Origin of the sequence: Oceanococcus atlanticus (assembly GCF_002088235.1) — a bacterium.
Lineage (GTDB): Bacteria > Pseudomonadota > Gammaproteobacteria > Nevskiales > Oceanococcaceae > Oceanococcus > Oceanococcus atlanticus.
Genome location: NZ_AQQV01000001.1, coordinates 1,262,075 through 1,318,453 on the forward strand (window position 1 = coordinate 1,262,075; position 56,379 = coordinate 1,318,453).

The window sequence follows — 56,379 nt, forward strand, 5'->3', positions numbered from 1 at the left end:
CTCACCGGCAACAAATGGCCCGCTTTCGATGTGCCGTGCCTGTTCCAGCCCATGCTGCGCGTCGGCCAATACATCCAGGATGTCGTGGTACACCCGCAAGTCCGGAATCACCGCCACCGCTGCCGGCGGCGTCAAGCTGTGGCCATCAATGGTGTAAGGCTGGTTGAGCTGCTCACAGGTGCGCTCCGCAATCGCCAGCACCTCATCGCGACCGCCCACCTGCGTGAGCAACATGACATAGCCGCCACCGCTGGTGCGGGCCAGATCCAATGGCCAGTCACACACCGCATCAAGGCGCTCGCGCACCGCATTGTGCAAGCGGTCGTGAACCTCTTGCCCATGCTGTGCAGCAATGCCGCCGGAATCATCAAGCCGGGCAAACACGGCGCCAACCAGCGGGCCGCTACCACCCGCATGGCGGCGTAGCTCCTGCGCCAACAGTGCCTCGCCCAGCGCCGCACCGGCCAGGCCTGTGACCGGATCCTGCAAACTGGTTGCGGCCAGCGCCGGGTCTTCGCTGCCCGGATGCAAGGTGCAAATCAAGGCCAGCACCTCGCCATTGCGCGCACGCAACATCATCGGCTGCAGGGCCAGCTCACGCATCGGTTTACCCGGCTGTGCCGGCAAGCGCACGCGCTCCACATAACCAGCGCCGTGTAAACGTGTGATGGCATCCAGATGCTCGATATCCAGGCCGATCACGGATCGCAGGTGATTACCCAGCACCTGATGGCGGCGCCGCTCCAGCACCCGCACGGCAGCGGCATTGGCCGCCTGCACGCGCCCGTCACTGTCGGCGATGAGGACCGGCTGAACGCTGCCTTGCACCACCGATGGTGGCACCGTACCGCTGATCCGCCGCGGCCCTTTGCTGATCCACAACAACACACACAATGCGATGTGCACGGCCAGATAGAACCCACCACCCCACGGCCCCAATCCAGCCTGCAGAGCTTGAGCCTGCGCACTGATCACCAGCGTATCAAGAGTCCAGCCGAAGGCGGCCAGAACCAGCACGATCAGCAAGCCGAGCAGGCGTACACGCACGGGCTCACGCCCAGCACTGGTGAGCTGAAACAGGCTGTCGATCAAGGCTACGCCCCAGATCAGCGCAGCCCAGGCCCAGATGATCTCGGCCCCGGGCGCCAGCAGCGGCCGTGCGCCCCAGTTCGTGGCAACAACCTGGATATCGCGAACCAGCCAACCCGCCCACGCCACAACTGCCACACCGACCAATGCATTGCACCACAGCAGAGCGCGGCGAAGCAGGCCTGTGTTCGCCACCGCAATGGCCAAAGGCACCATGCCCAGAGGAATCAGCGCATGGATCACCCACAACAGCAAAGCCGCACGCGGGTAGCCATGCACAACCAGCGACAAGGCGCCCGCATGCCCAGCGAACAACAGCCCCAGGACCAGCGACCAGCCTCCAGCGCGGGTGTCCAGTGCACGCACCGCCAAAATCAGAGCCAGCAGCACATGCAGCCCGGCTGCACCAAGCAGAAGCTGTGTAAAGCTGAGCTCCATCAGTTCGTCAGTACCCGCTCAACGGCAGCCTTCCAACCGTCATATCGTCGCTGCATCTTGACCTCATCACGGCCCGGCTCGAAACGCGCCTGGCGCTGCCACCCTTCCGCAATCTCATCCAGATTCTTGTACAAGCCGACCTGCAAGCCCGCGAAATAAGCCACCCCCAAAGCGGTGGTTTCAAGCACCTGCGGTCGATCGATGGGTATACGCAAGGTGTCGGCCAGGTACTGCACCAACCAATCATTGGCCACCATGCCACCATCGACGCACAAGGATCTGGGTGCGCCCGCGTCCTGCGCCATTGCATCGAGCAGATCGCGCGTTTGGTAGCACACCGATTCCAGGGCCGCGCGGGCAATCTCGGCAAAACCGCTGGCCCGAGTCAGGCCGATCAGGGCGCCGCGTGCATCCGGATCCCAGTACGGCGCGCCCAAGCCTGTAAACGCCGGCACCAGATACACGCCATCGGTCGATTCCACGCTGCGCGCGAGCTTCTCAGTGTCGGCTGCATGACCGATCAGCTTGAGGCTGTCGCGCAACCACTGCACAGCCGCGCCAGCAACAAAAATACTGCCTTCCAGGGCATAGGTGGTCTTACCGTTGAGGCGATAAGCCACCGTGGTCAGCAAGCGGTTATCGGAGCGAACGAATTGCTCGCCCACATTCAGCACCACGAAACAGCCGGTGCCATAGGTACTTTTGACCATGCCCGGCTGAAAACACGCCTGCCCCACGGTGGCGGCCTGCTGATCGCCAAGCACCGCCCCGATGGGGATCGGAGCCCCCAGCAGTGAGCTCTCGATATGACCGAAATCGGCCGCAGAATCGAGCACTTCGGGCAGCAACGCACGCGGCACATTGAAAAATTCCAGGAGTTCGTCATCCCACTGCTGCGTGCGAATGTTGAACAACAAGGTGCGCGATGCATTGGTCGCGTCGGTAACGTGCCGCTGACCATCGGTGAGATTCCACATCAGCCAGGTGTCGATGGTGCCAAAAGCCAGTTCACCAGCCTCGGCACGAGCCCGCGCCCCGGGCACCTGGTCCAGCAGCCAGGCAATCTTGGTCGCGGAAAAATAGGGATCGAGCAACAAGCCGGTGCGCTCGGCCAGCCACTCACCGCGCCCGCGCTCACGCAGCGTCTGACACACCGCACTGGTGCGTCGATCCTGCCACACGATGGCGCGGGCAATCGGTTCACCAGTGGCGCGATCCCAGATCACCGTGGTTTCACGCTGATTGGTGATACCACAGGCGGCGACATCGGCTGCATCAATTCCCGCAGCCTGAAGCGCTTCCCGGCAGACCTGCAGGGTGTCGCGCCATATCACCTTAGCGTCGTGCTCAACCCAACCCGCCTCGGGATAGTGCTGCTCGAACTCTTTTTGTCCACTGCCCACCGGCTGTCCGGCACGATCAAATACGATCGCGCGGCTGCTGGTTGTCCCCTGATCAATTGCCAGCAAATAGTCCGCCATCCTGTCTCCCTGAATCCGGCTGATGGCAAAGCATGCCAAAGCCCGGCCCAGATGCAAGAACAGCGTTGAGACAGAAGCCGATTGTCAATTTGATAACATGACCGGCCCCACTCTCGGACCCGGCCAACGGGCCCGTTAACGCCGTGATCGCCATGACCGTTTTTCGTCTGATTCTTGCCGCCGGCCTGATGTCGGGCAGCCTTGCCGCCCAGGCCCAGCCGGGCGAGCAAAACTTCGATGACATCGACATCATCGCACTGCCGTCTCGCAGCCCGGACAAGCCCACACTCTCATTAAACTGGAGCTGCGACGCCATCACCCTGAGCAGCTCACAGCGCTATCGCCCGAACAATTGCGTGGAGCGCGGTCGGCAGCGTGCACAAACCCAGGAGCTGGATGTCGAGACCATCGGTCTGGAACAACCTAACGCCAGCAACGACACCCCTCGGAGGTTTCGTTAAATGTTCAGAACCCTGCAAACATTGCTCATCCTGTTGCTCTTGCCCAGCGCTGCCGCTGCAGTTTCGCAAGCTCGACAGGAATGTGAATCCTGGGCGCGCAATGACGGCATCGGCCAGATGAAATGGGATGCCTACGTCAATGCCTGCGTGCAAAGCATGACGGGCGAAGGTGAAAGCGCCCCGCTTGAACCCGACCCCACGCCGCCACCGGCCCCGTCACAAGCACCCGACTGGCGCCCGGCGGGCAGCGACGAGTAATCGCGCAGAAACGCATCGTTCAAAACAGACACGCTTCCCGTGTAAGATGATTCCTACACATGTGCACAGTTCTTGCTTGCACATAGGGGATCGCGGCCACGCCGTGTTTTACACGCCTCATTAGGAGGCGCGTTCATTGGGGAGAAGATCGATGCGCAGTTCTCGCGCCATGTCCACGGCCTGGGCCGGTGGACTTTTGCTGTTTGCCAGCCCGTTGGCGCTGGCCCAATCCATTGACGTCGACGACAACAGCGCCGACCTCGAACTGATTACCTTGCCGGAAAGCGCCGCACCTGCGGTGGACGATGGCGTGCGCCTGGATGCCATTACGGTGACCGGCTCGCGCATCAAGAAGACCACCGGCGAAGCCGCCAATCCGGTGCTGTCGCTGAGCGCAGAGGAGCTGGCCGCGACCGGTGTCACCTCGATCGGTGATGTGCTGCAGCGCCTGTCGGTGAGCGGTTCATCGCTCAACACCAAGTTCAACTCCGCCGGCAACTTCGGCTTTCCGGCCGACGGTGGCGGCGTGGGATCCGGCTCCACCACGGTGTCGCTGCGCAACCTCGGTGCAAAGCGCGTGCTGGTCCTGGTTGACGGCCTGCGCTGGGTCAACGAGTCATCAGCTTCCGGGGTGTCGGCCGCGGTGGATCTCAACACCATTCCCTTCAGCAGCGTTGAACGGGTCGAGATCCTGACCGACGGGGCCTCGGCCCTGTATGGCTCCGACGCCATCGCCGGGGTGGTCAACATCATCACCAAAAGCAGCGGTAACGGCCTCAACCTCAATGCCTATGTCGGCGACCACAGCACCGGCGATGGCATGACCACCACCCTCAACGCCAGCTATGGCGGCCAGGGGCGCAACTACCGCTACATCGCGGATGTCAGTTACTACGACCAGAACGGCATTTCCTCGGCCGACTACAGCCAGGCCCGGGTGCCCAAACCCGGCACCGGGCTGGCCTTCGGCAGTTCGGCCACCCCGTTCACCCGCAGCGTGTTCTTCAACGACGACGAAGCCGATGGCCTGTGCCCGAATGTGGACAGCGATGGCGACGGCATCGCCGACCGCGCCCTGTGCGACATCACCGCCAACGGCGTGGCCGCCGCACCGGACTTCGTGCAGGACTTCCCCGACGGCTTCCATCCGTTCACCACTGACGACCGCTATAACTACGCGCCGGAAAACCTGCTGCTGACACCGTCCGAGCGCCTGGGTCTGTTTGCCCAGGGCCAGTTTGATATCAGCAACAACATCACCGCCTACGCGCGGGTGCTGAGCCAGAACCGTGATTCGGAAAACCGTGCTGCGCCGGAGCCGATCTTCCTGGGCCCGGAAGCCGGCACCGGCGGCATGGCCGACAACGTGGGCATCGCCGCCGACAACCCGTTCAACCCCTACGGCATCGCGCTGGACCCCAGCGATAATCTGCTGCTGATCGGCCGCCGCCCGGTTGAAGGTGGACCGCGTATCTTCAGCCAGGATGTCGACACCTTCTACCTGGCCGCCGGGCTGAACGGTGATTTCTACGGCTTCGCCCGCCCGCTGTTCTGGGACGTCAACCTGGTCAGTGCCAGCAACAAAGCCACCCAGACGGTGCACGGCACCTACAACATCGCCAACATCGCACGGGCGGTCGGCCCGCTGGACGACTGCAGCGGCGATTGCGTGCCGCTCAACCTGTTTGGCGGCCCCGGCACCATCACGCCTGAAATGCTCGGCTACATCCAGTTCGTGGAAGTTGCTCACAGCCGTCAGGAACTTGCGCTGGCCAGCGCCAACGTCACCGGTGGCCTGCTCGATCTGAGCGCCGGCACGCTGAGCTATGCCGCCGGCCTGGAATACCGCGACGTGAAGGGCAGCTACACGCCGGATGAAGTGGTCGTGCGCGGCGAATCCAACGGGGTGCCGTCGCTGCCAACCAGCGGCAGCTACAGCGTCAGCGAGGCCTATGTGGAACTGGAAATCCCAGTGGTCGGCGACCTGCCTGGCGTGCGCCAGCTGGATGTCAGCCTGGCCAGCCGCTTCTCTGACTATTCAAGCTTCGGCACCACGGTCAACAGCAAGGTCGGCGTACGCTGGGACGTGTTTGACGGCCTGCTGGCCCGGGCAACCTGGGCGGAAGGCTTCCGCGCACCCTCGATCGGCGAGCTGTACGGTTCGCCGGCCCGCTTTGACGCCCAACTCGAAGACCCCTGCTCGCAGCCCAGCGACCCCGAAATCCAGGCCAACTGCGAAGAGCTCGGCGTGCCGCCGACCTACAGCCAAGCCAACCCACAGATTTCGGTGCGCACCGGCGGCAACGCCGCGCTCGAGCCGGAAACCGCCGAGAGCCTCACCGCTGGACTGGTCTACAGCCCCAACTGGGCGGTCAATCAGCCGTGGGCCAAGCGCATGGACTTCGAGATCACCTGGTACGACATCGAAGTCGATGACGCGATTCAGGCGGTGGACGCCCAAACCCAGCTCGACCGCTGCGTGCAAACCCTGGATCCGGCGTTCTGCAACGGGATTTCACGGGCCAGCAGCGGCGGCATCAATGGCTTCGACAACACCCTGCTCAACCTGGGTCAGGTCGAAACCCAGGGCCTGGATCTGGCCATCGACTGGCTGGCCCCGGGCAGCGCCTACGGCCAGTTCGGCATCAACTGGTCGGCAACCCGGGTCGAGCGCTTCCGCGCAGTGTCCAAGGCTACCGGCCTGGCCGAACCACGTGGGGTTGGGGTCGAGGTTGCCGACAGCGGCATTCCACGCTGGCGCTCAAGCCTGCGTCTGAACTGGGATTACGCCGAAATCTCGGCCAGCTGGGCGGTGCGTTATGTCTCCAAGCTGACCGAGCAGTGCGGCGACGCCGCAGCTTTCCCGAGTTGCGGCAACCCGGATGCGGGAACCAATACCCTGAGCGAAACGTTCTATCACGACGTCCGCGCCAGCTGGCGCGTGCCCGGTGATACCGACCTGACCCTGACAGCCGGCATCAACAACCTGCTCGATGAAGACCCGCCGGTGTGCGTGAGCTGTTCGCTCAACGGCTACGACGCCTCGGTCTACGACCTGCCCGGTCAGTTCGCTTATTTGCAGATAGGTCTGCGCTACTAACGCCGCCGCGGAGATGGCCACAGAGCCGTCCCCGGCTTCACGATTACGCTGGAGAACCTCATGACGCGTAAAACTTCGCGCGCGATACTGATCGCCGCAACCACATTGCTTGGTGCACTGCCGGCCACGGCTGCCGAGCGCTATCACGGTTTCCAGGGCGAAGGCCCGGGCTACATTCCTTTCCTGGACAGTCGCGAACAACGCCTGCAGCCGCTGGCCGACCAGCTTGCCGCGGTCGAAGCGCTGTCTGCTGTGGTCCGCTGGAATCGCCACGGCACGCCCAAAACCCTGTTCAAACGCGGCGCATTTCTGAGCGGCCCCAGCGCCGCCGCGCCGGATCAGGTGGCGCGCAGTTTTCTGCTGCAACATGCCGACCTGTTCGGCCTGACCACCGCCATGATCAACGCCATGGAAGTGCTGCGCGTCTCGCCGCTGCATGAATCGCCGGACTACGCCCGCATGCTGCGCGGCGAAGCGGTCGACAGCGACAACGTGCCGCACGTGGTGCTGCTGCGTCAGATGTGGGATGGCGTTCCGGCCGGCGGGCGTGATGGCCTGGTCAGCGTCGGTGTAGCGCGCGACGGCCGCGTTGCGTTTGTCGGCTCCACCCTGAGCCGCGAAACCCAGCTCGGCGGCAGCGTGGTACTGAGCATGGTCGACGCCCTGCTGGCCGGGGCCAGCGACGTCGACATGAATCTGGGTGTCCTGGAGCTGTTGCCGAGCAAAGCAAGCACTCTGATCGACAGCTTCAACACCTTCACCAGCTCCTTGCTTGAAGACGTCCAGCGTGTGCGCCTGCGCGCTCTGCCGATCCCCGGCCAGGGCGTGCGCCGGGTGTTTGAAGTGACCCTGCTCGACTCCAGCCATGAACGCGGTCACCCGCAGGCGTTCATTATCCATCTGGATGCCGAAACGGGGCGCATCTGGCTGCGTGACAATGCCGTTCAGCATCTGCATGACCCGGCTGAACCTGAAGCCTACCCGGCCAAGGCCAGCTACGGACAGATCAGCGGCGCCACCAGCGAAGGTGGCTGCGGAGAACTGCACAGCCTGAGTGTGGATGAAGGCAACGCGCTGATGCAGATCACCGTGACCGCAGTGGATCTGGCCGACATCACCATGAACCTGTACTACGACGGCCAGATCGTGGCCAGCCAGGATTTGCTGACGTCGCCCGAAGTGCTGCTGTACCAGCCGGCTGGTGGCATCGTGGCCGGCGACTATCAGCTTGAGGTATGCCCCTACGAGGCCGCTGATGCCCCCGCCAGCAGCTATGTGGGCTTCTACTCCGCCACCCCGGGTGCGCCGGTGGCCTTGCCGGGCTCCAGCTCACCCGCCTGGAAAGTGTTCCCCAACAGTCCGGTGCCGGCCCGCTTTGGCCCGCCGGATGCGGTGGTCGGCGATGACACTCGTGAAACCTGGTGCTGGGATGTGGCGACCGGCGATCTGGATGACAGCGACGTGGCGCGCGACCCAGCCAGCTGTGATCGTCTGGAGCTGAGCAATGTCTCCTCACGCCTGCCCTGGGACGCCCACGCCCCGCTGGGCGTGCCGACCTTCACCACCCAAGGCAACAACGCGCTCACTGCGGTATCCAACGTCAACTTCGTCGCCCCGGATACCGTGGTTCTGCGTCCTATCGCGCTGGATCGAACCTACGACTTTGAGTTCACCAATGCCTGGTACGACTCGGCCTGCAGTCCGCTGGCCTTTCTTGACCCGACCTTGAACTTCAACGATTTCGAAGCCGCCACGGTCAATCTGTTCGCCATGCACAACCGCATGCACGATTGGAGCTACCTGCTGGGCTGGACCGAGGTCAATTCCAATCTGCAGCTGGACAACTTCGGTCTTACCGGCGTGCTGCGCCAAAATGACCCGGAAATCGGCTCCTCTCAGGCCGGGCGCGTGACCATCAATGGGCGTGACAACGCCAATCAGTTGACCTTGCAGGATGGCATCCCCGGCATCACCAACCAGTATCTGTGGCAGGCCCTGCCGGCCAGCATCTATCCAGCCGGTTGCGTGGATGGTGCTTATGACATGGTCATCATCGCTCACGAATACACGCACGCCACCAGCAACCGTATGACCGGCGGCCCCGATGCCTCACTCGGCGGTGGCCATGCCAGCGCCATGGGCGAGGCCTGGAGTGACCTGGCCGGGATCGAATATGTGCAGGGCTACGGCATGGCCCCGGTAGGCGAGGAAAGCCCCTACGCCGCGGCCATCTATTCGACCGGCGACCCGCAGGCCGGCATCCGCAACTACGGTATCGACCAGAGCCCGCTCAAGTTCTCGGATTTCGACTATGACGGCAACGGCGCCGGCTCGCCCCACGCCAACAGCGAAATCTGGGGCGCGGCCATGTATCAGGTGCGCCAGCGCCTGATCGACAAATATGCCGCGCAATATCCGTTCGAGGACCTTGAGCGTCAGATCGACTGCGCCGATGGCAAGTACAACTCGACCTCCTGCCCGGGCAACCGGCGCTGGATCCAGCTGATGTACGACGGCCTCCTGCTGCAGCCGGCCTCGCCGACCATGCTGGATGCGCGCGACGCCATCATCGCCGCTGATCTGCTGCGTTATGACGGTGCCAACCAGTTCGAGCTGTGGGATGCCTTCGCCTACAGCGGTATGGGTGAACAGGCCGTCGCCGCCAGCGTGGATGACTTCGACACGGTGCCGGACTTTGCATCACCGCTGCGCAACGACAATGCCCAGATCACCTTCAAGGTGGTTGGCAGTGATGGCAGCACGCCGCTTGCTTCGATCTACACCGGTCACTACGAAGCCCGCGTCACACCGACGGCAGACACCAACCCGGACAGCGAACTGGGCGACAGCATGAGCTACGTGCCGGGCGACTACACCTTCCTGGTGCAAGCGCCGGGTTATGGCCATCATCGCTTCCAGCGCAGCTTCCAGGCGGGTCAGAGCGGCACCGTGACCTTCACCATCCGGCCCAACCTGGCCGCGCTGGCGCGCGGTGCGGTAGCCACCGGTGATGGCGATTCGGACGAGGACCTGCTGGCCCTGATCGATGAGACCGAAGCCACCAACTGGAGCTCTTCCGACGGCACCGGCACCGCATCCGAAGGCAAGGGCGAAGGGGCCTTTGTTGAGGGACGCCAGGTCACCGTGCAGCTGAGCGAGCGCAGCGTGCTCCGCGACGTCAATGTCTCGGCCCTGCTTAACGCCCAGAACCGCTACACCGCGCTGCGCTCTTTCGACCTGCTGACCTGCGACGCCAGTGTGGCGGACTGCTCCAGCGAAGCCGGCTTCACGCCGTGGTATGCCAGTGCGGACGACGCCTTCAACGGTCGCTTCCTGCGGCCCAAGTCGCCGCATCTGCTGCTGCGCGCCTTTGATGTACCGGAAGCCACGGCAACCCACGTGCGCCTGGTCGTACGTGACAGCCAGTGCACCGGTGGGCCGGACTTCCAGCGTGAAGCCAACCCGTCTGGCGACCCGACCAATGATCCCGACTGCGACACCGGCTTCAATCTGCAGCTGACCGCCTTGGGTCTGACCGAACTGGCCCTGCCCACCGACAACGCACAGATCGTGCGGATCGCGGAACTGCAGGTGTTCGGCGAGAAGCTGGCCGCCGACTCCGGCGAACTGCGCAACCCCGATCAGGCGGGTGTCAGTGCGCCGGTGGATGCTGAGGAACCGCTGCCGGATTCCACACCGCCGGCATCAGCACCGCTGGATCAGCGCGGTGGCAGCATGGGCGTGCTGATGTTGCTGCTGGGTCTGCCGCTGATTTTGCGGCGGCGTCGCCGCTAGAGCCGATACACCCTCGAAAAGCCCGCGCAAGCGGGCTTTTTTATGCCGCTTCCAAGGTTGGGTCAGCGCGCTGACAGCGCCCATCGCGTAGAATGAAGGCCTCGCAAAAACCGACTGTATCCATGGGATTTCCCGCCACCCGCATGCGCCGCTGGCGCGCTACGGCCGCCGGCCGTCGACTGGTTCGTGAACATCAACTCAGTGTGGCCGACCTGATCTGGCCCGTCTTCATTCGCGAGCAGCCGGGCCGTGAAGCGGTCAGCGCCATGCCCGGGGTTGAACGTCTGGGGCCGGATGCACTGCTCGATGCCGCAGCCACGGCCGTGCAGCTGGGCATTCCCGCGCTGGTGCTGTTTCCGGTCATCGACAACGCGCTGAAAACGCCGGATGGCAGTGAAGCACTCAATCCGGATGGCCTGGTGCCGCGCAGCGTGCGCGCCCTCAAAGCCGCTTACCCTGAACTGCTGATCATCACCGATGTGGCGCTGGACCCCTACACCAGCCATGGCCAGGATGGCCTGATCGACGACACCGGCTACGTGCTGAACGATGCCACGGTCGGAGCCTTGTCACGTCAGGCCCTGGTGCATGCCCGCGCCGGCGCTGATGTGGTTTCGCCCTCAGACATGATGGACGGACGCATCGGGCGTTTGCGCGAGGTGCTGGAACGTGACAGCCGGCACAACACCGCCATCATCTCCTACGCGGCCAAATATGCCTCCGACCTGTACGGCCCATTTCGCGACGCGGTCGGATCCGCGGCCAATCTGGGCGGCGGCGGCAAGCACACCTATCAGATGGATATCGGCAACGGTGACGAAGCACTGCGCGAGGTCGAACTCGACATCGCCGAAGGCGCTGATGGCGTCATGATCAAACCCGGCCTGCCTTATCTCGACATCATCTGGCGGGTCAAAACGCAGTTTGGCTTACCCACCTTTGCCTATCACGTCAGCGGCGAGTACAGCATGCTCAAATGCGCAGCCCAGGCGGGCTTGCTGGACGAACGCAAAGCCGTGCTGGAATGCCTGACAGCTTTCAAACGCGCCGGCGCCGATGGCATTCTCACCTATTACGCACCACAGGTAGCCCAATGGCTGAGCAACCCGTAAGCGAGAGCGCGCCAGCCGCGCCGAAACTCCGACTGTTCCAGTTCGCCCCAGCCCTGGGCCTGCCCAACGGCAGCCCGTTCTGCGTCAAGCTGGAGACCTGGCTGCGCATTGCCGGGCTTAATTACGAAACCGTGATCACCCCCGACCCGCGCAAGATGCCGCTGGGCAAACTGCCGGCGTTGGAGATTGACGGCAAGATCATCGCCGACAGCGGCTGTGCCATTCACGCCCTGCAAAAGCACTTCGACCTCAAGCTCGACACCCAGCTCAGCACCGTGGAACGCGGTCGTGCGCTGGCTCTGATCCGCATGCTTGAAGAACACAGCTACTGGGCGCTGATGTATTTCCGCTGGATCGACGAAGACAACTGGCCGAACACCCGCAAAGCCTTTTTCGGCAATCTGGGCGGCCTCAGCCAATCCCTGGTGGCCGGCCTGGTGCGCCGCAAGATGCGCCGTGATGCGCTCGGCCAGGGTTTGGCCCGGCACAGCCGCGACCAGGTCCTGCACCGTTTCAACGAAGACATGAACGCACTCGCCGCCAATCTGGGTGAGCGCCCATACTTTGGCGGTTACCAGCCGGCCACGGTTGACGCCAGCGCCTACGGCATCCTCAGCAACGTGCTGCAGGCCAGCCAGCGCACGGTACTGGCTGACATTGCCGAGCAGCATGCGTCACTGGTCGCCTATGCCCAGCGCATGCGCGAAAACTACTTCCCCGAGTTCCAATGAAGCTGGCACTGATCGGACAGCCGGTGGCACACAGCCGCTCGCCTCAGATTCATAAGCATTTCGCCCACAACAGCGGGCGCGAGATCCAGTTTGATCTGATCGAATGCAGCAGCGACGAGGTCGACACCACGGTCAAGGCGTTTTTCGCTGCCGGGGGGCATGGCATGAACGTGACCCTGCCGCACAAGGCCACGGTGATGGGCAGTTGCGCCGCGCTGAGCCATGAAGCCGAGCTGGCCGGGGCGGTCAATACGCTGGTGCCTGATGCGCAGGGATTGCGCGGCGAGAATACGGACGGGCGCGGCATGGTGCGCGACCTCAAGCGTCTGGGCATCGCCCTCAAGGGCAAGCGTATCGCCGTGATCGGCGCCGGCGGAGCCGCACGCGGTGTGCTCAAGCCACTGCTGGATGAACAGCCCAGCGAACTGGTCTGGGCCAACCGCAATCCGCTCAAGCTGGAAGGCCGCGAGCAAGCTTATTTGGCGCACGGCCCGCTGGTCTGCCGGGCCAATCTGGCCCTTAAGGGCGACCGTTTCGACCTGCTGATCAACGCCACCGCAGCGGGCCACCATGGCCAGGCTCCACGCCTGCCGCAGCAGTTGTTCGCAGCTGGCGGCGTGGCGTACGACCTGAGCTACGGGCCGGCCGCGCAACCGTTTCTGGACTGGGCCACAGCGCAAGGTGCGGCGGCGGTCCATCCGGGCATCGGCATGTTGATCGAACAGGCGGCACTGGCCTGGCAGCATTGGACCGGTGAGTTGCCCGACACCACAGCCCTGCATCAGGACATGGCTGCGGCCTGAGCGGCCGGCTTATTTGCCGCTGGCGGCCTTGCGCTGGGCATCGACCTCGCGCGAGCCGGGCACCATCAGGGCGGCGGCCAGAATACCCAGTTCGTAGAGCGCGTAGACCGGCAGCGCCAGTAAGGTTTGCGAGAACATGTCTGGCGGGGTCAGCACCATGCCGACGGTGAACGCACCGACCAGCACGTAGGCGCGTTTCTCGCGCAAGGCCCCCGGCGTGGTGAAACCCATGCGCACCATCAGGACGATGGCAACCGGCACTTCAAAGGCGGCGCCAAAGGCCAAGAACATGGTGATCACGAAATCCAGGTATCGCCCGATGTCGGTCATCACGGCCACCCCTTCGGGCGCGGCGGCCACAAAGAAGCCAAAAATCAGCGGAAAGACCACAAAATAGGCGAACGCCATGCCGGTGTAGAACAGCAGGGTGCTGGAGGCCACCAGCGGCAGGGCGAAGCGGCGTTCGTGCTGATACAGCCCGGGCGCGACAAAAGCCCAGATCTGATACAGCGACCACGGCATGGACACCACGATGGCGAGCAGCAGGGTCAGCTTGAACGGGGTCAGAAATGGCGAGGCCACTTCGGTCGCAATCATGCTGGTGCCTTCCGGCATGCTGGCCAGCAACGGATCGGCCAGGGCCGCGAAAATGTCCTGTGCGAACGGCACCATGGGCACGATGCACACCAGCACGCCGAGCACGATGCGCAACAGGCGATCGCGCAATTCCAGCAGATGGGCGATCAGCGGCTGTTCTTTGAGGGCTTCTTTGTGGCTGTCCGAGGACGCCTTGTGCGGCTTGCCCATCAGTCGGTTTTCTTGTCGTCCGCAGCGGACGGGCTCTGGCCAGTGCCGCTGTTGTCGTCCAGATCAATCTTCTGATTGAGCAAACGACGTGAATCCTCGACGTACTGTTTCATCTCCGCACGCTGCACCTCACGATCCAGCTCGCTGGTCATCTGGCGCACATAGCCGCGTGCACGCCCGGCCCAGTAGCCGACCGTGCGCGCGACTTTGGGCAGGCGCTCAGGACCGAGCACCAGCAGGCCGATGACCGCCAGCAGCAGCAGTTCGGAAAAACCGACGTCTAGCATTGAGGGTTAAGCCGATTTGTCGCTGTCAGCGGGCTTTTTTTCTTCGCTGAATTCGGCCACGCCCTCGGCTTTGTCATCGTCCAGGGCTTCGGGTTCGTCCGGCTTGAGGGCATCTTCGTTGCCGTCCTTGACCGCCGATTTGAAGCTCTTGACTGCGGACCCGAGATCCCCGCCGATGTTGCGCAGCTTCTTGGTTCCGAACAGCAGCACCACGATCGCCAGCACGATCAACAATTGCCAGATACTGATACCACCCAATCCCATCAGGATTCTCCTTTGTTGCGCGCCGCCTTTTCTGCCAGACCCGAGACACCTTCACGGCGTGCCAGCTCAGCCAGAACATCGTCCGGGCTCAGGCCTGCGTCGGCCAGCAGGACCAGCGCATGGAACCACAGATCAGCCATTTCATAAACCAGCGGCTGCGTGTCATCGCCGGTCCCGGCGAGCACCGTTTCGACCGCTTCTTCACCCAGCTTCTGGAGAATTTTGTGACGGCCCTTGGCGTACAGACTGGCTGCGTAGGACGAGCCGGGATCAGCACTCTTGCGCTGCTCCAGCTGTCCGGCCAGCGCCTTGAGCGTGGTCGCAGACGGTGGCGGCGCATCCTGCCAGCCGGCGACATCCGCACTACGATAGAAACAACTTGTTTCACCGGTGTGACAGGCTGGCCCGGCCGGGTCCACCAACAGCAGCAGACAATCGCCGTCGCAGTCCAGGCGCAGGTCAACAACCCGCTGGGTGTTGCCCGAGGTCAGACCCTTGACCCAGATTTCCCCGCGCGAGCGCGACCAGAACGTGGCCTGGCCCGTCGTGATGGTCTGCTCCAACGCCTCGGCATTCATCCACGCCTGCATCAGTACAGTGCCGTTCACACGGTCCTGCACCACGGCACATACCAGCCCGTCGGCATTCCACTTGACCGCGTCGGCCAGACTCACCGGCGCATCTCCAGACCGTGCGCAGCCAGGAATTCCTTGGCCTCACCAACGGTGTGCTGACCGTAATGAAAGATGGAGGCCGCAAGCACCGCGTCTGCGCGCCCCTGCTCAAAGCCGTCCTTGAGGTGCTCAAGGGTGCCCACGCCGCCGGATGCGATCACCGGCACATCCACAGCATCGGAGATGGCGCGGGTCACTTCCAGGTCAAAACCTTCCTTGGTGCCATCCCGGTCCATGCTCGTCAGCAACAATTCGCCGGCGCCCATTTCAACCATTTTGACAGCCCATTCCACCGCATCCAGTCCGGTGTCCTTACGGCCACCATGGGTGAATACGTTCCAGCGCGGCTCTTCCTTGCGCTTGTTGACGCGCTTGGCGTCAATTGCGACCACAATGCACTGCGCCCCGAAGCGATCCGCCGAACGGGTCACAAGTTCTGGTTCGGTCACGGCCGCGGTGTTGATCGAGACCTTGTCCGCGCCACAACGCAGCAGGCGGCGCACGTCATTGGTGCTGCGCACACCACCGCCAACGGTTAGCGGAATGGAGATTTCCGCGGCGACCTGCTCAACGATGGGATACAGGGTTTCACGCTTTTCCGAACTTGCCGTGATGTCCAGGAATACCAGCTCATCGGCCATTTGCTGATCGTAACGACGGGCCACTTCGACCGGGTCACCGGCATCGCGGATTTCCAGGAACTTGACGCCCTTGACCACGCGCCCACGATCAATATCCAGGCACGGAATGATGCGCTTGGAGAGGGGCACTACTCGCGCCCCATCTTGTCGTCGACGTAGGCCTGGCAGGTCTTGAGATCCAGATCGCCTTCATACAGCGCACGCCCGATGATGGCGCCCATGACGCCGTCATCCTGCAAACCACAGGCAGCTTCGATGTCGGCCATGCCGCTGACACCACCGGACAGAATGACCGGGATGGTGATCTGGCTGGCCAGCTCGCGGGTCGACTCCAGGCTGGCGCCCTGCATCATGCCGTCTTTGCTGATGTCGGTGTAGATGATCGCCTCGACCCCATCACGCTCGAAATGCTGGGCCAGATCGATCACGTCATGATTGGACAGCTTGGACCAGCCATCGATGGCAACCTTGCCATCTTTGGCGTCCAGACCAACGATGATGTGGCTTGGGAATTCCACACACAGATCGCCCACAAAATGCGGTGCGGTCACGGCCTTGGTGCCAATTACGACATATTGAACGCCGGCCTCAAGATAGGCTTCTACCGTGTCTTCGTCGCGGATACCGCCACCCACTTGCACGGGCACGGAGCCAGACACCTGGCAGATGCGCTTGACCACCTCTGCATTGGTTGGCTCGCCGTTGAGCGCGCCGTCGAGGTCGACCACGTGTATGCGTCGGGCACCTTGCTCGATCCAGCGCGCAGCAATTTCGGCCGGATCATCGGCAAACACCGTGACATCGTCCATCTTGCCCTGGCGCAGGCGTACACATTTTCCGTCCTTGATATCGATCGCCGGTATCAAAAGCATCAGGCTTCACCATCCCAGTTCATGAAATTGACCAACAGCTGCATCCCCGCACCCTGGCTTTTCTCGGGATGAAACTGCGTGGCAAACACGCCATCACGCAACAATACGCTGGCAAAGCGTTCGCCGAAGTATTCCGTCTTGCCCAAGACATGTTCTTCATGAATCGGGCGAGCGTAGTAACTGTGCACAAAGTAGAACCAGGCGTCCTGGCTAACCCCGTGCCACAACGGATGATCCTGCGTGAAATGCACTTGATTCCAGCCCATATGCGGAATCTTGCGCTTCTCGCCATCACGTTCCAGCGGCACGAACTTGCGAACCTCGCCAGGGAATACCCCCAGCGCATCCACGCCGTTGTTTTCTTCGGAGTAGTCGAGCAACACCTGCATACCCAGGCAAATACCCATGATCGGTACCTGACCTACCATCTCTTTGACCAGGTCGTCCAGCTCCAGGCGCTGCAATTCGCCCATGCACTGACGCACACCGCCGACGCCCGGCAGGATCAGTCGATCCGCCTTGCGCAATTTGTCTGGATCATAGCTGACGTCAACCCGCATCTCGCCCGCTGCGCGTCCCAGCGCATGCGACAGCGAATGCAGATTACCCATGCCGTAATCGATAACACCAATGGTAGACACGAGATTGGCCTTCTGCGCTGAGCTACAACGCGCCTTTAGTCGAGGGAATGCCGCTCATACGGGCGTCTGGCGTGCACGCCATGCGCAACGCACGGCCGAATGCCTTGAACACCGTTTCGGCGACGTGGTGGGCGTTGATGCCCTCGAGACTGTCTATATGCAAGGTCACCTGGGCATGGTTGACAAAGCCCTGGAAGAACTCGCGCAGCAGATCAACATCGAAATTCCCGATGCGTGCTCGCGGATAGTCCACCCGGTAAAACAGGCCGGGGCGCCCGGACAGGTCAATCACCACCCGGGACAACGCCTCATCCAACGGCACATAGGCGTGGCCATAACGCAGGATACCGGCCTTGTCGCCAACCGCTTTGGCAAAGGCTTGACCCAGCGTAATGCCGACATCCTCCACCGTATGATGGTCGTCGATGTCCAGATCCCCTTTGGCCACAAGCTTGAGGTCCAAAGCGCCATGACGGACGATCTGGTCGAGCATGTGATCGAAAAAGGGAACGCCGGTATTCAGATCGGCCTGACCGCTGCCGTCCAGGTTCAATTCGACCTGGATTTGCGTTTCGCGCGTGTCGCGCGCCACCGAAGCTTGGCGGGAAGACATGAAGCATCACTAGACACAATGAAGGGCATAGGATACTCCGTCCGGCGGCACAGGCCCAGCATCCTTGTTCACGCTTTCCTCACTCGCCTGCTTTCATGCTGTAAATCCCACCATGAACTGGACGTCCGAGATGAGCCTGAGACTCGATCCGGCAGCCACCATTGTGCTGCACCTGATGCTCGCCCGCGGCATGCTGATTGGTGATCGCATCAAGCTCTCGATCCTCAATGTGTCGTGGGAAGAATCCGGTCGCTCCAAGCATGAACTGAATCTGGCCATTGCCCAATTGCAGCGCCATCAGCTTGTGCGGGTACACCTCAATACGCCGAGCACCATGCTGGAACTGACCCCAAGCGGCGTCGAGGTGGGCCATCAAAAACCCGCCCCGGCACCGGCACCGGCAGCGCAGCCCAAACCACGCAGCAGCAAACCGCGAGTGCGACGCGCCCCGCCAATGGCTCAGCGCGCTGCCAGCCAAGCCGCTGATAGCTCATCCGCGCCCCCCGCACGCAGCCTGGAGCACGCCAGCGTGTTTCGCTCACGCGATGCTGAACTGACCCCACGCGTCATGCAGCTCAGCATATTGGGCCTGACCCACCATTACCGACTCGCAGCAGGCGGCAGCCTACCGTTTGAAACCATCCGCGCACACTGGTTTGAAATGGGTCTATCTGAGCCGGACTTGCTCTACGCCCTGGATGGCCTGATCAACAGCGGTGACATCCAGACACGCAGCCAGCCGCGCGAACTGATCATTCTCACCGCACGGGGCCAGCAGCGTTACCAGAGTTTGGCCGCCGATCTGGATGAGGGGCTGGATCGCTGGCGTGCAAAGAAATTGCTCCGCCGCACGAAGAATCTCGGCGCGTTGCCAGCCGCCTGCGCCTGACTAGACCTCCAGGGTGATGGTGATCGGTCCGTCATTGACCAGCGCCACCTGCATATCAGCACCGAATACGCCGTAAGCGACATCATCGTGTTGCTGCGCGGCGCTGGCGCACATCCACTCAAACAAGTCCCGTGCCTGCTGCGGCGGCGCCGCACTGGTGAAGCTGGGCCGCATGCCTTTGCGGGTATCCGCCATCAGCGTGAAATTGGGAACCAGCAAAACTCCCCCTCCGGTCTCGACCACATTGCGGTTCATGCGCCCGGCTTGGTCGTTAAAAATGCGGTAACCGAGGATGCGCTCAAGCATACGCTGAGCATGGCTGTGGTCATCGCCCGGCGCAATTCCAGTAAGCACAAGCAGCCCGCCGGCGATGCGCGCCACGCAGCGCTGATCAATGCTGACTGAAGCCTCACAGACGCGCTGCAATATGCATCTCATGGTCTTTTCACCGTGCTGAAACGGGCCGTATACAGTTGTAAGAACCGTCCTACGACACGCCACCGAAGCGCCCGACAGACACACCGCGCGCTGCGTCGCAAAATGGAATCATCAACTCCGGATTGAGTTGGTCGCAGCTTCGGCTGCACCCCGCCGCAAGGCGGTTGGGGTCGAATTCGCAAGGGACAGCGATTCGGCCCTTCCCCCAAGGTTCTCCAGCCTAGCATGGCAATTCGCCCGGCACCCTCCCTGCCGGGCATTTTTTTGCCCGCTCGAAACGCAGGCCCAACCCCCGATCGTGACGCCGGCGCATGCCGCGTTAGAATCACCGGCCAACGTATGACGCAACGAGCACATCGATGAAACGCCGTGATCTTCTGACCCTGGCCGCTGCAGGCGGTGCATTGGCCGCATGTGACAGTGGCAGCCAGAGTGTTGCTGCCGCCCCGCAGCCACAGCAACGCTTTACCTGGAAGATGTACACCACCTGGCCCAAGAACTTCCCCGGTCTGGGCACCGGCGCCAACTACCTGGCCGAAGCCATCGGCAAAGCCAGCGGCGGCCGCCTGACCATCAAGGTCTACGGCGCAGGCGAACGCGTGCCGGCGCTTGAGGTGTTTGACGCGGTGTCCAGCGGCGCCGCCGAAATGGGCCATGGCGCTGCCTATTACTGGAAAGGCAAGGCACCCGCTTCGTCATTCTTCACCGGCGTGCCATTTGGCCTGACCGCCCAGGAAATGAACGGCTGGCTGGAGTTCGGTGGCGGCAACGCGTTGTGGCAGGAACTGTATGCACCTTTCAACCTGGTGCCTTTCGCTGCCGGTAACACCGGCACTCAGATGGGCGGCTGGTTTCGCAAGGAAATTCACTCGGTCGCCGATCTCAAAGGGCTCAAGCTGCGCATGCCGGGGCTGGGCGGCGAAGTGATGGCACGGGCCGGCGCCACCACGGTCAACATTCCCGGCGGAGAGCTGTTCACCGCGCTGGAGTCCGGCGCCATCGACGCCACCGACTGGGTTGGCCCCTACAACGATCTGGCGTTCGGCCTGTACAAGGCGGCCAAGCACTATTACTACCCGGGCTGGCAGGAAACCGGGGCAACCCTGGAAGCCATCGTCAACCGGGATGCCTGGGATGTGCTACCGGATGACCTCAAGGAGATCGTGCGGGTCTGCGCCGCCGCGGCCGATCGGCGCATGCTGTCGGAATACGCCGCACGCAATCAAAGCGCGCTGGAAACGCTGGTCAACGAGCATGGGGTTAAGGTGCATGCTTATCCCGAAGACCTGATTGCCAAGCTGCAGGAAATTTCCGACCAGCTGCTTGAAGACATGGCCGCTGCCGACAGCTTCACGGCCAAGGTCTATGCCTCTTACAAGGCATACCGCGACAGCGTCGTGCGCAGCACCGCCTTTGCCGAAAAGGCCTACCTCAACCTGCGCCGCTGATGCTGCGCCAGGACAACAACGACGACCTCTCGGCGATACTCGAAGGCCTCAACCAGGATCAGGAAACGGCGGTCACCGCGCCGCCCGAACATCGCCTGGTTCTGGCCGGTGCCGGCAGCGGCAAAACCCGTGTCCTGATTCGACGCATCGCCTGGCTGATGCAGGTCGAAGGCGTATCGCCATTCGGCCTGCTGGCCGTCACCTTCACCAACAAGGCGGCCGGCGAAATGCGTGGGCGCCTGCAGGCCTTGCTGCAGCAACCGGTGGATGCCCTGTGGGTGGGCACCTTCCACGGCATCGCCCACCGCATGTTGCGCATGCACTGGCGCGAGGCCGGCCTGCAGCAGAACTTCCAAATCATGGATGCGGATGATCAGAAACGCTTCATCAAGCGTCTGATCAAGACCATGGACATGGATGAAAGCCAATGGCCGGCACGCCAGGTTCAGGGCTACATCAACCGCCAGAAAGAGGCGGGGGTTCGGCCTGGCCACCAGGCCGGCGACGAGGACGAACACTCGCGCCAACTGCAAGTTTTCTACAGCGCCTACGAAGATGCACGCGAGCGCGCCGGCCTGCTGGATTTTGCCGAGCTGCTGCTACGCGCTCACGAGCTGTGTCGCGACAACCCGGACATTCAGGCCCATTACCGCCGCCGCTTCCGCCACATCCTGGTCGATGAATTCCAGGACACCAATGCGCTGCAATATGCCTGGCTGCAGGTTCTGGCCGGGGATCAGGGCAAGCTGTTTGTGGTAGGCGACGACGATCAGTCGATCTACAGCTTCCGTGGCGCGCGGATCGAAAACATTTTGCGTTTCTCGCGCGACTACCCCGGCGCCGACGCGGTGCGCCTGGAACAGAACTACCGCTCCACCGGCAACATCCTTAATGCCGCCAATGCGTTGATCAGCAACAACGGCGGCCGGCTCGGCAAAAACCTGTGGACCGACGGCGGCGATGGCGCGCTGGTGCGGGTTTACGCAGCCTTCAACGATTACGAAGAGGCGGAATACGTCATCAGCGGGATTCGCCAGTGGATCAACGAAGGCGGCCAGCGCAGCGATTGCGCCATCCTCTATCGCTCCAACGCGCAGTCACGCCTGTTCGAGGAAACCCTGATCCGCGCCGACATCCCCTACCGGGTATACGGCGGCCTGCGCTTTTTCGAGCGCGCCGAGATCAAGGATGCCCTGGCCTACCTGCGCCTGATCAACAATCGCGACGACGATGCCGCGTTCGAGCGTGTGTCGAACACCCCGGCACGTGGAATCGGCGCCACCAGCATGGACAAATTGCGCCGCCATGCGCGCGATCAAGGCCTGTCCATGTGGGATGCCGCTCAGGCCATGGCCAGCGGCACGCTGGGCGGACGCGCCGCCAAAGCCATCGGTGGTTTCCTGCAGCTGATCGAAGAGCTCGCCGTGGCGACCGAAGATCTGACCTTGTCGGAAATGACCCGGGAGGTGGTTCAGGCCAGCGGCCTGCACGCCCACCATGGCAAAGAACGCGGCGACAAGGCGCTGTCCCGCCAGGAAAACCTCGACGAACTGGCCAGTGCGGCCAAGGGCTTCGAGGACCTTGAGGATGACGACCTGACCCCGCTGACCGCCTTTTTGACCCACGCCGCACTGGAAGCGGGCGAGGACCAGGGCGACCGCTGGGAGGATTGCGTGCAGTTGATGACCCTGCATGCGGCCAAAGGCCTGGAGTTTCCGGTGGTCTATCTGGTCGGCCTGGAAGAGGGTCTGTTCCCGCACATGCGTTCGGTGGATAGCAGTGACGGCCTCGAAGAGGAACGCCGTCTGTGCTACGTCGGCATGACCCGTGCGCGCGAGCATCTGCACATTACCCACGCCGAATCGCGGCGCCTGCATGGTCGCGAGATGCCCGCTCAGCCGTCGCGCTTTCTGGCCGAGCTGCCAGCGGACTGCGTCGAGGAGATCCGGCCCCGCTTGCGCGTCAGCCAGCCGCGCTACCAGCCGCGTGGCGAGATTTTGCGCGGCAATTTTGAACAGCAGCCGGCCCAGGGTGGATTCAAACTGGGCCAGCACGTGCAGCACGGCAAATTTGGCGACGGCGTGATTCTGCGCTTCGAGGGCGAGGGCCCGCGCGCGCGCGTGGAGGTGAATTTCTCCGCCGTGGGCAGCAAATGGCTACTGCTGGAGCTCGCCCAACTCAGCCCGGCCTGACCGCAACGCGCTGCAGCTCATCACTGCAGCGCCTGAATCAGCGGGCGCGAAACCGCTACCCTCAGGCCACGCCGCCATGCCGAGAGGCTGGCTTGACCAGTGCCGCCAGTACCAGTGCGGCCAGCAACCAGGCCACTCCTTGGTAGATCAGGTCGATGACCGCCATGTTCCACGGGTGCAGCCACCAGATCGGCCCCGACAGCGACGATAGCGCCGCCCCGGACAAACCGCCCAGAAACACCACCACCAGACGCGCGCCATAGCTGGCAATAGCCGCCATCTTGAGCATCACGCCCATAATCAGCAGGACCACCAGTTCATGCAGATAGCCCATCACGAAGGTGCTGGTCGACATCGGCTCGCTGCCTTCCGCACGGTAATACACCGTCGCGATCGGGCCTTCGGCATGCAGGGCCTGGAATTCGGCATCGCTGGGGTCTTCGGAAAACGGCACCACGTAGACACCGCTTTCGCCCAGGTTCTGGGCCAGCATGCTCTGAAATGCGGCCTGATTGTCCACGCCACTCATCGCCGCGCTGCCCACCGGCAACACGCCCCAGAACAGAAAGCCCCAGAAAAACATGACCGCCGCGCCGATCACGGCACCCAGAATGACTCCCTTCATCTGCTACCCCCTATAGCCTGTGCCCGGCGTTGCCGGTATCAGGTGAATTCTAACGTGAACTTGCATGCACGCAGGCGCTGAGCGTCCTGCTCGAGGTCAGTCCGGGTCAACGCGTGCTGCTCCAGCCAGCCCGTAGGCCAGCGCAGCTTCAGCGCGGATTTACCAGCGCGCGCCTCAACCGCTGGAGGCTCAGTCAGGTTTCGGCCACGATTCAGAATCACCGCCACACGCAGCAGCACCGCCAGGCGCTGCGCTGCTTTGCGCCAGCCCTTGGGTAAAGATTTGAACCCATCATCCGACCACTTACCACGGTGCCCGCGCACAATAGCCGCAAGAATCTGCTGATCCGTGCGCGAGAATCCATGCAGGTCGACCTGCGCGAGCACGTAGGCGCTGTGTTTGTGATAGCCCGCATAGGAGATCGCCATACCCACCTCATGCAGCTGCGCCGCCCAGCACAGAAAATGGCGATATTCGTCGTCATCCAAGCCCCAGCTGGGGGCAACCTGATCGAACAGGGCGGCAGCAAACTGCTCCACCCGCTGAGCCTGCGCCACATCCAGCTTGAACCGGCCTGCCAGGGCAGTGGTTGAGCGATCACGGACGTCCTGGTCAGACAAGCGCCCGAGCAAGTCGTAAATCACCCCCTCGCGCAGCGCCCGGTCGGACACCTCCATACTGTCAATTTCGAGGGAATCAAACACCCCGGCCAGCACGCTGAGACTGCCGGCAAACACCGGCTTTCTGTCTTCCCGTAAACCGGGCAAATCCAGGGCCGCAATCGAGCCGCAGTCACTGACCGCCTGCTCAATCGCTTCGATACTGCCGCGCGTGACATGGTGCTCACCCAAACCCATGGCCGCCCCCACGCGCCATATCGAACGAATTGAACCGGATGCCCCCAGGGCCACATCCCAGCCAGCTTCGCGGTAGTCGCGAACCAGATACTTCAACGCCGCGCTGGCCTGCAGGCGGGCACGCCGCAAACTTTTGCGCGACAAATCGCCCGTGGCGAAAAATTGCTGTGTCCACGACACGCAGCCCATGTGCACGCTGCGCATCAGCATCGGCCCATCGTCGGCACCAATGATCAGTTCGGTACTGCCGCCACCGATATCCACCACCAGCCGACGACTGCCATTGGCCGGCAGGCCATGCGTCACCCCCCCGTAGATCAGGCGCGCTTCTTCAACCCCGGCAATGACTTCGACCCGATGGCCGAGGCAGGCTTCGGCCTGAGCGATGAAATGCCGCGCCCGACGCAATCGCCTGAGGGTGTTGGTGCCAACAATCCGCACCCGGTGCGCAGGAATGTCCTTGAGCCTCTGCCCGAAACGCTCCAGGCAATCCAGTGCCCTGGCTTCAGCATCCGCGCTCAAGGTCTTGTCTGCCGTGAGGCCCTCGGCCAAACGCACCGGTTCACGCAAGCGATCGATGACCTGCAGTCCCGATTCGCCAGCCCGAGCAACCAGCATGTGGAAACTGTTTGACCCCAGATCCACCGCGGCCACGATCGTTGGTTCCGCGCTCGTTCCGGCGGGTTGTTTCATCGCGTATGCACCTGTTTGGGGCTGCAAACCTTGCCCCGAATCGATTGATAGCCAGTCGGCCCAGACTATAACGGATCACCGTCAAGCTTCCGCCTCCCGGGTACGCCTGTATCCACGTGACCAAGGCGCGGAATTGACTCGCACTGGCAAATTCGGAAGCATATGCAGGTTTACTGCGACACTCCTCCGGAGAGATTATAATGAAATCATGGGCTTACGCTGGCGGGCTGGGGCTGCTGCTCAGCGCGTTGAGCGCACAGGCCGCAGGTGATGTCGAGGCCGGCAAGGTCAAGGCAGACACCTGCATGGGGTGCCACGGCATCGTGGGTTACACCAACGCCTACCCGACGTATCGGGTTCCGCGCCTGGGCGGCCAACACGCGGCCTACCTGGAAGCGGCACTGAAAGCCTACCGCAGCGGTGATCGCAAGCATCCGACCATGCACGCGCAAGCGGCAACGATGAGCGATCAAGACATTGCCGATCTGGCCGCTTGGTTGAGCCAAGCCGGCAACGCGGAGGAAAAATAATGCGCAAGTTGATTGCGATTGCAGCTCTTGGCTTGAGCACCAGCTTTGCCCATGCGGCCGGCGATCCGGTTGCCGGCGAAAAGAAAGCTGCGCCCTGCGCAGCCTGCCATGGGGCCAATGGCATGAGCCCGAGCCCGGCGTTTCCGAACATCGCGGGCCAGCACGCCAGCTATCTGATCGTTGCGCTTGAGCAGTATCAGAGCGGCGACCGGAACAACCCGATCATGGCCGGCCAGGCCGCCAACCTGAGTGCTCAGGACATCGAAGATCTGGCGGCCTACTACGCTCAGCAAAGCGGGCTGTATACGCCCAAGTACGAGCAACAGTGAGCCTGACGCGGCGTCGGCCCATGGTGTCCGGCGTCCGCTTCGCCGGCGTAGCGATGCTGCTGGGCGCGGCATCGCCCCTGACGGCGGCACCGCTGGACTACAACTACCTGCAGGCCTCGTGGCTGCGGGTCAGCCCTGATCTGGCACACGCTGAGGACGCGGACGGCTACGAAGCCCGCCTGTCGGCGCCTTTGGAGCCCGGCAGTTTCCTGCGGGTCAGCTACAGCCGTTACAAGAACGACGCCAGCAACGCCGAAGTGTCTGCGTTGTCTGGCGGCATCGGTATGTTTTCCAGAATCGCCGAGCATGCCGACATTTACGGTTTGGTCAGCTACGAAACCCTGGATCGTAAGGTCGTCGACAAAGATTCTGGCTACGCCATTGAACTGGGTCTGAGATGGGCGACCAGTTCACGCCTGGAACTCGATGCTGGCGCCCGCTATCTAAATCTGGACGACAGCCCGGACGAGGTGATCTGGTTCGGCGGGCTGGCCGTTCAGCTTTCGCCAGCCATCGCCCTGACCGCGCAATACAGTCAGGGCGACGACGACCGGCGTTACACCGCCGGCCTGCGCTTTTTCAGTACCGAGTAAAGGTCTGGCTCAGAGATACACGCTGAGCTGGGCGTAGGCACCATTGAAGCGCGCATCCAGGGTGAACCCGTTGTCGCTGATGTCGTAACGTTTTTCCTGCCACCCCAGACGCAGCCCAAGGGCTTCGCCACGGAACTCGATGTGGGCGGCAAATTCCAGCACTTCGTCGTCCTGGTAGGTGATATAGGACGCCTCACCACCGACCGAGAACAGCTCGGTCAATGGGTTGTTGTAGGCCAGCGACAACATCGGAAACACCTCGCTCACGGTTTCACGTTCGGTGCTGGGCTCATCGTCGCCACCGCCACCCAGCAAACCACCGAGCAGACCACCATCACCACCGCTATCCATGTTGGTAACCCGGATATCGGCATCAATCACCTTGACGGTGACGCCCAGGCCAAAATCGGTCTGCTCGCCCGGATGCCACAACAGACGCAAGCCCATATCGGTGAGATCCGCATCGGTCAGCAGGTCGGCCGAAACCGGATAAACCGAGCCGCCGAACTGCGTTTCCGAGGTGACCTGCCCCTGGGCCGAGTAGTCCACCGGAGTATAGTTCAGGCGCAACCAGCCACCTTCATCAACAAGGAACCCGTGGCTGGCGCTGCTGTTCAGCTGCAATTCTTCGCGCAGCGACACTTCACGGCCTTGATCACTGACCGTGCCGCTGACACTGGCGTACCAAGGGGAGTAGCCAAACTCGGTTTCAGCCGCAGCGCTCAAGGGCACGATGGCGGCCAGACCCAGGCTCAGGGGGGCGATCAGGGAAACTTTTTTCATGGAACTCAATCTCACTCACTTTCGAATGTCAGGTGCTGAAGCTTGAGCGTTCTGTCCAGCATGCCTTGATAATGCTCAGACATGCCCCCAATCTGGGCAGATCACCGCGCTTCCAGCGGAAAACTTGATTACCGATTATCCATCGTAAGACTTTTGGTTACCACATGAATAAGGCTTTAGCGTTCAGTCAGGCCGTCCTTGCGGCCGTGGCGATCGGCTTGAGCCCGGGCGCTGCCGCGCACCACCCCGGCTCGCACGACAGCCTCGCGCCGATGCTTGAGCAGGTCACCCCGGGGGTGGTGAACATCGCCACGCGCTCGCGCATCGACACCAGCAACAACCCGCTGATGGCAGATCCGTTCTTCCGTCACTTCTTCAATTTGCCGCGCCCGCGCCAGCGCGAATCGCAAAGCCTGGGCTCCGGTGTGATTGTCGATGCCAAGCGCGGCTACATCCTGACCAACCATCATGTGATCGACAACGCCAGCCAGATCACAGTCACCCTGACCGACGGGCGCGAGCTCGAAGCCTCACTGGTCGGCAGCGATCCGGAAACCGATATCGCGGTGATCAAGGTCGACAGCGAGAACCTGACTGAAGTGCGCTTCGGCAAATCCGATGAGTTGCGCGTTGGCGACTATGTGGTCGCCATCGGCAATCCCTTCGGACTCGGCCAGACCGTAACCTCCGGCATCATATCGGCACTGGGGCGCAGCGGTCTGGGCATTGAAGGCTATGAAGATTTCATCCAGACCGACGCCTCGATCAACCCGGGCAACTCAGGCGGCGCGCTGGTCAACGTCGACGGCGAACTGATCGGCGTCAACACCGCCATCGTGGCCCCGGGCGGTGGCAACGTCGGCATCGGCTTTGCCATTCCGGCGCGCATGGCCAAGGCGCTGATGGAGCAGATCATCGAATTCGGTGCGGTGCAGCGCGGCCGGCTCGGGGTCAGCGCACAGAACCTCAACGAAGAACTGGCCCGCGCCCTCAAGGCCGAGGGTGTCTCGGGCGCGGTGATCACGCAGGTTGAGTCTGGCTCAACCGCCGACAAGGCCGGCTTGCGCTCTGGCGATGTGGTGACCGCGGTCAACGGCCGCGAAATTCGCAGCGCCGACGATTTGCGCAACAGTATCGGGCTGATTCGCGCCGGTGAAGACATCCGCGTTGATGCACTGCGCGACGGCAAGCCTTTCAGCTTCAAGGCACGCATCAGCAGCCAGGACAATGTGGCCGCCGAAACCCTGAGCAGCCTGCTCGGCGGCGCCACGCTGGCAGAAATTGACGCTGGCCACCCACTGGCGGGCAGCGGCATCTATATCAAGCGCGTCGAGCCGGGCAGTCCGGCGGCGCGAGCCGGGCTCCGGCCCGGCGACATCATCAGTTCGGTAAACCGGCGCGAGATCCGGTCGATTGATGATTTCCAGAAGGCCACAACCTCGGCGCGGGGCGAGCTGCTGCTCAATATCCGTCGTGGTAACCGGGCCTTTTTCTTGATGCTTCGTTAGCAAACCTCTGATCGCATGGTGTGCGCAGCCACGGTGGCCAGCGGCGCTGCGCGATCAGCGGGTTCATAAACTTGTCAATCCAGGGGGATGACCGATGATTGAGGTGGAACATCTCAGCAAACGGTTTGGTGACCGTTACGCTGTCGATGACCTGTCTTTTTCCGTAGCACCCGGTGAGGTGCTCGGGTTTCTCGGGCCGAACGGCGCGGGCAAATCAACCACGATGAAAATGATCACGGGGTTTCTGACCCCGGATGGCGGCACCGCCCGCATCATGGGCCATGACATCCAGCAGGCCCCGGTCGCGGCCAAGCGCACCTTCGGCTATCTGCCGGAAGGCGCGCCCGGCTACAGCGACATGACGGTGGCGCAGTTTCTGCGCTTCATCGCCGACATCCGCGGCCTCAGTGGCGCCCAGCGCGAGGCGCGCATCGACGCCGTGGTGGCTGACATTCATCTGAACGATGTGCTCGGGCAACGCCTGGAAACTTTATCCAAGGGCTTTCGACGCCGCGTCGGCCTGGCCCAGGCGATCCTGCATGACCCGCAGGTGCTGATTCTGGATGAGCCCACCGATGGCCTGGATCCGAATCAGAAACACGAGGTCCGCAAACTCATCCAGGGCATGGCCAAGGACAAGATCATCGTGGTCTCGACCCACATTCTGGAAGAAGTGGAAGCCGTGTGTTCCCGCGCCATGATCATCTCGCATGGCAAGATCCTGGCCGACGACACCCCGGCCACGCTGGCCGCCAAGACCGCGTCCGGACGCCTGGATGACTATTTCCGCGAAATCACCGCTGGAGGCCTGTCATGAGCGCGACCAAGATCATATTCCGCCGCGAACTGGCGGCCTATTTCGCCACCCCGCTGGCGTATATTTTCATCATCATCTTTCTCATGCTGACCGGCGTGTTCACCTTTTACCTGGGCAATTTCTTCGCCCGCGGGCAAGCCGATCTGCAATCCTTCTTCAACTTCCATCCGTGGCTGTATCTGTTCCTGATCCCGGCCATTGCCATGCGCATCTGGTCGGAGGAACGCAAGGCCGGCACTATCGAACTGCTGCTGACCCTGCCCATCACCATGGGTCAGGCGGTGTGGGGCAAGTTTCTCGCCGCCTGGGCGTTCATCGCCATCGCACTGGCCGGCACTGTGCCGATCTGGATCACCGTCAACTATCTGGGTGAGCCGGACAACGGCATCATCGTGGCGGCCTATCTCGGCTCGTTGCTGATGGCGGGCGCTTACCTTGCTGTGGGTATCTGCATTTCGGCAGCGACCAAAAGCCAGGTGATCGCGTTCATCGTCTCGCTGATGGTGTGTTTCGTGTTCACCCTGGCCGGCTTTCCGCTGGTCCTGGACATGTTTTCCAGCTGGCTGCCAGCCGGCCTGACCGAAGCGATCGCCAGCCTGTCCTTCCTGACGCATTTCCAGGCCATCGCCAAAGGCGTGATTGATCTGCGCGACGTGATCTTCTTCGCCGCCTTCATCGCCGCCTGGCTGTATGCCAGCGCGATCGTGATCGACCTGAAGAAAGCCGACTAGGAGACAGACATGCAAAGCAAAGCCTTTACCCGCAGCAGTCTGATCGTGGTCGCGGTCGCACTGCTCGCCGTGGTCAGCCTCAGCCAGGTCCTGTTCAAGGGCTGGCGCCTGGATCTGACCGAAAACAATCTGTACACACTCAGCGACGGCACCCGCAATGTGCTGGACAAGATCGAAGAGCCGATCACGCTGTACTTCTTCTACAACCGCGAAGGTGCGCAAGGTGTGCCGCAACTGCAGACCTACGCCACCCGCGTGCAGGAGTTTCTGGAGGAAGTGGCCCTGCGCGGCGGCGACAAACTGCGCCTCAAGCTGATTGCCCCGGAACCGTTCTCAACCGACGAGGACCGCGCCGTGGAACTTGGCGTGCAGAGCGTGCCGCTGAATGATGCCGGCGACAATTTCTACTTTGGCCTGGCCGGCACCAACAGCGTGGACGATGTGGAAACCATTCCCTTCTTCCAGCCCAGCCGCGAAAGTCTGCTGGAATACGACGTGGCCAAGCTGATCTACGCCCTGGCCAATCCGGTCAAACCCAAGATCGGCCTGCTCAGCACCCTTGATGTAGGCGGCCAGGCTGATCCGCACAGCATGCAGCCGACACCAGCCTGGATGGCCTTTACCCAGCTGGGTGAGTTCTTTGAAGTGGTTAATCTGGGAACCGAACTTGAGCGCGTCGATGACGAGGTCGAGCTGCTCATCCTGGTTCATCCGGTCAATCTGTCGCAGACCACGCTGTACGCCATCGATCAATTCGTGATGGGCGGTGGCAATGCACTGGTCTTTGTGGATCCTTACGCCGAGTCCGCAGCCCCACGCGGCATGGCCGCCATGGCCGAAGGTCCGGGGCCGAATTCCAACCTGGAGCCGTTGTTCGGCGCCTGGGGCCTGAGCTTAAGTGGCGACGTGCTCGGCGATGGTGCCGCCGCGCTGCAGGTGCAAGGCCCCAACGGGCAGGCGGCCTATCACATCGGCATGCTGGGCATGGATGCCAGTCACTTCGACCCTGATGATGTGGTTACCCAGGGTCTGGACAGCATGAACTTCGGCTATGCCGGTATCCTCAGCCCGACCGAAGCGGCAACCACCACATTCACGCCCTTGGTCGTGTCCAGTGATCGCGCCGCACCGATTCCGGCATTCAAGGTTCAGCCCGGGACCCGCCCGGAACAGCTGATGTCGGGCTTTTCCCCCAGTGGAGAAACCTACAGCGTTGCCGCTCGCGTGCATGGCCCGGCATCCAGCGCCTATGGCGAAACGCCGCCTGAGGGGATCGAGAACCCGAACCACCTCAGCACCTCCAGCGCGCCGATCAACGTGATCGTGATGGCCGACACCGACATGCTGACCAACCGCTTCTGGGTTCAGGTGCAGAATTTCCTCGGCCAGCAGATTGCTTCACCGTTTGCCGGCAACGGCGACTTCTTGGTCAACGCTGCCGACAACCTGCTGGGCTCGTCCGACGTGATCGGGATCAAGAGCCGCGCGGGCTACACCCGCCCGTTCACTCGCGTGGAAGACATGAAGCGTGATGCAGACGCACGCTTCCGCGAACATGAGGAACGCCTGCAAAGCAAGCTGCGTGAAACCGAACGCAAGCTGACCGAACTGCAGAACCAGAGCGGCGAAGGCAATCTGCTCACACTGACCCCGGAACAGGAAGCTGAAATCGAGGGTTTCCGGGATGAGCAACTGCGGACACGCAAAGAACTGCGCGAAGTTCGCCACAGCCTGAACAAGGACATCGACCACCTGGAGGCCAGCCTCAAGTTCGTCAATGTTGGTCTGGTACCACTCGTGATCGTGCTGATCGCGCTGCTACTGGGACTGCGTCGCAAGGGGGGACGGGCATGAGCAAGCTGCAGATTCTGATCGTCGCCGCCGTGGCGCTAAGCCTCGCGGCCTGGTTCGCCAGCCATCGCGAGCAGCAGCGTTTTGGCGTGAACGAGGGCCAGATGCTGGTGCCTGACTTGGCCGACCAGCTGGCCGACATCGACACCGTCACCATCCAGCCGGCCGGCAACGACGCCACCACACTGACGGCCAAAGATGGTCAATGGCAAGTGGTGGAACGTGGCCACTACCCGGCCGACACCACGGCCTTGCGCAAAGAGCTGCGTAAACTGGCTCAAGCACGCCGCTTGGAAGCCAAAACCGCGCAGCCCGATTTCTATGCCCGTCTGGGCGTTGAGGATGTCGAGCACGCGCAGGACACCACCGTCCGGGTGAGTGCGCACAGTGGCGATGAACTTGTGCTGGATATCATCATCGGCAAATCCACCGCCAGCGGCAGCTATGTGCGCATGCTCGACGATCCCCAGGCTTGGCTGATTGACCAGTCTGTTGCTCTGCCGCGCGTCACCGTGGCCTGGCTGGACAACCCCCTGCTCAGCGTGGCGCGCAACGACATCCAGCGTATCGAAGTAAGCCCGCTGGACGGTCCGCAGTACGCGATCCATAAGGACGACCCTGAGCAAAGTGACTTCGCACTGGAACCCGCACCGGCGCAGGACGCAAGTCTCAATGCGGCCAACATCAACCGTCTCGGCGCCGCGTTGTCGAGCTTGAGAATTGAGGATGTGCTGCCGCAAGCACCCAGCGAGCTGCGCTGGAGCGAGGCTAAGCTGAGCACTTTTGACGGCCTTCAGCTCACAGTTGCGGTGGCCAAATCTGAGGACAACACGCGCTATTTGCGTCTGACTGCCAGCGCCGCTGATAGCGCTGACGAGGCTCTGCTTGCACGCGTTGATGCAATCAACGCCAAGGCCGCCGGGCGCGTCTTCCTGGGCCCCCAATACAGCGTGGATGCTTTGTCGATGACCCACAGCATGCTAATTCGACAAGCCTCACAGGACAGCGACAGCTGAGCCGGACAGCACGCAGCCTGCGATGCAATCCGCGCATCATCTGAAAAGCCGCCGCATGGCGGCTTTTTTTTGCCTTGCAAAAAAGTTCTTGACGCACTCACAGTTTCTTTACAGCTGCCTCTGTTGAATGTGTAGCACGCCCCGGGGGTGGGGCGACGAATCGTTCAAACAAGGAGCTGTCCCAATGCAACCATCCGATATTCGTCTCGGGAAATCACTCGGACTTGGCCTGCTGTGCAGTAGCGCCATTCTTTTCACCGCTTGTGGCGGTGGTGGATCCAGCAGCACCTCCACCAATCCCACGCCGGCGCCGACCAGCACACCGGCCCCCACCGCAACACCTACACCTACCGCAACCCCGACCCCGAGCGAATCGCCGGCACCGGTTGACGGTAAGGTTACCGGCCCTCTGGACCCGGTCCAGGATGATGTTGTGACCGCTGTCATTGCTGACACGGTTGCCCCGGAACTGCCAGATCCGTTGAGCGGCTTCGCGGTTTGCGCCGCAGCTGCGATCAACACCCTGGTTGACGTACCGGATGCAGCCATCGTGCTGGCTCAGTCGGGCAACACTGCTGACCCGGCCGTACTGGCCGAGCAGATCCAGACTTCCCTGGAAACCTTCGCCGTTCAGGTTGAGAACATGCTGTTTGCGCTCAATGGCGATGGCAGCTGTGACGAAGACCACCCGCAAAACCCGTTCACCGACGATCAGTTTGCCGGTACGCCGCTGGCTCCGGTTGTGGCGGCTCTGGAAACCCTGGCTGATGAACTGGCCACACAGGCTGCTGCTGAAGAGCCGGATCTGGCTGCGTTGACCGCCGCCGTTGACCTGTCCGCACTGGCCAACGAACTGGATCTGCTTGGTGTGTCTGATGCCCCTGTCATCGGCGCTGTCTTCGACACTCTGGTCAACACCATGAGTGACGTGCAGGGCATGCTGGGCGCAATCGGCTCGCTTGACGCAGCCGGCACCCAGGCCGGTATCGAGTCGCTGGTTAGCAACCTGCTCGACAACGTTCTGACCGGTGTTGTTCAGGCTGGCGACATCGATGCAGCCAACGACGAAGCGGCTGAACCCGGCGCTGACCCGTCTGATGTGACCGGCCAGATCCAGACGCTGATCGCGACCCTGACCGGCCGTTTCGGCGACGATCTGCCCAGCGTGATCCCGGCTGAATTCACCACCGGTATTCTGAGCACCGTGGCTCCGGCCCAAGGCGCATTCTCAAGCGTGTTCGGCGGCGCGAATCCGCTGGAAGGCGTACTCGGCGCGATCATTGGCAACGGCCTCAATGACCCTGCTGATCTGCTCGCCTCGCTGCTGGTGATTGACGCCGCTGATCTGCCGACCAGTGCTCTGATCGCAGCCCTGACCGGCGACACCTCGGACATGAGCCCGGTGGAACTGCTGCAGGCCCTGGGTGCTGCTGATCCGAACGCTGTGACCGGCATGCTGACCGATGTGGTCAACACCACCAACCTGCTCGGCCTGCCACTGGTTGACGCGGTGGTTGATGTTGTCGACAGCCTGCTTGGCGGTCTGCTTGATGACCTGCTCGGCGGTCTGCTGGGCGGCCTGCTCTAAGCGCGCCTTCAGCACTCAGTGCAAACGCCCGGCTTCGGCCGGGCGTTTTTGTTTGCGGGCTTCAGCACACCTGCCCACAGGCATACGCTGATGACCATGCCCACTGAAAATTGAAACCACCCAGATGCCCGGTGACATCCACCACCTCGCCGACAAAATAAAGCCCTGGCACTTTGCTCGACTGCATGGTCCGCGATGACAGCTCAGCAGTGTCGACCCCCCCTAGGGTGACTTCCGCCGTGCGATACCCCTCGGTTCCGCTGGGTCGCACTGGCCACTGATTGAGCAGCGCTCCCATCGCGTCCAGCGCATTGTCGCGGTACGTCTGCAGCACTCCATCCCAAGCCTGAAGCTCCACCAGACGTTGCGCCACACGGCGCGGCATGACATCGCCCAGCACCTGCTCCAGCGACCGGGTTGCCGCATCACGTTTGAGCGCACGCAGCCACTCAGCGGCGTCGCGGCCAGGCAGAAAATCCAAAAACACCTCGTGGCCGGCCTCCCAGTATGAGGACAGCTGCAGAATGACCGGGCCGCTCAAGCCGCGGTGAGTGAACAGCAGAGGTTGGGTAAAACTCTGCTCCTGGCACTGTGCGCTCACCGGCAGGGAAACGCCGGCCAATGGCAACCAATCTTCCTGCGGCCGACCGCTCAGGGTGAACGGCACCAGCCCAGCCCGGGTTGGATGGACGTTGTGACCGAACTGCCGGGCCAGTTCAAACCCGAACCCGGTCGCGCCCATCTTGGGAATGGAAAGTCCGCCAGTGGCCACCACCAAAGACTCGCAAGCCAAGGTACCGAGTGAGGTTTCGACCCGAAAGCCTCCATCACGCGCGGCCACTGCGCTGACCTCGCAGGCGGTGCTGATCTCGACACCCGCTTCAGCGCACTCGGCCAACAGCATGGCCACAATGTGTTTTGACGATTCATCACAGAACAGCTGCCCCAGCTCCTTCTCATGCCAGGCGATGCCGTGCGCATCCACCATGGCAATAAAGTCCCATTGTGTATAGCGCGCCAACGCCGAACGGCAGAAATTCGGGTTGTGCGACAGATAGCGATCGGGCTCGATATACAGGTTGGTGAAATTGCAGCGCCCCCCGCCAGACATCAGAATTTTCTTTCCAACCCGGTTGGCATGTTCGATCACGCGCACACGACGCCCCCGCCGCCCCGCCACCAACGCACACATCAATCCGGCGGCACCGCCACCAAGAATCAGGATATCGGGGTCATGCACGGTCACTGCGCTGTTCGGAAGTCTGAGTTCGAAGGGCGCCATGATACGGCGTTGATCAAAGTGCTCAATCCGGACAGACTCGGCGCTCCACTCTTTGAGGCTGCACATTCATCATGACGATCCCCACTTCATCCCCGATCCTGCTTCCGGTCGCCGTGCTGGTGCTGTGGTCACTGATCATGCTCGGCTGGCTGGCCCTGACCCGACTGCCCACCATGAAGCGCCTGCGCATGCACCCGCAAAAATTTCCGCGCACCCAGGATCTGGGCGCCGCATTACCAGCCGAAGTGCAGTGGAAAGCCGACAACTACAACCACTTAATGGAACAGCCGACGATCTTTTATGCCGCAGCACTGTCTCTGGCGATGATCGGCGCCGGCAGCGGGATCAATCTGGTGCTGGCCTGGGCATACGTGGGTCTACGTATTGTTCACAGCCTGGTTCACGCCACCAGCAATAAAGTGCTGGTGCGCTTCAATCTGTTCCTCTTGAGCACCGCCGTGCTCATGGCGCTGGCCGTCCGCCTGCTGATCAATCTGCTCTAGGCCCTACCAGGCCGGCAGGTCTTCGTAACCCGGCTCGCCCGGCATCAGGATCAGCACCCGTCGCCCGTTTTCAAGGCGGTGACGGGTGCGAATTTCCGGCACCTCGTCAATCTCACGCAGGGCCGACAAGGCCTGCTCGACGCTGGCGTACTGACTCAGGCGCTGCAGTTCCTTGACCGTGGGGAAGATCAGATCAACCTCGCCCGCCCGTTGCCGCTGCAGCATCTGCTGCGGGGTGGTCCAGCACAGCTCGGTCAGTTCCACCGCATCGACCTTGGGGGTTTGCCCATGTGGCATCTGGCCAACAAAAAAACGCGTGCGATAGCGTCGCGGCATCATCGGTGGCGTGGTCCAGAAACTGAAATAGTGCAGCACTTGTGCATCCAGGCGCTGACCACAGTCATCAAGAACGCGGGCCAGGCTAAGCGCCCCCGCATGCAGCTTGCGGCGCAACTGCGGGTCACCAGGCGGCGGCCCGTCAAACAACCAGATACCAACCTCCTCGTAAAGCTCGCGGGCGGCCGTCAGGTAGAAGCGAGCCGCACCCGCCTCGCCAAAGCGCGCATCGCACTGGTCCGACTCAAGACCTACACAGACATCAGGAGCAATACTGTCACCCGGATCGACCGCGCCACCGGGAAACACAAAGGCGCCAGCTGAAAAGCGGGTGCTGGCACTGCGTTTGGCCATCAGCACCTCCAGCCCCTGACTGCCGTCGCGCAACAGCACGACGGTGGCAGCATCCTGCAACGCGACGCTCATGTCGCGTCGAGTTCGCGCTCAATCAACGCATCCTTTTCAGTCCACAGATCCGCAACCCAACGCTGGGCCTCACGGCGGAATTCTGGCTCCTGCTGATAGTTGTGGGCATACCAGCTGGCCGGCACGGTGCGGATTTTTACATCCACCACGATCTTGCGATGGCGGCCACACATCAGATCCCAAAAGCCCTTGGCCCCATCGGTATACACGATGGTCATATCGATCAGGGTATTGACCTGCGGCCCCAAGGCCGAGGCGGCAAAGGCCAAACCACCACTTTTGGGTTTGAGCAGGTGCTTGTAGGGGGTGTTCTGTCGCTCAGCCTTCTGCGCGGTAAAGCGTGTGCCTTCCAGATAATTGAGCACCGTCACCGGCACACCGATGTACTTCTCACAGGACTTGCGTGCGGTCTCCAGGTCCTTGCCCGCCAACTCCGGGCGTTTTTTCAGCTGCTCACGGCTGTATCGCTTCATGAAGGGGTAATCCAGCGCCCACCAGACCAGCCCCAGCACCGGCACCCAGATCAGTTCCTGCTTGATGAAGAACTTGAAGAACGGCACTTTGCCGCCGACCGCGCGCATGGCCACGTAGATGTCATTCCAGCTCTGATGATTGCTGATCATCAGATACTGGGCATCACGGCGCAGCCCTTCGACCCCACGGATCTCCCATTCGGTGTTGTGGATACTGCGTTCAATCGCCACGTTGAACCACACCCAGCACTCGCACAGAGCGTGCAGTATGGCGGTCATCCAGCGTTGCCAAGGCTTGATGGGCACAAGCTTGAGCACAATCACCACATACACCGGCATCGCCCAGAACAACAGGTTGACGACGAACAGGGTGGAGCAGATCACCCCGAGTATCGGAGCAGGCAAGAAGCTCAGCATGATGTCAGCGGTCAGAACAGGAGTGGGGAGATTCTACCTATTCCGCGAGAATCGCCTCCAATTGATGCTGGATTTCGCGCCCGCGGGTGCTGCCATTGCGGATTTCGCCAGCCCAGGCCTGACGAACGCGGCCACGCCGGTCGATCAGGTAGAAGGCCGGCCAGTAACGGTTGCCCATGGCGTTCCAGTAGGCGTAGTCGTTGTCCAGCATGACCGGGTGACGTATCGCCAACTCGCGCACCTTGTCGCGCACCGCTGAGGCGGATCGCTCATAGCTGAATTCCGGTGTGTGCACGCCGATGACCCGCAGGCCGTCATCGCGGTAGCGCTCCTGCATGGCTTTAACCCAGGGAATACTGCGCACGCAGTTGTGGCAGCCGAAAGTCCAGAACTCCAGCAAGACCACCTTGCCTTCCAGATCCTGCAAGCTCAATGGCGGACTGTTGATCCACTGCTCAGCTTGAGTGGCGAAGAACTCGGGCGCGCGCGGAGCCTCATCGGCTGTCAAAGCATGCGCCACACCGGCCGAGGTGATCAGGCCGATAGCCGCTATCCAGACTCGTGTGCGCAGGTTCATGGCCGTATGACCAGCGCCTGCCTGACGGGTTCAGTCTTTGGGAATGTCAACGCCGGCCCGGAACGTGCCGTTCTTGTCGACCAGTTCGACGCGGGTGTAAGGCTCCGGTTTCACACTGGCCAGCACACACAGGCTGGTGATGATCTGGGTGACCATGCGGTCCTCGCCCGGCTCCAGCCACTCAGCGCTCATGTGCAGGGTACCTTGCTCGTCGACACGCGCGGTTTTGCGCAGCTCGATGCTGTAGCCACCGGTTTGACGGCGACCCTGCTCAACCAGCACGAAGGCGCGATCACTTGGCAGCTCGATACGGTCGAGATGCAGAATGTCCTCGCTGTCCCAACTGGTCAGTGCTTCAACCGTGGGGAAATAACGCACCACCGCCGCTTCGCTGGGCGTGCCACACAGCAACGACCGGCGCAGTTCTCGCACTTTGACTTCGCCCGGCCCCACCTTGGGCCCGGTGTCCCAGAACTTCAACGGGGGCATCCAGGAACAGGCGCCCAGGCTGGCAATCATTGCAACAGCAACTACAAGGCGAACAAGCGGCTTCATCTCGGGCTCCGATAATCAGGCCTGCGAATTGTAGCAACGCGCCCACACCTTTTCCGCCCGAAATGCGATCATCGGGTGCATGGAAACCCTGCGAGGCAACATCACGATTGAGTGGCTGGGCACAGCCTTGCGCGAAGATGGCTGGCTCACCCGTGAACAGAGCCACAACGCCATCCGCCGCCTGGCCGGCGCCGCATCCGCAGAACACCCCCTGGTTCGCCTGGCCGTGCTCAAGCTGCATCGCGCGGACAAGCCACAACAACTGATCGACACCGAAGCGCTATGCCGCTGGCTGGCCCAGCGTTGCGACATTGGCTACCGAAAGATCGACCCGCTCAAGGTCGACATACCCCAGGCCACAGCGCTGTGTTCTTACGCTTACGCCACACGTGCCGGCATTCTGCCGTTGGAAACCACCCGCAGCAGTGCTGTTTTTGCGGTCACCGAGCCGGGCCGCAGCGAATGGGTGAATGAGCTCAGTCAGATCACCGGCCGGCGCATCACCCGGGTTCTCGCTAACCCGGCGGATATTCAGCGCTATGTGGTCGAGTTTTATGCCCTGGCGCGCTCCATCAAGGCCAGCGAACAGGAGCAGACACGCCGCGGCGCCGGCAGCAATGACCTGCAGAACCTGGAACAGCTCATCGAACTGGGACGCCGGGGCAATCTCGAAGCCAACGACCAGAATGTGGTGAGTGTGGTCGACTGGATCTTGCAGTACGCCTTTGATCAACGTGCCAGCGATATTCATCTGGAACCCCGGCGCGACACTGGCCGGGTGCGCTTTCGCATCGACGGCGTGCTGCACCAGGTGTTCCAGATGCCACCCAAAGTGGCTTCAGCAGTGACCGCCAGACTCAAAGTCCTGGCGCGCCTGGACCTGGCCGAAAAACGTCGCCCCCAGGACGGGCGCATCAAAACCCGCAGCCCGGATGGTCAGGAGGTCGAATTGCGCCTATCGGCCATGCCCACGGCCTTTGGCGAGAAACTGGTGCTGCGCGTTTTTGACCCCGACTCGCTGCTCAAAAGCTATGAAGCCCTGGGATTGGGCGAACAGCAGATCGAGACCTGGCAACACCTGACTCGCCAACCCCACGGTATCGTGCTGGTGACCGGGCCGACCGGCTCGGGCAAGACCACCACGCTGTACTCCACCCTGCGCCAGCTGGCCACCGAAGAGGTCAATGTCTCCACCATCGAAGACCCGATCGAACTGGTCGAACCGCAGTTCAATCAGATGCAGGTCAACCCGGCCATTGATCTGGGCTTCGCCAGCGGTGTGCGCACGGTGTTGCGCCAGGATCCGGACATCATCATGGTCGGCGAGATTCGGGACCTGGAAACCGCCGAGGTTGCGGTTCAAGCGGCGCTGACCGGCCATCTGGTGCTCAGCACCTTGCACACCAATGATGCCACCGCTGCGATCACCCGCCTGCTCGATCTGGGCGTACCGCCGTATCTGCTGCGTGCCACCCTGCTCGGGGTCATGGCCCAGCGTCTGGCGCGTCAGCTTTGCCCTCACTGCAAGGCGCCAGCGCCAGTTGATGCGGTGGAATGGCGCGCACTGGCTGGCGATGAGCGCCCCCTGCCGGAACAAGCCATGGCCGCCGAAGGTTGCCTGGAATGCCGGGCCACAGGCTACCTCGGACGGGTTGGCTTGTATGAGCTGGTCGAGATCGGCCCTGAATTTCGTGACCTGATCCGCGACAATACGGATCTGGAACAACTGCGCCGCAGCGCGCGCGCGGCTGGCGCCGCCAGTCTGCGCGAAGCTGGACTGCACAAAGTGCTGGCCGGCCTGACACACGCCCGAGAAGTGCTGCGTGTGACCCCTCCCACAGAGTAAATCGAAGGATCGTTATGGACAGCCTGATCAATCCCGAACTGATGACCCAGCTGAGCGAAGGCGCGCAAGCCATGGGGCTGAAACTGCTCGCCGCGCTGGCCACCTTCATCATCGGTCGCTGGATTGCCAAACTCATCGTCGCCGGCATCAAGAAAGCCCTGATGCGTGGCAAGGCCGACCCCACCCTGGCCGGCTTCCTCGGCAACGTCGCCTATGGCCTGCTCATGGCGGTGGTGGTCATCGCCGCCCTGGGTGAGCTCGGCGTCAGCACAACCTCCGCCGCGGCCCTGCTGGGTGGCGCCGGCGTCGCCATCGGTCTGAGCCTGAAAGACCAGCTGTCCTCGTTTGCCGCCGGGGTCATGCTGATCATGTTCCGCCCGTTCCGCGTTGGCGACTACATAGAAGCCGGCGGCACTGCCGGCACGGTCGAGCAGATCAAGATTGTCGCCACCGTGCTGAAAACGCCGAACAATCAGGAAATCACCGTCCCTAACCACGAAATCTGGGGCAGCAACATCATCAACTACTCGATTCGCCCGACCCGGCGTATCGACCTGCCGGTGGGCATCAGTTACGACGCTGATTTCCGCAAGGCCAAAGACATCCTCAAAGACATTGCCGAAAACGACGAGCGCGTGCTGAGCGACCCGGCCCCGTGGCTGGGTGTGACCGAACTGGCCGACTCGGCGGTGATCATCAGCTACCGCACCTGGGTCAACACGCCGGACTACTGGCAGACCCGCAGCGATCTGATCGAACAGATCAAGCTGCGCTTCGACCAGAACGACATCGGCATTCCGTACCCGCAGATGGACGTCCACCTGCAGCAGAACAGCTGATCCGGGCGCCCGGATCAGGCTCTGGGTCGGCTCAGACCCGACCCAGGGCAATCTGGACTTTGCGCCGCAAGCCGTCACTCAGGCTTTGCAGAAACGCGTCCAGATGATCAGGCTCACCCGCCTGATCGGCGTGGCTGGCCAGGGCCGCGACCACGATCTCCTGGGCCGCATCGTCCATGGCTTCAAGCATGGGCAGCGATGCGCGCCACAGATCACGCTCGAACAGGGCCTTGTTCAGGCTGTCGAGCAGCTCGGGTGTAGCCGATGACAGAAGATTGCCCAGACGCGCTCGCTGGGTGGCGTCAAGACGCTCGACCAGACTCAGCACCTGCGGCCACAACTGGCCATCCTGCGCGGCAGCCGCGGGCATGGTCCCGGCCAGCTGTTCATCATCAAGCAGGCCAATCAGCTGACTCAGGCGCTCGTCGGACTCCACGAAAAAGCCCACTTGCAGCAGGCCTTCTGCCGTCATGCGCTGGGCCACGGCAGAAATCTGCGCGTTGGTCAGCGCATCAACGAAGCGCGCCATCGGCATGAAATCACGCCGACGCAACATCTCCATGGCGACTTCAACCACGGTGGCCGATGGCATGGCCTGGAGCACAGGTTGTGCTCTGCGCGGGTCCATCGCGACACAGATATCGGCCAGATAAGACAGCTCAAGCCGCCCGGCCAGATCCACCGCGTCATCGGCGTCGAGCAGACCGGTGACCTGCGCCGACAGCGCCGGCGGTATGACCTTGGACGTGATCACCGCAACCAGTTTGTTGGGCAGCAGCTTGGTGCTGTCCGCCAGGCGCTGAAAGCGTTTGACGTGACGATCAAACAAAGCTGCCGAGGTGGCCGCACGCAACTCGCGCAGCGCCTGGGCATCAAGATGGGCCAGGAAATCCAGCTCGGCGACCGAGGTATTGAGGGTGACGGCAAGCTTCTCCAGCTCGGCGCGCAGCAACAGATCAGACATCAGAACAACAACTTGCGTACGGCCGGCCGCAGCAGCGCCGGAATGTGTTTGAGGGCCTGTTCCGAAGCCTGCTGCAGCGTCGTCGCCTGATGCTCGCGCGCCGCATCGAACAGCTGACATAAACGCGCCACGTCGGCCTCATCCAGCTCCGCCAGGGCACCCAGTTCCGCGTCACCCAGACGCGTCTTCAGTTCGCTCAGATCGGCCGCCATAACGCCCGCCTACTTCTTGCCCAGCTTCAGGCGCAGTGCGTTGAGCTTGATGAAGCCTTCGGCATCACGCTGGTTATAGGCGCCCTTGTCGTCTTCGAAGGTTGCGATCGATTCGTCGAACAGGCTGTTGCTCGGCGAACGACGCCCCAGGGTCAGCACGTTGCCCTTGTACAGCTGCAGACGCACTTCACCGTTGACCGTCTGCTGGGTGTGATCAATCGCCGCCTGCATGGCTTCGCGCTCGGGGCTGTACCAGTAGCCGTTGTAGATCAACTTGGCGTACTTCGGCATCAGCTCATCCTTAAGATGAGCCGCCTCACGATCCAGGGTGATCGATTCGATCGCGCGGTGGGCGCGCAGCAAAATGGTGCCCCCCGGGGTTTCGTAACAGCCGCGGGATTTGATACCGACGTAGCGGTTCTCGACGATGTCGAGACGCCCGATGCCGTGTTTGCCGCCCAGCGTGTTGAGCGCATCCAGCAACGCGAACGGGCTCATGGCCTGTCCATTGAGCGAAACCGCATCACCCTTTTCGAAACCGATGGTGATCTCTTCGGGGCTGTCCGGCGCATCCTGCGGGCTGGTGGTCCAGCGCCACATGCCGTCCTTGGGCGCTATCCACGGGTCTTCCAGCTCTTCCCCTTCGTAGGAAATGTGCAGACAGTTGGCGTCCATCGAGTACGGTGAACTGCCGTCCTTTTTCTTGGTGATCGGGATGCCGTGCTGATCGGCGTAGGCGAGCAGCTTCTCACGCGAGTTCAGATCCCACTCGCGCCACGGCGCAATGACCTTGATCTCGGGCATCAAACCGTACGCACCCAGTTCGAAACGCACCTGGTCGTTGCCCTTGCCGGTTGCCCCGTGGGCAATCGCATCGGCGCCGACTTCGCGGGCAATTTCGATCATGTTGCGGGCAATACACGGCCGCGCAATCGAGGTGCCGAGCAAATACTCACCCTCGTAAATGGCATTGGCGCGGAACATCGGAAACACGAAGTCGCGCACGAACTCCTCACGCAGATCACGGATGAAGATGTCTTTCACCCCCAGACTTTCAGCCTTGGGACGGACTTCTTCCACTTCCTCACCCTGACCCAGATCGGCGGTGAAAGTGACCACTTCGCATTGGTACTGGTCCTGCAGCCATTTCAGGATGACGGAGGTATCAAGACCACCGGAGTAGGCGAGGACGACCTTTTTAATGTCGGACATAGTGTTTGCGGAGTTTGACGCGGGCGGCGATTATAGCGGGTGGCCGGCCGGTTCTCATTGAATTTCGGGTGCTTAGCGCGCGATGGTGGTGTTTTCAGGACACGCTCAAGGCCATCCATGGCTCGCTTGTCATCGGCCATCCAGGCCTCTGACAGTCCTGAAAACACCACCATCACACGCTATCGGCCGCCCAACACGCCCCCCCGCGAAGTGAGGCATTGGAAGTACACTGTCGCCAAAGCCGCCCAAACGGCCACAGAGTGTCGCTGAAAAGGTTTTCACAAACTGTCAGAGGCCTGGATGGCCGATGACAAGCGATACATGGACGTACTTGAGCGGGTTTGTGAAAACCTTTTCAGCGACGCCTCACCACGAGAAGAATGACTGCACTCACGATCACAACCCCTGACGACTGGCACCTGCACCTGCGCGATGGACAGGCCCTGTCAGACACCGTGGCTCACACCGCCCGGCAGTTCGCCCGCGCCATCGTCATGCCCAATCTCAAGCCACCGGTCACCACGGTTGAACTGGCGGCAGCGTATCGCCAGCGCATCCTCGATGCAGTGCCAAACGGCCTGACATTCGAGCCGCTGATGAGCATGTATCTCACCGACAACACCACACCTGCAGTGGTCGAAGCGGCGGCGGCCTCGGGCTTCGTACACGGATTCAAGCTCTACCCGGCCGGCGCCACCACCAACTCGGATGCCGGTGTCACCGACATCCGCAATATCCGTGACAGCCTCAAAGCCATGAGCGACTGCGGGCTGGTGTTCCAGGTGCATGGTGAAGTTACCGATGCCGACGTCGACATTTTCGATCGCGAAGCCGTGTTCATCGAGCGCATTCTCCAACCCATCCGCGACAGCCTGCCGCAGCTGAAGATCGTGCTGGAGCACATCACCACCGCTCAGGCCGTGGATTTTGTCCGTAGTGCCGGCACGAAAACCGCCGCCACCATCACCCCGCAGCACATCCGCTTCAATCGCAATGAGCTGTTCCGTGGTGGCCTGCGACCCCACGCCTGGTGCCTGCCGATACTCAAGGCCGAGAGCCACCGCGAAGCCGTGGCGGCAGCCGCCATCAGCGGCGACCCGAGCTTCTTCCTCGGCACCGACAGCGCACCACATAAACGCACCGACAAGGAATCGGATTGCGGCTGTGCCGGGATGTTCTCTGCGGCCACCGCGATCGAGCTGTACGCGCAAAGTTTCGAGGCTGCGGGCGCGCTTGATCGCTTGGAAGACTTCGCCAGCCACTTCGGCCCGGACTTCTACGGCCTGCCGCGCAACACCTCGCAGCTGACCCTGGAACGCCGCGAGCAGACCGTGCCCGACAGCTACCCATTGTCAGGTGGCGAAGTTGTGCCCATGCTGGCCGGCCAGTCTCTGCCCTTTGTTGCGAGCCGCGGATGAGCGAAGAAACCATTCAAAGCCCAGAAGACGCCGCCCGCGCGGTGTTGATGAAGAACCGCTTTCGCGGCTTTCTGCCGGTGGTAGTCGATGTCGAAACCGGTGGCTTCAACTGCGCCACCGACGCCCTGCTGGAGATCGCCGCGCATACCCTCGACATTGACCTCAACGGCCAGCTGTCACCGGGCGAAGCGGTGCATTTCCATGTTCAGCCCTTTGCCGGCGCTAACATCGAAGACGCCGCACTGGAAGTGACCGGTATCAAACCGTTTTCGCCCCTGCGCGCCGCCGACACCGAACAAAATGCCCTGGGCCGCAGCTTTCAGGTCGTGCGCCGGGCGATACGGCGCTACGACTGCAAACGCGCCATCTTGGTCGGGCACAACGCCCACTTCGACCTCGGCTTTCTGAACGCCGCGGTGGCGCGCTGTGGCATCAAACGCAATCCATTCCATCCGTTTTCGGTGTTCGATACGGCCACCCTGGCCGGCGCCACCCTGGGCCAGACCGTATTGGCCCGCGCGATCGAAACCGCCGGTATCGGCTGGGACCCCAAGCAGGCCCACTCGGCCCGGTACGATGCGGCGAAAACCGCCGAATTGTTCTGCGTCATGCTCAACAGCATCGCACCGGTGCATCAGGCCTGGGTCACCCGCGACGACGAGGAAGAATGAGCGCTCCGGCCAAGACCAAGGCCGCGCCCGCCAAGCGCAAAGCGCACTGGCGCGCCTTGCGCTGGTTGGCCGTCCCCGTCCTGGTCCTGCTTAGCCTGGCAGTGCTGCTGCATGCCCGCTACGGCGGTGGTGCCGCATTTCCAGACCGCACCACCACACCACTTTGGGACAGCGATGCTCTCGAAGTGGTTGCCAACCTGGACTTCCCGCCAGGCAACATCGCGGTCAGCCGCGATCGACGCATATTTTTCACCCTGCACCCGGAAGCCCGCCCGCCGATGAATGTGGTCGAATGGGTCGACGGCGAAGCACGCCCATGGCCTAGCGCAGCCATGCAACCCGGTGGCGACGCCGATGAGGCTCTGCATGAGGTGCTGTCGATCCGGATTGACGCACAAAACCGTCTGTGGGCCCTGGACAATGGCAAACATGGTCTCAAGCCGGGTCGGCTCCTGGCCTTCGACCTGGACAGCGGTGAACTGGTGCACAGCCACAGCTTCAGCCGCGAGTTGGTCGGCCTAGGCTCCCACCTCAATGATTTTCAGGTCAGCCCCGACGGCAACACCGTGTACATTGCCGACGCCAGCTTCTTTGCGCTGACACCGGCGATTCTGGTCTACGACGTCGCACGACAACAGGCCCGCCGGGTCATCAGCGCCCATGAAAGTGTGGACGCCGAGCATTATCTGCCGGTCGTGCAGGGGCGCCCCATGCAGGCCTTTGGTCTGGTCACCATTCGCCCCGGCGTGGACTCCATCGCACTCAGCCCCGAAGGCGACTGGCTGTATTTTTCCGCGGTCACCAACAATTACATGTACCGCGTGGCCACCGCCCTGCTGCGCGATGCCGAAGTGTCCAGCGAGACGCTCAAACGTCGCATTCAGCGTGTCGGCTTGAAAACCATGAGCGACGGGCTGACCAGCGACAACGCCGGCAATATCTACATTTCCGACCCGGAGCATTCGGCGATTTTGCGCATGAGTCCGCGTGGCGAACTCAGCACCCTGATCAAGGATGCCCGCCTGCGCTGGCCGGACGGTTTCAGCTTCGGCCCCGACGGTGAACTTTACGTGACAGCCAGCAGCCTGCATCAGGTCATCGGCCTGCCGCCCGCCAGTGTGGCGAAGAACGCGCCTTACCAGGTTTTTCGGGTGAAAAACGATGTGCCGGGGCGCCCAGGGCACTAAACCGGCCGGACTGCCGTCACACAGCGGTCACATCGGCGTCACCAAACTTCAATATGCGCTGCTCAAACTCCACGTATTCATACGTTTGAGGCTGAGCTATGGCCGTTGTTGCCGAAGATGTCCTGCCGCGATTCAGCTGCAGTCTGGCCCACAGCGCCGACGAAATTCGCGAATCGCAAAAGCTGCGTTACCAAATTTTTGCCGGCGAGATGGGCGCCCGGATCGACGGCGGCCCGGAGCAGCTGGATCAGGACGAACTGGACCCGTTCTGCGAGCACCTGATCGTGCGCAATGGCGATGGCAACATCGTAGCCTGCACGCGCTTGCTGACCTGTGACGGCGCCGCGCGTGCCGGCAGTTTCTACTCAGCCCATGAGTTCGATATCGGCGGGATTGAAAACTTGCAGGGTCGCAAGCTCGAAGTCGGTCGCACCTGTGTGCACGCCGATTACCGCAATGGTACGACCATCGCCGTGCTGTGGTCAGGCCTGGCCGAGTACGTTGCCTCGAACAATATCGACTACCTGTTCGGTTGCGCCAGCGTGCCGCTGGATGATCTGGATGCCGCTCATCGCATCATGCAGGAAATCCGTAACCGCTACATGAGCGCACCGGACCTGCGCGTTTCGCCTAGCAACCCGCTGCCCGAGCGCGTGGTCAGCTTTGAACGCACACGCATGCCGCCGCTGCTCAAAGCTTATGTCAGCCTCGGCGCGCGAGCCTGTGGCGAACCCTACTGGGACACCGAATTCCACTGCGCCGATGTGTTCATGCTGCTCAACCTGCGCGAATTGCATCCGCGTTATGCTAAGCGCTTTCTGGGCAACGTTCCGCTGAGCTCTTGATCCGCACGCTACGCCGCTTTTTCCGCCTGTTTCGCCTGATTCTGCACACCGTCGTCGGCCTGTTCATGGCGGTGGTGGCGGCGCTCAGCGCGCGGCCTGAGGTGTGGTCGCAGCGCTGGTTTGGCGGCCTGCTCAACATTCTGAATCTGCGTCTGTATAGCCAGGGTGAGCGTGACGTGGCGCCGGCCCTGGTGGCCGGCAATCATCAGTCCTGGCTCGATATCGCCGTGCTGGCCACGCTCAAGCCGGTGGTGTTCGTTTCCAAGGCAGAAATTCGCCAGTGGCCGCTGATCGGCTGGTTGTCACGCAGCGCCGACACGCTGTTCATCGAGCGCGGAGGCCACGGCACCAAAGCCCTCAACCAGGACATCACCACCATGCTGGCTGGCGGACGCTGCGTCGTGGTGTTCCCCGAAGGCACCACCACCCGCGGGCCCGGCGTGCGACGTTTTCAGCCACGTCTGTTCGCCGGCGCCATCGCCACCGGCGCACCCATTCTGCCTTTTGCGCTGCGTTACCGCGAAGCCTGTGCGCCCTACGTGGACGAGCAGACCCTGGTGGGCAATTTGTGGAATCTTCTGGCCGAAGAGACCCTGCATGTAGAGGTGCATTTCGGGCCGCCACTGGATTGCGGCGAAAGTCGCGACGCCATCGCCCAGGCCACCCAGCAATGGGCCGAATCCGCCCTGGCCTGCCCGCCGCGCTGGACGACCGAAGCGCCCATTGGCGCCCCCAGTGCACGCGTTGTGGAAGCGCTGAAGCCCTGATTCAGCCTGACGGGCACGCTACAATGGGCGGCTATTCGTTGACCGAGTGAGTCATGAGCCTGATCCGTCAATCCGATTTCATCGACAGCGTCGCTGACGCCCTGCAGTTCATTTCCTACTACCACCCGGTGGATTTCATCCAGGGTGTGCATGAGGCCTACCTCAAGGAGGAAAATCCGGCAGCCAAGGATGCGATGGCGCAGATTCTGATCAACTCGCGCATGTGCGCCGAAGGCAAGCGCCCGATCTGCCAGGACACCGGCATCGTCACCGTGTTTCTCAAGATCGGCATGAACGTGCAGTGGGATGCGCAAATGTCGGTCGCCGACATGGTCAACGAAGGCGTACGCCGCGCCTATACCCACCCGGACAATGTGCTGCGCGCCTCAATCCTGGCCGACCCGGCCGGCAAGCGCCAGAACACCCGCGACAACACCCCGGCGGTGATCCACATGGAAGTGGTCGAAGGCAACACGGTGGATGTGCAGGTGGCGGCCAAAGGCGGCGGCTCTGAAGCCAAAACCAAGTTTGTCATGCTCAACCCCTCAGACTCGATCGTCGACTGGGTGGTCAAAACCGTACCGACCATGGGCGCGGGCTGGTGCCCGCCAGGCATGCTCGGCATCGGCATTGGCGGCACCGCTGAAAAAGCCATGGTCATGGCCAAGGAAGCGCTGATGGATCCGATCGACATCCAGGATCTGCGTGAGCGCGGGCCGTCCAACCGGGCCGAAGAGTTGCGTCTGGAAATCATGGATGCGGTCAACGCACTGGGCATTGGTGCCCAGGGCCTGGGCGGTCTCACCACCGTGCTCGACATCAAGATCAAGGACTACCCCACCCACGCGGCCAATCTTCCGGTGGCGATGATTCCCAACTGCGCGGCGACCCGCCATGCACACTTCGTGCTGGATGGCTCAGGCCCGGCCCTGCAAACCCCGCCATCGCTCGACGACTGGCCCAAGATCACCTGGTCGGCCGGCGACTCGGCCCGTAAGGTCAATCTCGACACCGTGACCCGCGACGACATCAAGACCTGGAAGCCGGGCGAAACCCTGCTGCTGTCGGGCAAGATGTACACCGGTCGCGATGCCGCACACAAGAAAATGACCGAGATCCTCAAATCCGGCGAGAAGCTGCCGGTGGATCTGGCGGGCAAGTTCATCTACTACGTCGGGCCGGTTGATCCGGTGCGCGAAGAGGTGGTTGGCCCGGCGGGACCAACCACGGCCACGCGCATGGACAAGTTCACCGACTACGTGCTCGAACAGACCGGCCTGATCGGCATGGTCGGCAAAGCCGAGCGTGGGCCGACGGCGATTGAAGCAATCAAGAAACATCAGGCGGTCTACCTGATGGCGGTGGGCGGCTCGGCTTATCTGGTATCCAAGGCCATCACCGCATCCCGGGTCGTGGCCTTCGAAGAACTCGGCATGGAAGCCATCTACGAGTTCGAAGTTACCGACATGCCGGTGACGGTCGCGGTCGATACCCAGGGTGAGTCCGTGCACCAGACGGGCCCCAAGATCTGGAAAATGAAAATTGAGGACATGGCGAGCGCCTGAGCCTAGCGGAGCGGCTTTGAACAACCGCCGCCCTGACTGTTGATATGCGATTGGAGACATCACAATGATCGGCTACACCACCCTCGGCACCAATGACATGGGCCGCGCAGCAGCGTTTTATGACGCACTGTTCGAGGCCATAGGGGCCAAACGCTTTATGGATTTCGGCGACAGCTTTATCTGCTGGGCGGCGCAGCCTGGACAGCCCGCCTTCTGCATCTGCAAACCGTTTAATGGTGAGGCCGCCAGTGCTGGCAATGGCAGCATGATCGCGTTCGGGGCGAAGGACAAAGCCCAGGTCGATGCTCTGCACGCCAAAGCGATTGAATTGGGTGCAAGCGATGAAGGCCAGCCGGGCCCACGTGGCGACAATTTCTATGCCGGCTACTTCCGCGATCCGGACGGCAACAAACTCAATGTGTTCGTGATGGGCTAGTCGCCCTGCAGGGCCTGTTGTATGGCTTCGCGCCAGGCCTCCTCGTCGCCGGCGCGATAGCCTTCATGGCGCAGCAACAGCTGGCCATCGCGGCCGATGACGAATGAGCTGGGCATGCCCAGCAGATCATAAGCATCGGCCACCTCACCGTCGGGGTCGTGCAGGCTGATCAGCCCCGGACCGTACTTGGCCAGAAAATCGCGCGCATCCTGCGCATCGGCATCCACCGAGATCGGCACAATACGCACCGGCTGCTCCGCGAATTCACGCTTAAGATCGAGCAAGGCGGCCATCGATGCGCGACACGGCACGCACCATGAGGCCCAGAAGTCGAGCAACACCACCTCGCCTCGCAGGTCATGCAGACGCATGGGTTCGTCGCTGTTGAGCTGGTCGAGTTGCCATGCTGGTGCGGCATCGGAGGCATGCACCAGCGTGCCCGCAAAAACCAATGCACAGAGCGCAACGAATCGTCGAAACATGGCACCACTATCCTTATTTGGGCTTACTTAGTCGCCGTATCGGGCCATCAGTTCCCGGCCGTCAATGTACGTCAGCCGCCCAGTTGATCACGCCACTGCGGCAGAGTTTGCATGGCGTGTTCGTAACCGGCACGCACAACCTGATCAATCGCATCCCACTGAAACATGCCAACGTGTGACACCGGCATGCGGAAATAGACATCGGCCAATTCGGCACGCCGCGCATTGCCACTCTCACTGGTCAACGTCGCCGTGCGGAACAGGATATCGAACAGGCTGGGTTTTTCCGCCTCAGAAGTCCAGTTGAGCAAAGCGGCAGGGTCTGGCCCCTCAATCCCGGGAGCCGCAATCATGCCCTCCGTGCTGACGCTGGAACCAATCACCGGCCCACGCCCCATCTCACGCATGACATCGGTGGGCAAGGAATTGATGACCGCGCCATCGGCCAGAAAGTCGCCACGCCAGGCCACCGGCGGCGCCACACCCGGTACCGCCATGCTGGTTGACACCCAGGTTGCCAGCGAACCGCTGCGATGGACCTCGCAAGTTCCTTTGGTCAAATTGGTGCTGACGCAAAAGTACGGCACCGGCAGATCTTCAATGCGTTGATCGCCAAACACCTCATGCATGCGGCGCAAAAAACGCTGGCCGCGGATCAACGCCACCCGTGGCAAGGTGTAGTCATTGAGGAAATTGTGTTCGACGAAACTGGCGCGCATCTCACGCACGATCTCGACCGCGCTCAAGCCGTTGGCTCGCAGGGCGGCAATCATGGCTCCCATGCTTGAGCCACCGCACAAATCCACCGGTATGCCCAACTCATCCAGCGCACGGATCAAACCGATATGGGCAAATCCGCGCGCACCACCGCCGCCAAGCACCAGCCCATTGGCCTTTTGGGTCAGCTGGCGGGCGATGCTGAGAATGTCCTCGTCCTCACCGCTGCGCCAGAAAAACTGATCGTCGATATCCCCATTGGCCTGCCAGGCAATCGGATCACCACGCAGGGATTTGGGTCCGCGCCGCAACAGCATGCTGACCGGTACCTGCAGGCGCTGCAAACGCAGTTCCTCCAGCAGCGGCAGATCAAGCTGCGCCTGGTCATCAATATCCGCAGCCAACAGAACATGATCCGCCTGGCGCAAACAGCGCCGCCACCAGGTCGGCGCCTGGTGCGCTGCGGTGTAGATCAGAAAATCTTCTTGCGCCTCGACCTCATTCAGCCAATGCACCAGATCACGGTTGTCCTGGTTGCGCGCATAAGGCATCGCCGCCGCGCCGTCGCCCAGCGCCTGATTCACCGCGCTCTCATCGATGACCCGCACGCTGCCAAAGCGGGCCAATGCGCTGGCCAGCCGCCGCACCGCTTCGCGCGCGCCGCGCCCAGGGCGGGTTTCCAGTACGGCAAGACTGGAAATACGACCACGCTGGCCTTCCGACTCGGCCGTGCCGTGGCTGCGCAAGCGCTGAAATTCCATACGCCCGAGCCTTAGCAGCGACTCAGGATGGCGCATCAAGGTGCGCAGTAACGCATTGCGCTCGATACGCATCAGCTGGCTGTCGCGCAGCGCCACCACACGATACAGCTGCGGCTCGTCGGCCAGCACGCCAAGTTCTCCAACCGACTCGCCCATGCCCAGCTCGGAATGACGTCCGCGACCGAGATCACAACGCAGACGCCCGGTGACCACCACATACAAGGCATCGGGCGGGCTGCCGACATCAAACAAAATACCGCCGCTACGCAGATCCACCAGCTGAACGGTGGCCGCCAGCTTGTTGAGCAAACGTCCACTCATGTCCTGGAACAGGCGCTGACGACTGAGAATTTCGGCGATGTCACGACTCATCCGTGCAGTGTAGCGCGGGCACGCCCGTTACAATGCGCCCACATCCCTGCACGTTTTGCCATGTCAGCCGTCGTCATCGCCGCCCTGTACAAGTTCACTGCATTGCCGGACGCACCCGCACTGCGTGATCGGCTTGAGCAGCTGTGCCTGGCACATGGCATAAAGGGGACTTTGCTGATTGCCGAAGAGGGCATCAACGGCACCGTGGCCGGTAGCGCCCAGGCGATCGCAGCGCTGCATGACATGCTGCTGGCGGACCCGCGTTTTGAGGGTCTGGAGTACAAGGAATCGCAGCATCAGGATTGCCCTTTTCTGCGCCTCAAAGTTCGTCTCAAGCAGGAAATCGTAACCATGGGGGTCGCCGAGGTTGACCCGGCCAGTCGCAACGGTACTTACGTAGATGCTGCGACCTGGAATGCTTTGCTCGACGATCCCGACACCCTGGTCATCGATACACGCAATGATTACGAGGTCGCCATCGGCCAGTTCGGCAACGCGATCTCACCGGATACCAAGCACTTTCGCGACTTCCCGGAGTATGTGCAACGCCACCTCGACCCGGCCAAGCAACCCAAGATTGCGATGTACTGCACCGGCGGCATCCGCTGCGAAAAGGCCAGCCATTATTTGCTCAAGCAGGGCTTCTCCGAGGTCTATCACCTCAAGGGCGGGATTCTGCAATACCTTGAGGATGTAGCTGCCGAAGACAACCGCTGGCAAGGCGAATGCTTTGTTTTCGACGAGCGGGTCTCGGTCGATAAGGATCTGAACCAAGGTGAACACCGCCTTTGCCGCGCCTGCCGCCAACCTGTCTCGGCCCAGGATCGCCTGAACCCGCACTACGAAGAAGGCGTGAGCTGCCCTCATTGCTATGCCCAGCAAAGTGAGGCCAACCGGGCCCGAGCGCGCGAGCGTATCCGCCAGGTTCGTCTGGCCAAAGCGCGCGGCGAACACCACCTGGGGCCACGTGAGGATCATGGCTGATAAGCCCTCGCGCCCCGCACGCGGCAGTCGCCGCATGCTCAAGCTGGCCGGCATGACCGCCTCGCTGGCCGGGCGCTACGCCGGCAACAAGCTGGCTTCTGCCGTACGCAGCGAAGAGCAACGCAAAGCCGCCCGGGCCCGGCTCAATCAACAAGCCGGCGATCATCTGGCCGACACTCTGGGTGAACTCAAAGGTGCGGTGATGAAGTTGGGTCAGTTCGCCTCACAGGTTTCTGATCTGTTGCCCGAAGATATCGCCAACGCTTTGACACGGCTGCAGCAACAGGCGCCCCCCATGGACTTCGAGCTGATTCGCGAGCAGCTTGAAAGCGGTCTGGGCGCCCCGCTGGATGAGCTGTTCGCTGCGCTGGATCAGCAACCTCACGCCGCCGCATCCATTGGCCAGGTCCATCGCGGTCGCCTGCACGATGGGCGGGAGGTGGTGGTCAAAGTCCAGTATCCGGGCATTGCCGCATCGTGCGATGCCGACCTGCGCCAGCTCAAGCGTGCACTGCGCATGGGGCGCTTGGTGCAGGTCGACAAAAACGTCCTCGATGCCATGTTCAGCGAGATCCGTGAGCGCCTGCATGAAGAGCTGGACTACTGCAAAGAAGCCGACAATTTACGCGAATTTCAGCACTATTTCGCCGATGAAGCCCGCCTGCGCCTGCCCCAGCTGATCGCCTCGCATTGCAGTCGCGAAGTGCTGACCATGGAATACCTGCCGGGCACACCACTGCGCGAGGCGCCCAAGGATCAACGCGCCACGTTGGGCCGCACGTTGGTCGATGTGATGTGTCGTTCGCTGTTCGAACATCACGCCATTCACGCCGACCCCAATCCGGGGAATTTTGCCGTCGATGCCGACGGCCATCTGCTGATTTACGACTTCGGCTGCGTGAAACACCTGCCCAAGGAAACCGTTGAGACCTACCGTACGCTGATTACAGCGGCCCTGGCCTGCGACTGGGCAACGGTGGACAGTGCGCTCGGTGCTCTGGGTGCGCGCGTGCCTGGATCAGCACCGTTGCCGGACGATTTCTATGCCGGCTGGCGGCCTATCGTGCTCAAACCTCTGCTGGCTGAAAACGGTTTCGACTTTGCTCAGTCGCGGATTCACAAGGCGGTCATGGCCAAGTCGCCAGAAGTCCTGAAGCTGACCCGCCAGCTGCAACCGCCCTCACAAACGGTTTTTGTCGATCGTATGATCAATGGTCACTACTGGACGCTGGTCAATCTGGGCGCAGTGGTGGATCTACGCGCCGCCATCGCACCATGGATCGGGCTTCAGGACCAATAGTCGACCAGGCCCTGAACCAACGGCTTCATAAACCAGCTTTGCTCCGGCATGATCGCCACGCGCACCTGACGTGCGGCCAGATCATCTGCGACCACCGGCCCCACAGCCGCGACCACGCAAGCATTCAATGCTTCGCGCAAGGCCTCTTCCTGCTCATGCTGGCGGGCCACTGAGAACAAGCGCCGGATCTGCGGCGTGCTGGTAAAACAAATCGCATCGAGTTGTCGGGCAACAAGCTGCTCAATCAGTGCAACAACCTGCTGATCCTCAGCTTCAT

At 62.1% G+C, this 56,379-nt stretch carries 55 protein-coding genes and 1 pseudogene (2 of these 56 only partly in view); 31 read left to right on the top strand and 25 right to left on the bottom strand.

Going from position 1 to position 56,379, the window contains the following annotated elements; genetic code table 11:
- Window positions 1-1,527, bottom strand: partial view of an EAL domain-containing protein gene (locus ATO7_RS05930; protein ID WP_083560430.1) — the 5' portion only. The gene continues 825 nt to the left of window position 1, outside the view; the window shows 1,527 of its 2,352 coding nt (coding positions 1-1,527); the start codon lies at window positions 1,525-1,527; its stop codon lies off the left edge, out of view.
- On the bottom strand, window positions 1,527-3,008 hold the full coding sequence (gene glpK, locus ATO7_RS05935) for a glycerol kinase GlpK (RefSeq protein ID WP_083560433.1): 1,482 nt from the start codon (window positions 3,006-3,008) through the stop codon (window positions 1,527-1,529). The genes ATO7_RS05930 and glpK overlap by 1 nt, the downstream gene beginning before the upstream one ends.
- 152 nt (window positions 3,009-3,160) lie before the next feature.
- Here glpK and ATO7_RS05940 point away from each other — a divergent pair, with 152 nt between their 5' ends.
- The 7 genes from ATO7_RS05940 (at window position 3,161) to aroE (ending at window position 13,268) form a co-directional block, all read left to right on the top strand.
- Window positions 3,161-3,469 carry a hypothetical protein gene (locus ATO7_RS05940; RefSeq protein WP_083560435.1) on the top strand — a complete coding sequence of 103 codons (309 nt, stop codon included), beginning with the start codon at window positions 3,161-3,163 and terminating at the stop codon, window positions 3,467-3,469.
- On the top strand, window positions 3,470-3,727 hold the full coding sequence (locus ATO7_RS05945; protein ID WP_083560436.1) for a hypothetical protein: 258 nt from the start codon (window positions 3,470-3,472) through the stop codon (window positions 3,725-3,727).
- Window positions 3,728-3,878: 151 nt separating this feature from the next.
- Window positions 3,879-6,827, top strand: coding sequence for a TonB-dependent receptor plug domain-containing protein (locus ATO7_RS05950; RefSeq protein ID WP_083560438.1), 2,949 nt, complete (start codon window positions 3,879-3,881; stop codon window positions 6,825-6,827).
- A 60-nt stretch (window positions 6,828-6,887) separates the two neighbouring features.
- The gene (locus ATO7_RS05955; RefSeq protein WP_083560440.1) at window positions 6,888-10,622 is read left to right on the top strand and encodes a M36 family metallopeptidase; all 3,735 of its coding nucleotides are present in this window, start codon (window positions 6,888-6,890) and stop codon (window positions 10,620-10,622) included.
- A gap of 122 nt (window positions 10,623-10,744) precedes the next feature.
- Entirely contained in the window at window positions 10,745-11,734 is a 990-nt protein-coding gene (hemB, locus tag ATO7_RS05960) for a porphobilinogen synthase (protein ID WP_083560442.1), read from the top strand.
- Window positions 11,716-12,465 (top strand): glutathione S-transferase family protein, encoded by a 750-nt coding sequence (locus ATO7_RS16745; RefSeq protein WP_158523067.1) that lies wholly within the window; start codon window positions 11,716-11,718, stop codon window positions 12,463-12,465. Before hemB ends, ATO7_RS16745 begins: the two co-directional genes overlap by 19 nt.
- A complete protein-coding gene (aroE, locus tag ATO7_RS05970; protein ID WP_083560444.1) occupies window positions 12,462-13,268 on the top strand; it encodes a shikimate dehydrogenase in 807 nt (268 codons plus the stop codon). The genes ATO7_RS16745 and aroE overlap by 4 nt, the downstream gene beginning before the upstream one ends.
- Before the next feature lie 15 nt (window positions 13,269-13,283).
- Here the strand turns inward: aroE and tatC are convergent.
- The 8 genes and pseudogenes from tatC to hisB form a co-directional block, all read right to left on the bottom strand.
- Window positions 13,284-14,075: pseudogene (tatC, locus tag ATO7_RS05975) on the bottom strand (twin-arginine translocase subunit TatC); the annotation flags it as partial.
- On the bottom strand, window positions 14,075-14,362 hold the full coding sequence (gene tatB, locus ATO7_RS05980; RefSeq protein WP_083560448.1) for a Sec-independent protein translocase protein TatB: 288 nt from the start codon (window positions 14,360-14,362) through the stop codon (window positions 14,075-14,077). The gene tatB and the pseudogene tatC, both read right to left, overlap by 1 nt.
- A 6-nt stretch (window positions 14,363-14,368) precedes the next feature.
- The gene (tatA, locus tag ATO7_RS05985) at window positions 14,369-14,626 is read right to left on the bottom strand and encodes a Sec-independent protein translocase subunit TatA (RefSeq protein ID WP_083560450.1); all 258 of its coding nucleotides are present in this window, start codon (window positions 14,624-14,626) and stop codon (window positions 14,369-14,371) included.
- Window positions 14,626-15,300 carry a bifunctional phosphoribosyl-AMP cyclohydrolase/phosphoribosyl-ATP diphosphatase HisIE gene (gene hisIE / locus ATO7_RS05990; RefSeq protein WP_083560452.1) on the bottom strand — a complete coding sequence of 225 codons (675 nt, stop codon included), beginning with the start codon at window positions 15,298-15,300 and terminating at the stop codon, window positions 14,626-14,628. Before hisIE ends, tatA begins: the two co-directional genes overlap by 1 nt.
- Window positions 15,297-16,070: an imidazole glycerol phosphate synthase subunit HisF gene (gene hisF / locus ATO7_RS05995; RefSeq protein ID WP_083560454.1), complete on the bottom strand. Its 774-nt coding sequence runs from the start codon at window positions 16,068-16,070 to the stop codon at window positions 15,297-15,299. The genes hisIE and hisF overlap by 4 nt, the downstream gene beginning before the upstream one ends.
- The gene (gene hisA, locus ATO7_RS06000) at window positions 16,070-16,813 is read right to left on the bottom strand and encodes a 1-(5-phosphoribosyl)-5-[(5-phosphoribosylamino)methylideneamino]imidazole-4-carboxamide isomerase (RefSeq protein ID WP_083560455.1); all 744 of its coding nucleotides are present in this window, start codon (window positions 16,811-16,813) and stop codon (window positions 16,070-16,072) included. Before hisA ends, hisF begins: the two co-directional genes overlap by 1 nt.
- A complete protein-coding gene (gene hisH, locus ATO7_RS06005) occupies window positions 16,813-17,454 on the bottom strand; it encodes an imidazole glycerol phosphate synthase subunit HisH (protein ID WP_083560457.1) in 642 nt (213 codons plus the stop codon). The genes hisA and hisH overlap by 1 nt, the downstream gene beginning before the upstream one ends.
- A 22-nt stretch (window positions 17,455-17,476) precedes the next feature.
- The gene (gene hisB, locus ATO7_RS06010) at window positions 17,477-18,067 is read right to left on the bottom strand and encodes an imidazoleglycerol-phosphate dehydratase HisB (RefSeq protein ID WP_083560459.1); all 591 of its coding nucleotides are present in this window, start codon (window positions 18,065-18,067) and stop codon (window positions 17,477-17,479) included.
- 112 nt (window positions 18,068-18,179) lie between these two features.
- Here hisB and ATO7_RS06015 point away from each other — a divergent pair, with 112 nt between their 5' ends.
- Window positions 18,180-18,956 carry a hypothetical protein gene (locus tag ATO7_RS06015; RefSeq protein WP_146680165.1) on the top strand — a complete coding sequence of 259 codons (777 nt, stop codon included), beginning with the start codon at window positions 18,180-18,182 and terminating at the stop codon, window positions 18,954-18,956.
- On the opposite strand, the gene dtd is transcribed toward ATO7_RS06015, so the two are convergent.
- Complete coding sequence (gene dtd, locus ATO7_RS06020) at window positions 18,957-19,394, bottom strand: D-aminoacyl-tRNA deacylase (protein WP_083560463.1); 438 nt, start codon at window positions 19,392-19,394, stop codon at window positions 18,957-18,959.
- A 359-nt stretch (window positions 19,395-19,753) separates the two neighbouring features.
- On the opposite strand from dtd, the gene ATO7_RS06025 reads away from it, so the two are divergent.
- Complete coding sequence (locus tag ATO7_RS06025) at window positions 19,754-20,842, top strand: TRAP transporter substrate-binding protein (RefSeq protein WP_083560465.1); 1,089 nt, start codon at window positions 19,754-19,756, stop codon at window positions 20,840-20,842.
- A complete protein-coding gene (uvrD, locus tag ATO7_RS06030; RefSeq protein WP_083560467.1) occupies window positions 20,842-23,034 on the top strand; it encodes a DNA helicase II in 2,193 nt (730 codons plus the stop codon). Before ATO7_RS06025 ends, uvrD begins: the two co-directional genes overlap by 1 nt.
- A gap of 61 nt (window positions 23,035-23,095) precedes the next feature.
- On the opposite strand, the gene ATO7_RS06035 is transcribed toward uvrD, so the two are convergent.
- Both ATO7_RS06035 and ATO7_RS06040 read right to left on the bottom strand, forming a co-directional pair.
- Complete coding sequence (locus ATO7_RS06035; protein WP_083560469.1) at window positions 23,096-23,659, bottom strand: hypothetical protein; 564 nt, start codon at window positions 23,657-23,659, stop codon at window positions 23,096-23,098.
- A 38-nt stretch (window positions 23,660-23,697) separates the two neighbouring features.
- Entirely contained in the window at window positions 23,698-25,209 is a 1,512-nt protein-coding gene (locus tag ATO7_RS06040) for a Ppx/GppA phosphatase family protein (RefSeq protein WP_083560471.1), read from the bottom strand.
- A 200-nt stretch (window positions 25,210-25,409) separates the two neighbouring features.
- On the opposite strand from ATO7_RS06040, the gene ATO7_RS06045 reads away from it, so the two are divergent.
- Genes ATO7_RS06045 through ATO7_RS06055 form a run of 3 tightly spaced genes read left to right on the top strand, consistent with a single transcriptional unit; the run spans window position 25,410 to window position 26,661 of the window.
- On the top strand, window positions 25,410-25,739 hold the full coding sequence (locus ATO7_RS06045) for a c-type cytochrome (RefSeq protein WP_083560473.1): 330 nt from the start codon (window positions 25,410-25,412) through the stop codon (window positions 25,737-25,739).
- Window positions 25,739-26,068, top strand: a complete 330-nt coding sequence (locus tag ATO7_RS06050; RefSeq protein WP_083560476.1) for a c-type cytochrome — start codon at window positions 25,739-25,741, stop codon at window positions 26,066-26,068. Before ATO7_RS06045 ends, ATO7_RS06050 begins: the two co-directional genes overlap by 1 nt.
- Window positions 26,065-26,661, top strand: coding sequence for a hypothetical protein (locus ATO7_RS06055; RefSeq protein WP_158523068.1), 597 nt, complete (start codon window positions 26,065-26,067; stop codon window positions 26,659-26,661). The genes ATO7_RS06050 and ATO7_RS06055 overlap by 4 nt, the downstream gene beginning before the upstream one ends.
- Window positions 26,662-26,670: 9 nt before the next feature.
- On the opposite strand, the gene ATO7_RS06060 is transcribed toward ATO7_RS06055, so the two are convergent.
- Window positions 26,671-27,444: a hypothetical protein gene (locus tag ATO7_RS06060; RefSeq protein WP_083560481.1), complete on the bottom strand. Its 774-nt coding sequence runs from the start codon at window positions 27,442-27,444 to the stop codon at window positions 26,671-26,673.
- Window positions 27,445-27,608: 164 nt separating this feature from the next.
- On the opposite strand from ATO7_RS06060, the gene ATO7_RS06065 reads away from it, so the two are divergent.
- The 6 genes from ATO7_RS06065 to ATO7_RS06090 all read left to right on the top strand — a co-directional run bounded on the left by ATO7_RS06065 (window position 27,609) and on the right by ATO7_RS06090 (window position 34,955).
- Entirely contained in the window at window positions 27,609-28,952 is a 1,344-nt protein-coding gene (locus ATO7_RS06065) for a DegQ family serine endoprotease (protein ID WP_083560483.1), read from the top strand.
- Window positions 28,953-29,046: 94 nt separating this feature from the next.
- On the top strand, window positions 29,047-29,769 hold the full coding sequence (locus tag ATO7_RS06070) for an ABC transporter ATP-binding protein (protein WP_083560485.1): 723 nt from the start codon (window positions 29,047-29,049) through the stop codon (window positions 29,767-29,769).
- Entirely contained in the window at window positions 29,766-30,500 is a 735-nt protein-coding gene (locus ATO7_RS06075; protein WP_083560488.1) for an ABC transporter permease subunit, read from the top strand. Before ATO7_RS06070 ends, ATO7_RS06075 begins: the two co-directional genes overlap by 4 nt.
- Window positions 30,501-30,509: 9 nt before the next feature.
- Window positions 30,510-32,354, top strand: coding sequence for a Gldg family protein (locus tag ATO7_RS06080; protein ID WP_083560490.1), 1,845 nt, complete (start codon window positions 30,510-30,512; stop codon window positions 32,352-32,354).
- Window positions 32,351-33,367, top strand: coding sequence for a DUF4340 domain-containing protein (locus ATO7_RS06085; RefSeq protein ID WP_083560493.1), 1,017 nt, complete (start codon window positions 32,351-32,353; stop codon window positions 33,365-33,367). The genes ATO7_RS06080 and ATO7_RS06085 overlap by 4 nt, the downstream gene beginning before the upstream one ends.
- 184 nt (window positions 33,368-33,551) lie before the next feature.
- The gene (locus ATO7_RS06090) at window positions 33,552-34,955 is read left to right on the top strand and encodes a hypothetical protein (RefSeq protein WP_083560495.1); all 1,404 of its coding nucleotides are present in this window, start codon (window positions 33,552-33,554) and stop codon (window positions 34,953-34,955) included.
- A 61-nt stretch (window positions 34,956-35,016) separates the two neighbouring features.
- On the opposite strand, the gene ATO7_RS06095 is transcribed toward ATO7_RS06090, so the two are convergent.
- On the bottom strand, window positions 35,017-36,237 hold the full coding sequence (locus tag ATO7_RS06095) for a BaiN/RdsA family NAD(P)/FAD-dependent oxidoreductase (RefSeq protein ID WP_083561027.1): 1,221 nt from the start codon (window positions 36,235-36,237) through the stop codon (window positions 35,017-35,019).
- A 71-nt stretch (window positions 36,238-36,308) separates the two neighbouring features.
- On the opposite strand from ATO7_RS06095, the gene ATO7_RS06100 reads away from it, so the two are divergent.
- Window positions 36,309-36,740, top strand: a complete 432-nt coding sequence (locus ATO7_RS06100; RefSeq protein ID WP_083560497.1) for an MAPEG family protein — start codon at window positions 36,309-36,311, stop codon at window positions 36,738-36,740.
- A gap of 3 nt (window positions 36,741-36,743) precedes the next feature.
- On the opposite strand, the gene ATO7_RS06105 is transcribed toward ATO7_RS06100, so the two are convergent.
- Genes ATO7_RS06105 through ATO7_RS06120 form a run of 4 tightly spaced genes read right to left on the bottom strand, consistent with a single transcriptional unit; the run spans window position 36,744 to window position 39,524 of the window.
- A complete protein-coding gene (locus ATO7_RS06105; protein ID WP_083560499.1) occupies window positions 36,744-37,502 on the bottom strand; it encodes an NUDIX hydrolase in 759 nt (252 codons plus the stop codon).
- The gene (locus tag ATO7_RS06110; RefSeq protein ID WP_083560501.1) at window positions 37,499-38,392 is read right to left on the bottom strand and encodes an acyltransferase; all 894 of its coding nucleotides are present in this window, start codon (window positions 38,390-38,392) and stop codon (window positions 37,499-37,501) included. Before ATO7_RS06110 ends, ATO7_RS06105 begins: the two co-directional genes overlap by 4 nt.
- 37 nt (window positions 38,393-38,429) lie before the next feature.
- On the bottom strand, window positions 38,430-38,969 hold the full coding sequence (locus ATO7_RS06115; protein ID WP_083560502.1) for a redoxin domain-containing protein: 540 nt from the start codon (window positions 38,967-38,969) through the stop codon (window positions 38,430-38,432).
- A 30-nt stretch (window positions 38,970-38,999) separates the two neighbouring features.
- On the bottom strand, window positions 39,000-39,524 hold the full coding sequence (locus tag ATO7_RS06120; protein ID WP_083560505.1) for a protease complex subunit PrcB family protein: 525 nt from the start codon (window positions 39,522-39,524) through the stop codon (window positions 39,000-39,002).
- Between the two features lie 79 nt (window positions 39,525-39,603).
- Between ATO7_RS06120 and ATO7_RS06125 the strand changes: the two genes are divergently transcribed.
- Both ATO7_RS06125 and ATO7_RS06130 read left to right on the top strand, forming a co-directional pair.
- On the top strand, window positions 39,604-41,370 hold the full coding sequence (locus ATO7_RS06125; protein ID WP_083560508.1) for a GspE/PulE family protein: 1,767 nt from the start codon (window positions 39,604-39,606) through the stop codon (window positions 41,368-41,370).
- A 14-nt stretch (window positions 41,371-41,384) separates the two neighbouring features.
- Complete coding sequence (locus ATO7_RS06130; protein ID WP_146680166.1) at window positions 41,385-42,209, top strand: mechanosensitive ion channel family protein; 825 nt, start codon at window positions 41,385-41,387, stop codon at window positions 42,207-42,209.
- 31 nt (window positions 42,210-42,240) lie between these two features.
- Here the strand turns inward: ATO7_RS06130 and ATO7_RS06135 are convergent, their stop codons facing one another.
- Genes ATO7_RS06135 through ATO7_RS06145 form a run of 3 tightly spaced genes read right to left on the bottom strand, consistent with a single transcriptional unit; the run spans window position 42,241 to window position 44,597 of the window.
- On the bottom strand, window positions 42,241-43,173 hold the full coding sequence (locus ATO7_RS06135) for a hypothetical protein (protein WP_083560510.1): 933 nt from the start codon (window positions 43,171-43,173) through the stop codon (window positions 42,241-42,243).
- The gene (locus tag ATO7_RS06140) at window positions 43,173-43,385 is read right to left on the bottom strand and encodes a hypothetical protein (protein ID WP_083560512.1); all 213 of its coding nucleotides are present in this window, start codon (window positions 43,383-43,385) and stop codon (window positions 43,173-43,175) included. The genes ATO7_RS06135 and ATO7_RS06140 overlap by 1 nt, the downstream gene beginning before the upstream one ends.
- A 9-nt stretch (window positions 43,386-43,394) precedes the next feature.
- Entirely contained in the window at window positions 43,395-44,597 is a 1,203-nt protein-coding gene (locus ATO7_RS06145; protein WP_083560513.1) for an argininosuccinate synthase, read from the bottom strand.
- Window positions 44,598-44,977: 380 nt separating this feature from the next.
- Here ATO7_RS06145 and pyrC point away from each other — a divergent pair, with 380 nt between their 5' ends.
- The 7 genes from pyrC to ATO7_RS06180 all read left to right on the top strand — a co-directional run bounded on the left by pyrC (window position 44,978) and on the right by ATO7_RS06180 (window position 51,486).
- The gene (gene pyrC, locus ATO7_RS06150; protein WP_083560515.1) at window positions 44,978-46,015 is read left to right on the top strand and encodes a dihydroorotase; all 1,038 of its coding nucleotides are present in this window, start codon (window positions 44,978-44,980) and stop codon (window positions 46,013-46,015) included.
- A complete protein-coding gene (rnt, locus tag ATO7_RS06155; RefSeq protein ID WP_083560517.1) occupies window positions 46,012-46,686 on the top strand; it encodes a ribonuclease T in 675 nt (224 codons plus the stop codon). The genes pyrC and rnt overlap by 4 nt, the downstream gene beginning before the upstream one ends.
- Window positions 46,683-47,873, top strand: coding sequence for an SMP-30/gluconolactonase/LRE family protein (locus ATO7_RS06160; RefSeq protein WP_083560519.1), 1,191 nt, complete (start codon window positions 46,683-46,685; stop codon window positions 47,871-47,873). The genes rnt and ATO7_RS06160 overlap by 4 nt, the downstream gene beginning before the upstream one ends.
- Window positions 47,874-47,971: 98 nt before the next feature.
- Window positions 47,972-48,718, top strand: coding sequence for a GNAT family N-acetyltransferase (locus ATO7_RS06165; protein ID WP_083560521.1), 747 nt, complete (start codon window positions 47,972-47,974; stop codon window positions 48,716-48,718).
- Entirely contained in the window at window positions 48,715-49,485 is a 771-nt protein-coding gene (locus ATO7_RS06170) for a lysophospholipid acyltransferase family protein (RefSeq protein WP_083560523.1), read from the top strand. The genes ATO7_RS06165 and ATO7_RS06170 overlap by 4 nt, the downstream gene beginning before the upstream one ends.
- A 53-nt stretch (window positions 49,486-49,538) precedes the next feature.
- Complete coding sequence (locus ATO7_RS06175; protein WP_083560525.1) at window positions 49,539-51,050, top strand: fumarate hydratase; 1,512 nt, start codon at window positions 49,539-49,541, stop codon at window positions 51,048-51,050.
- 64 nt (window positions 51,051-51,114) lie between these two features.
- Entirely contained in the window at window positions 51,115-51,486 is a 372-nt protein-coding gene (locus tag ATO7_RS06180; protein WP_083560528.1) for a VOC family protein, read from the top strand.
- On the opposite strand, the gene ATO7_RS06185 is transcribed toward ATO7_RS06180, so the two are convergent.
- Together ATO7_RS06185 and ATO7_RS06190 are read right to left on the bottom strand one after the other, a co-directional pair.
- Window positions 51,483-51,968, bottom strand: a complete 486-nt coding sequence (locus ATO7_RS06185; protein WP_083560530.1) for a TlpA family protein disulfide reductase — start codon at window positions 51,966-51,968, stop codon at window positions 51,483-51,485. The two genes, ATO7_RS06180 and ATO7_RS06185, sit on opposite strands and share 4 nt — an antisense overlap.
- A gap of 71 nt (window positions 51,969-52,039) precedes the next feature.
- Entirely contained in the window at window positions 52,040-53,818 is a 1,779-nt protein-coding gene (locus ATO7_RS06190) for a patatin-like phospholipase family protein (protein WP_083560533.1), read from the bottom strand.
- A 60-nt stretch (window positions 53,819-53,878) separates the two neighbouring features.
- On the opposite strand from ATO7_RS06190, the gene trhO reads away from it, so the two are divergent.
- Complete coding sequence (trhO, locus tag ATO7_RS06195; RefSeq protein WP_083561029.1) at window positions 53,879-54,802, top strand: oxygen-dependent tRNA uridine(34) hydroxylase TrhO; 924 nt, start codon at window positions 53,879-53,881, stop codon at window positions 54,800-54,802.
- Window positions 54,795-56,102 carry an ABC1 kinase family protein gene (locus ATO7_RS06200; protein WP_158523070.1) on the top strand — a complete coding sequence of 436 codons (1,308 nt, stop codon included), beginning with the start codon at window positions 54,795-54,797 and terminating at the stop codon, window positions 56,100-56,102. The genes trhO and ATO7_RS06200 overlap by 8 nt, the downstream gene beginning before the upstream one ends.
- Here ATO7_RS06200 and ATO7_RS06205 read toward each other — a convergent pair.
- Window positions 56,090-56,379 carry the 3' portion of a uroporphyrinogen-III synthase gene (locus ATO7_RS06205; RefSeq protein ID WP_083560538.1) on the bottom strand. It continues 526 nt past the right edge of the window, so 290 of the gene's 816 nt are visible here — the last part of the coding sequence; its start codon lies beyond the right edge, outside the window; it ends in the stop codon at window positions 56,090-56,092. The genes ATO7_RS06200 and ATO7_RS06205 overlap by 13 nt on opposite strands.

Bases quoted from the DNA above. Each gene is read 5' to 3' on its own strand.
- ATO7_RS06145 (WP_083560513.1), bottom strand. From the start codon at position 44,597: ATGTCCGACATTAAAAAGGTCGTCCTCGCCTACTCCGGTGGTCTTGAT.
- ATO7_RS06185 (WP_083560530.1), bottom strand. From the start codon at position 51,968: ATGTTTCGACGATTCGTTGCGCTCTGTGCATTGGTTTTTGCGGGCACG.
- rnt (WP_083560517.1), top strand. From the start codon at position 46,012: ATGAGCGAAGAAACCATTCAAAGCCCAGAAGACGCCGCCCGCGCGGTG.
- ATO7_RS06025 (WP_083560465.1), top strand. From the start codon at position 19,754: ATGAAACGCCGTGATCTTCTGACCCTGGCCGCTGCAGGCGGTGCATTG.
- uvrD (WP_083560467.1), top strand. From the start codon at position 20,842: ATGCTGCGCCAGGACAACAACGACGACCTCTCGGCGATACTCGAAGGC.
- ATO7_RS06095 (WP_083561027.1), bottom strand. From the start codon at position 36,237: ATGGCGCCCTTCGAACTCAGACTTCCGAACAGCGCAGTGACCGTGCAT.
- ATO7_RS06100 (WP_083560497.1), top strand. From the start codon at position 36,309: ATGACGATCCCCACTTCATCCCCGATCCTGCTTCCGGTCGCCGTGCTG.
- ATO7_RS05945 (WP_083560436.1), top strand. From the start codon at position 3,470: ATGTTCAGAACCCTGCAAACATTGCTCATCCTGTTGCTCTTGCCCAGC.
- ATO7_RS06110 (WP_083560501.1), bottom strand. From the start codon at position 38,392: ATGCTGAGCTTCTTGCCTGCTCCGATACTCGGGGTGATCTGCTCCACC.
- ATO7_RS05940 (WP_083560435.1), top strand. From the start codon at position 3,161: ATGACCGTTTTTCGTCTGATTCTTGCCGCCGGCCTGATGTCGGGCAGC.
- ATO7_RS06090 (WP_083560495.1), top strand. From the start codon at position 33,552: ATGCAACCATCCGATATTCGTCTCGGGAAATCACTCGGACTTGGCCTG.
- ATO7_RS06130 (WP_146680166.1), top strand. From the start codon at position 41,385: ATGGACAGCCTGATCAATCCCGAACTGATGACCCAGCTGAGCGAAGGC.
- ATO7_RS06080 (WP_083560490.1), top strand. From the start codon at position 30,510: ATGCAAAGCAAAGCCTTTACCCGCAGCAGTCTGATCGTGGTCGCGGTC.
- glpK (WP_083560433.1), bottom strand. From the start codon at position 3,008: ATGGCGGACTATTTGCTGGCAATTGATCAGGGGACAACCAGCAGCCGC.
- ATO7_RS06180 (WP_083560528.1), top strand. From the start codon at position 51,115: ATGATCGGCTACACCACCCTCGGCACCAATGACATGGGCCGCGCAGCA.
- aroE (WP_083560444.1), top strand. From the start codon at position 12,462: ATGAAGCTGGCACTGATCGGACAGCCGGTGGCACACAGCCGCTCGCCT.
- hisB (WP_083560459.1), bottom strand. From the start codon at position 18,067: ATGTCTTCCCGCCAAGCTTCGGTGGCGCGCGACACGCGCGAAACGCAA.
- ATO7_RS06035 (WP_083560469.1), bottom strand. From the start codon at position 23,659: ATGAAGGGAGTCATTCTGGGTGCCGTGATCGGCGCGGCGGTCATGTTT.
- ATO7_RS06120 (WP_083560505.1), bottom strand. From the start codon at position 39,524: ATGAAGCCGCTTGTTCGCCTTGTAGTTGCTGTTGCAATGATTGCCAGC.
- ATO7_RS06075 (WP_083560488.1), top strand. From the start codon at position 29,766: ATGAGCGCGACCAAGATCATATTCCGCCGCGAACTGGCGGCCTATTTC.
- ATO7_RS06115 (WP_083560502.1), bottom strand. From the start codon at position 38,969: ATGAACCTGCGCACACGAGTCTGGATAGCGGCTATCGGCCTGATCACC.
- ATO7_RS06065 (WP_083560483.1), top strand. From the start codon at position 27,609: ATGAATAAGGCTTTAGCGTTCAGTCAGGCCGTCCTTGCGGCCGTGGCG.
- ATO7_RS06015 (WP_146680165.1), top strand. From the start codon at position 18,180: ATGAACTGGACGTCCGAGATGAGCCTGAGACTCGATCCGGCAGCCACC.
- trhO (WP_083561029.1), top strand. From the start codon at position 53,879: ATGTCAGCCGTCGTCATCGCCGCCCTGTACAAGTTCACTGCATTGCCG.
- ATO7_RS06160 (WP_083560519.1), top strand. From the start codon at position 46,683: ATGAGCGCTCCGGCCAAGACCAAGGCCGCGCCCGCCAAGCGCAAAGCG.
- hemB (WP_083560442.1), top strand. From the start codon at position 10,745: ATGGGATTTCCCGCCACCCGCATGCGCCGCTGGCGCGCTACGGCCGCC.
- ATO7_RS06175 (WP_083560525.1), top strand. From the start codon at position 49,539: ATGAGCCTGATCCGTCAATCCGATTTCATCGACAGCGTCGCTGACGCC.
- ATO7_RS06125 (WP_083560508.1), top strand. From the start codon at position 39,604: ATGGAAACCCTGCGAGGCAACATCACGATTGAGTGGCTGGGCACAGCC.
- ATO7_RS06105 (WP_083560499.1), bottom strand. From the start codon at position 37,502: ATGAGCGTCGCGTTGCAGGATGCTGCCACCGTCGTGCTGTTGCGCGAC.
- dtd (WP_083560463.1), bottom strand. From the start codon at position 19,394: ATGAGATGCATATTGCAGCGCGTCTGTGAGGCTTCAGTCAGCATTGAT.
- ATO7_RS06190 (WP_083560533.1), bottom strand. From the start codon at position 53,818: ATGAGTCGTGACATCGCCGAAATTCTCAGTCGTCAGCGCCTGTTCCAG.
- ATO7_RS06040 (WP_083560471.1), bottom strand. From the start codon at position 25,209: ATGAAACAACCCGCCGGAACGAGCGCGGAACCAACGATCGTGGCCGCG.
- ATO7_RS05955 (WP_083560440.1), top strand. From the start codon at position 6,888: ATGACGCGTAAAACTTCGCGCGCGATACTGATCGCCGCAACCACATTG.
- tatB (WP_083560448.1), bottom strand. From the start codon at position 14,362: ATGCTAGACGTCGGTTTTTCCGAACTGCTGCTGCTGGCGGTCATCGGC.
- ATO7_RS06140 (WP_083560512.1), bottom strand. From the start codon at position 43,385: ATGGCGGCCGATCTGAGCGAACTGAAGACGCGTCTGGGTGACGCGGAA.
- ATO7_RS06165 (WP_083560521.1), top strand. From the start codon at position 47,972: ATGGCCGTTGTTGCCGAAGATGTCCTGCCGCGATTCAGCTGCAGTCTG.
- pyrC (WP_083560515.1), top strand. From the start codon at position 44,978: ATGACTGCACTCACGATCACAACCCCTGACGACTGGCACCTGCACCTG.
- ATO7_RS06050 (WP_083560476.1), top strand. From the start codon at position 25,739: ATGCGCAAGTTGATTGCGATTGCAGCTCTTGGCTTGAGCACCAGCTTT.
- ATO7_RS06200 (WP_158523070.1), top strand. From the start codon at position 54,795: ATGGCTGATAAGCCCTCGCGCCCCGCACGCGGCAGTCGCCGCATGCTC.
- ATO7_RS06135 (WP_083560510.1), bottom strand. From the start codon at position 43,173: ATGTCTGATCTGTTGCTGCGCGCCGAGCTGGAGAAGCTTGCCGTCACC.
- hisA (WP_083560455.1), bottom strand. From the start codon at position 16,813: ATGCTTTTGATACCGGCGATCGATATCAAGGACGGAAAATGTGTACGC.
- ATO7_RS06070 (WP_083560485.1), top strand. From the start codon at position 29,047: ATGATTGAGGTGGAACATCTCAGCAAACGGTTTGGTGACCGTTACGCT.
- ATO7_RS06060 (WP_083560481.1), bottom strand. From the start codon at position 27,444: ATGAAAAAAGTTTCCCTGATCGCCCCCCTGAGCCTGGGTCTGGCCGCC.
- ATO7_RS16745 (WP_158523067.1), top strand. From the start codon at position 11,716: ATGGCTGAGCAACCCGTAAGCGAGAGCGCGCCAGCCGCGCCGAAACTC.
- ATO7_RS06085 (WP_083560493.1), top strand. From the start codon at position 32,351: ATGAGCAAGCTGCAGATTCTGATCGTCGCCGCCGTGGCGCTAAGCCTC.
- ATO7_RS05950 (WP_083560438.1), top strand. From the start codon at position 3,879: ATGCGCAGTTCTCGCGCCATGTCCACGGCCTGGGCCGGTGGACTTTTG.
- ATO7_RS06045 (WP_083560473.1), top strand. From the start codon at position 25,410: ATGAAATCATGGGCTTACGCTGGCGGGCTGGGGCTGCTGCTCAGCGCG.
- tatA (WP_083560450.1), bottom strand. From the start codon at position 14,626: ATGGGATTGGGTGGTATCAGTATCTGGCAATTGTTGATCGTGCTGGCG.